Annotated in this window: 52 protein-coding genes and 1 tRNA gene (2 of these 53 running past the window's edge); 19 read left to right on the forward strand and 34 right to left on the reverse strand. The window is 36.4% G+C overall.

Going from position 1 to position 57,671, the window contains the following annotated elements; genetic code table 11:
* Both znuD and G8E00_RS13280 read right to left on the reverse strand, forming a co-directional pair.
* Window positions 1-1,485 carry the 5' portion of a zinc piracy TonB-dependent receptor ZnuD gene (gene znuD / locus G8E00_RS13275; protein ID WP_166225307.1) on the reverse strand. 621 nt of this gene lie to the left of the window's left edge, so the window shows 1,485 of its 2,106 coding nt (coding positions 1-1,485); it begins with the start codon at window positions 1,483-1,485; its stop codon lies off the left edge, out of view.
* A gap of 156 nt (window positions 1,486-1,641) precedes the next feature.
* Window positions 1,642-2,697, reverse strand: a complete 1,056-nt coding sequence (locus G8E00_RS13280; RefSeq protein ID WP_227591372.1) for an O-antigen ligase family protein — start codon at window positions 2,695-2,697, stop codon at window positions 1,642-1,644.
* A gap of 380 nt (window positions 2,698-3,077) precedes the next feature.
* Here G8E00_RS13280 and G8E00_RS13285 point away from each other — a divergent pair, with 380 nt between their 5' ends.
* From G8E00_RS13285 to G8E00_RS13305, 5 genes are all read left to right on the forward strand, one after another.
* Window positions 3,078-3,845: a DUF4184 family protein gene (locus G8E00_RS13285; protein WP_166225313.1), complete on the forward strand. Its 768-nt coding sequence runs from the start codon at window positions 3,078-3,080 to the stop codon at window positions 3,843-3,845.
* 212 nt (window positions 3,846-4,057) lie between these two features.
* Window positions 4,058-5,842: an aspartate--tRNA ligase gene (gene aspS / locus G8E00_RS13290; RefSeq protein WP_166012099.1), complete on the forward strand. Its 1,785-nt coding sequence runs from the start codon at window positions 4,058-4,060 to the stop codon at window positions 5,840-5,842.
* 132 nt (window positions 5,843-5,974) lie between these two features.
* Window positions 5,975-6,193, forward strand: a complete 219-nt coding sequence (locus G8E00_RS13295; protein ID WP_166012100.1) for a hypothetical protein — start codon at window positions 5,975-5,977, stop codon at window positions 6,191-6,193.
* Between the two features lie 635 nt (window positions 6,194-6,828).
* Window positions 6,829-7,728: a glycosyl transferase gene (locus tag G8E00_RS13300; RefSeq protein WP_166225316.1), complete on the forward strand. Its 900-nt coding sequence runs from the start codon at window positions 6,829-6,831 to the stop codon at window positions 7,726-7,728.
* A 50-nt stretch (window positions 7,729-7,778) separates the two neighbouring features.
* Window positions 7,779-8,684, forward strand: coding sequence for a lipopolysaccharide biosynthesis protein (locus G8E00_RS13305; protein WP_166225319.1), 906 nt, complete (start codon window positions 7,779-7,781; stop codon window positions 8,682-8,684).
* Window positions 8,685-8,688: 4 nt separating this feature from the next.
* Here the strand turns inward: G8E00_RS13305 and G8E00_RS13310 are convergent, their stop codons facing one another.
* Entirely contained in the window at window positions 8,689-9,618 is a 930-nt protein-coding gene (locus tag G8E00_RS13310) for a glycosyltransferase family 32 protein (protein WP_166012103.1), read from the reverse strand.
* 898 nt (window positions 9,619-10,516) lie between these two features.
* Between G8E00_RS13310 and G8E00_RS13315 the strand changes: the two genes are divergently transcribed.
* Entirely contained in the window at window positions 10,517-11,527 is a 1,011-nt protein-coding gene (locus G8E00_RS13315) for a glycosyltransferase family A protein (RefSeq protein WP_166225322.1), read from the forward strand.
* A 22-nt stretch (window positions 11,528-11,549) separates the two neighbouring features.
* On the opposite strand, the gene G8E00_RS13320 is transcribed toward G8E00_RS13315, so the two are convergent.
* The 6 genes from G8E00_RS13320 to rfbB form a co-directional block, all read right to left on the reverse strand.
* Window positions 11,550-12,296, reverse strand: a complete 747-nt coding sequence (locus tag G8E00_RS13320; RefSeq protein ID WP_166225325.1) for a DUF4422 domain-containing protein — start codon at window positions 12,294-12,296, stop codon at window positions 11,550-11,552.
* Window position 12,297: 1 nt separating this feature from the next.
* A complete protein-coding gene (gene glf, locus G8E00_RS13325; RefSeq protein ID WP_166225328.1) occupies window positions 12,298-13,446 on the reverse strand; it encodes a UDP-galactopyranose mutase in 1,149 nt (382 codons plus the stop codon).
* Between the two features lie 145 nt (window positions 13,447-13,591).
* Window positions 13,592-14,137 (reverse strand): dTDP-4-dehydrorhamnose 3,5-epimerase, encoded by a 546-nt coding sequence (gene rfbC, locus G8E00_RS13330; RefSeq protein WP_166225331.1) that lies wholly within the window; start codon window positions 14,135-14,137, stop codon window positions 13,592-13,594.
* Window positions 14,134-15,018 carry a glucose-1-phosphate thymidylyltransferase RfbA gene (rfbA, locus tag G8E00_RS13335; protein WP_166225334.1) on the reverse strand — a complete coding sequence of 295 codons (885 nt, stop codon included), beginning with the start codon at window positions 15,016-15,018 and terminating at the stop codon, window positions 14,134-14,136. The genes rfbC and rfbA overlap by 4 nt, the downstream gene beginning before the upstream one ends.
* Window positions 15,008-15,907: a dTDP-4-dehydrorhamnose reductase gene (gene rfbD, locus G8E00_RS13340; protein ID WP_166225337.1), complete on the reverse strand. Its 900-nt coding sequence runs from the start codon at window positions 15,905-15,907 to the stop codon at window positions 15,008-15,010. The genes rfbA and rfbD overlap by 11 nt, the downstream gene beginning before the upstream one ends.
* 3 nt (window positions 15,908-15,910) lie before the next feature.
* Entirely contained in the window at window positions 15,911-16,978 is a 1,068-nt protein-coding gene (gene rfbB, locus G8E00_RS13345; RefSeq protein ID WP_166225340.1) for a dTDP-glucose 4,6-dehydratase, read from the reverse strand.
* A gap of 536 nt (window positions 16,979-17,514) precedes the next feature.
* Between rfbB and G8E00_RS13350 the strand changes: the two genes are divergently transcribed.
* Window positions 17,515-18,402, forward strand: a complete 888-nt coding sequence (locus tag G8E00_RS13350) for a glycosyltransferase family 2 protein (RefSeq protein WP_166225343.1) — start codon at window positions 17,515-17,517, stop codon at window positions 18,400-18,402.
* Between the two features lie 62 nt (window positions 18,403-18,464).
* Here G8E00_RS13350 and G8E00_RS13355 read toward each other — a convergent pair whose 3' ends face one another.
* Together G8E00_RS13355 and G8E00_RS13360 are read right to left on the reverse strand one after the other, a co-directional pair.
* The gene (locus G8E00_RS13355; protein ID WP_166225346.1) at window positions 18,465-19,241 is read right to left on the reverse strand and encodes a glycosyltransferase family 25 protein; all 777 of its coding nucleotides are present in this window, start codon (window positions 19,239-19,241) and stop codon (window positions 18,465-18,467) included.
* A 404-nt stretch (window positions 19,242-19,645) separates the two neighbouring features.
* Window positions 19,646-20,188 carry a dTDP-glucose 4,6-dehydratase gene (locus G8E00_RS13360; protein WP_264821232.1) on the reverse strand — a complete coding sequence of 181 codons (543 nt, stop codon included), beginning with the start codon at window positions 20,186-20,188 and terminating at the stop codon, window positions 19,646-19,648.
* Window positions 20,189-20,450: 262 nt separating this feature from the next.
* Here G8E00_RS13360 and G8E00_RS13365 point away from each other — a divergent pair, with 262 nt between their 5' ends.
* Window positions 20,451-21,341: a glycosyltransferase family 2 protein gene (locus tag G8E00_RS13365; protein WP_166225349.1), complete on the forward strand. Its 891-nt coding sequence runs from the start codon at window positions 20,451-20,453 to the stop codon at window positions 21,339-21,341.
* A gap of 66 nt (window positions 21,342-21,407) precedes the next feature.
* Here the strand turns inward: G8E00_RS13365 and G8E00_RS13370 are convergent, their stop codons facing one another.
* The 3 genes from G8E00_RS13370 to G8E00_RS13380 all read right to left on the reverse strand — a co-directional run bounded on the left by G8E00_RS13370 (window position 21,408) and on the right by G8E00_RS13380 (window position 24,818).
* Window positions 21,408-22,178: a glycosyltransferase family 25 protein gene (locus tag G8E00_RS13370; RefSeq protein ID WP_166225352.1), complete on the reverse strand. Its 771-nt coding sequence runs from the start codon at window positions 22,176-22,178 to the stop codon at window positions 21,408-21,410.
* An 851-nt stretch (window positions 22,179-23,029) separates the two neighbouring features.
* A complete protein-coding gene (locus tag G8E00_RS13375) occupies window positions 23,030-24,013 on the reverse strand; it encodes a stealth family protein (RefSeq protein WP_166225355.1) in 984 nt (327 codons plus the stop codon).
* A gap of 34 nt (window positions 24,014-24,047) precedes the next feature.
* Complete coding sequence (locus G8E00_RS13380; RefSeq protein WP_166012117.1) at window positions 24,048-24,818, reverse strand: glycosyltransferase; 771 nt, start codon at window positions 24,816-24,818, stop codon at window positions 24,048-24,050.
* A gap of 196 nt (window positions 24,819-25,014) precedes the next feature.
* Here G8E00_RS13380 and G8E00_RS13385 point away from each other — a divergent pair, with 196 nt between their 5' ends.
* Window positions 25,015-26,184: a nucleotide sugar dehydrogenase gene (locus G8E00_RS13385; RefSeq protein ID WP_166012118.1), complete on the forward strand. Its 1,170-nt coding sequence runs from the start codon at window positions 25,015-25,017 to the stop codon at window positions 26,182-26,184.
* Complete coding sequence (locus G8E00_RS13390) at window positions 26,181-27,203, forward strand: NAD-dependent epimerase (RefSeq protein ID WP_166226566.1); 1,023 nt, start codon at window positions 26,181-26,183, stop codon at window positions 27,201-27,203. Before G8E00_RS13385 ends, G8E00_RS13390 begins: the two co-directional genes overlap by 4 nt.
* Before the next feature lie 95 nt (window positions 27,204-27,298).
* Here the strand turns inward: G8E00_RS13390 and G8E00_RS13395 are convergent, their stop codons facing one another.
* From G8E00_RS13395 to G8E00_RS13410, 4 genes are all read right to left on the reverse strand, one after another.
* Window positions 27,299-28,225, reverse strand: a complete 927-nt coding sequence (locus G8E00_RS13395) for a branched-chain amino acid transaminase (RefSeq protein WP_166225358.1) — start codon at window positions 28,223-28,225, stop codon at window positions 27,299-27,301.
* A 26-nt stretch (window positions 28,226-28,251) separates the two neighbouring features.
* Window positions 28,252-31,002: a bifunctional [glutamate--ammonia ligase]-adenylyl-L-tyrosine phosphorylase/[glutamate--ammonia-ligase] adenylyltransferase gene (glnE, locus tag G8E00_RS13400; RefSeq protein ID WP_166225361.1), complete on the reverse strand. Its 2,751-nt coding sequence runs from the start codon at window positions 31,000-31,002 to the stop codon at window positions 28,252-28,254.
* Window positions 31,003-31,068: 66 nt separating this feature from the next.
* A complete protein-coding gene (locus G8E00_RS13405) occupies window positions 31,069-32,376 on the reverse strand; it encodes a sensor histidine kinase (RefSeq protein ID WP_166225364.1) in 1,308 nt (435 codons plus the stop codon).
* A 565-nt stretch (window positions 32,377-32,941) separates the two neighbouring features.
* Window positions 32,942-33,028: transfer RNA gene (locus G8E00_RS13410), tRNA-Leu, on the reverse strand.
* 182 nt (window positions 33,029-33,210) lie between these two features.
* Between G8E00_RS13410 and queA the strand changes: the two genes are divergently transcribed.
* From queA to secF, 9 genes are all read left to right on the forward strand, one after another.
* Window positions 33,211-34,248, forward strand: a complete 1,038-nt coding sequence (queA, locus tag G8E00_RS13415; protein ID WP_166225368.1) for a tRNA preQ1(34) S-adenosylmethionine ribosyltransferase-isomerase QueA — start codon at window positions 33,211-33,213, stop codon at window positions 34,246-34,248.
* Between the two features lie 91 nt (window positions 34,249-34,339).
* The gene (locus tag G8E00_RS13420) at window positions 34,340-35,368 is read left to right on the forward strand and encodes a threonine/serine exporter family protein (protein WP_166225371.1); all 1,029 of its coding nucleotides are present in this window, start codon (window positions 34,340-34,342) and stop codon (window positions 35,366-35,368) included.
* A 136-nt stretch (window positions 35,369-35,504) separates the two neighbouring features.
* The gene (locus tag G8E00_RS13425; RefSeq protein ID WP_166225374.1) at window positions 35,505-36,479 is read left to right on the forward strand and encodes a hypothetical protein; all 975 of its coding nucleotides are present in this window, start codon (window positions 35,505-35,507) and stop codon (window positions 36,477-36,479) included.
* Between the two features lie 50 nt (window positions 36,480-36,529).
* Window positions 36,530-37,096: a LemA family protein gene (locus tag G8E00_RS13430; RefSeq protein ID WP_166225377.1), complete on the forward strand. Its 567-nt coding sequence runs from the start codon at window positions 36,530-36,532 to the stop codon at window positions 37,094-37,096.
* 94 nt (window positions 37,097-37,190) lie between these two features.
* Window positions 37,191-38,027 carry a DUF4303 domain-containing protein gene (locus G8E00_RS13435; protein WP_166225380.1) on the forward strand — a complete coding sequence of 279 codons (837 nt, stop codon included), beginning with the start codon at window positions 37,191-37,193 and terminating at the stop codon, window positions 38,025-38,027.
* 191 nt (window positions 38,028-38,218) lie between these two features.
* Window positions 38,219-39,349 carry a tRNA guanosine(34) transglycosylase Tgt gene (tgt, locus tag G8E00_RS13440; protein WP_166012127.1) on the forward strand — a complete coding sequence of 377 codons (1,131 nt, stop codon included), beginning with the start codon at window positions 38,219-38,221 and terminating at the stop codon, window positions 39,347-39,349.
* A 92-nt stretch (window positions 39,350-39,441) separates the two neighbouring features.
* Window positions 39,442-39,771 (forward strand): preprotein translocase subunit YajC, encoded by a 330-nt coding sequence (gene yajC, locus G8E00_RS13445; protein ID WP_166012128.1) that lies wholly within the window; start codon window positions 39,442-39,444, stop codon window positions 39,769-39,771.
* 53 nt (window positions 39,772-39,824) lie between these two features.
* The gene (gene secD, locus G8E00_RS13450; RefSeq protein WP_166225383.1) at window positions 39,825-41,726 is read left to right on the forward strand and encodes a protein translocase subunit SecD; all 1,902 of its coding nucleotides are present in this window, start codon (window positions 39,825-39,827) and stop codon (window positions 41,724-41,726) included.
* 8 nt (window positions 41,727-41,734) lie between these two features.
* Entirely contained in the window at window positions 41,735-42,727 is a 993-nt protein-coding gene (secF, locus tag G8E00_RS13455) for a protein translocase subunit SecF (protein WP_166225386.1), read from the forward strand.
* A gap of 60 nt (window positions 42,728-42,787) precedes the next feature.
* Here the strand turns inward: secF and G8E00_RS13460 are convergent, their stop codons facing one another.
* The 16 genes from G8E00_RS13460 to ilvC all read right to left on the reverse strand — a co-directional run.
* On the reverse strand, window positions 42,788-43,432 hold the full coding sequence (locus G8E00_RS13460) for a 4'-phosphopantetheinyl transferase family protein (protein WP_166225389.1): 645 nt from the start codon (window positions 43,430-43,432) through the stop codon (window positions 42,788-42,790).
* Between the two features lie 117 nt (window positions 43,433-43,549).
* Window positions 43,550-44,959: a ribosome biogenesis GTPase Der gene (gene der, locus G8E00_RS13465; RefSeq protein WP_166012132.1), complete on the reverse strand. Its 1,410-nt coding sequence runs from the start codon at window positions 44,957-44,959 to the stop codon at window positions 43,550-43,552.
* 166 nt (window positions 44,960-45,125) lie between these two features.
* Window positions 45,126-46,280: an outer membrane protein assembly factor BamB gene (gene bamB / locus G8E00_RS13470; RefSeq protein ID WP_166225392.1), complete on the reverse strand. Its 1,155-nt coding sequence runs from the start codon at window positions 46,278-46,280 to the stop codon at window positions 45,126-45,128.
* Entirely contained in the window at window positions 46,280-46,981 is a 702-nt protein-coding gene (locus G8E00_RS13475; RefSeq protein WP_166225395.1) for a YfgM family protein, read from the reverse strand. Before G8E00_RS13475 ends, bamB begins: the two co-directional genes overlap by 1 nt.
* 31 nt (window positions 46,982-47,012) lie before the next feature.
* A complete protein-coding gene (hisS, locus tag G8E00_RS13480; protein WP_166225397.1) occupies window positions 47,013-48,308 on the reverse strand; it encodes a histidine--tRNA ligase in 1,296 nt (431 codons plus the stop codon).
* Window positions 48,305-49,420: a flavodoxin-dependent (E)-4-hydroxy-3-methylbut-2-enyl-diphosphate synthase gene (gene ispG, locus G8E00_RS13485; protein ID WP_166012136.1), complete on the reverse strand. Its 1,116-nt coding sequence runs from the start codon at window positions 49,418-49,420 to the stop codon at window positions 48,305-48,307. The genes hisS and ispG overlap by 4 nt, the downstream gene beginning before the upstream one ends.
* A gap of 22 nt (window positions 49,421-49,442) precedes the next feature.
* Window positions 49,443-50,255, reverse strand: coding sequence for a helix-turn-helix domain-containing protein (locus G8E00_RS13490; protein ID WP_166225399.1), 813 nt, complete (start codon window positions 50,253-50,255; stop codon window positions 49,443-49,445).
* Window positions 50,246-51,052 (reverse strand): type IV pilus biogenesis/stability protein PilW, encoded by an 807-nt coding sequence (gene pilW / locus G8E00_RS13495; RefSeq protein WP_166225402.1) that lies wholly within the window; start codon window positions 51,050-51,052, stop codon window positions 50,246-50,248. Before pilW ends, G8E00_RS13490 begins: the two co-directional genes overlap by 10 nt.
* Window positions 51,053-51,087: 35 nt before the next feature.
* Window positions 51,088-52,320, reverse strand: coding sequence for a 23S rRNA (adenine(2503)-C(2))-methyltransferase RlmN (gene rlmN / locus G8E00_RS13500; RefSeq protein ID WP_166225404.1), 1,233 nt, complete (start codon window positions 52,318-52,320; stop codon window positions 51,088-51,090).
* 137 nt (window positions 52,321-52,457) lie between these two features.
* The gene (gene ndk, locus G8E00_RS13505; RefSeq protein ID WP_166012140.1) at window positions 52,458-52,889 is read right to left on the reverse strand and encodes a nucleoside-diphosphate kinase; all 432 of its coding nucleotides are present in this window, start codon (window positions 52,887-52,889) and stop codon (window positions 52,458-52,460) included.
* Between the two features lie 109 nt (window positions 52,890-52,998).
* Entirely contained in the window at window positions 52,999-53,199 is a 201-nt protein-coding gene (iscX, locus tag G8E00_RS13510; RefSeq protein ID WP_166012141.1) for a Fe-S cluster assembly protein IscX, read from the reverse strand.
* A gap of 109 nt (window positions 53,200-53,308) precedes the next feature.
* Complete coding sequence (locus G8E00_RS13515) at window positions 53,309-54,052, reverse strand: hypothetical protein (protein WP_166225407.1); 744 nt, start codon at window positions 54,050-54,052, stop codon at window positions 53,309-53,311.
* 99 nt (window positions 54,053-54,151) lie between these two features.
* On the reverse strand, window positions 54,152-54,703 hold the full coding sequence (locus G8E00_RS13520; protein WP_166012143.1) for a phosphatase PAP2 family protein: 552 nt from the start codon (window positions 54,701-54,703) through the stop codon (window positions 54,152-54,154).
* A 185-nt stretch (window positions 54,704-54,888) separates the two neighbouring features.
* On the reverse strand, window positions 54,889-55,725 hold the full coding sequence (locus G8E00_RS13525) for an XAC2610-related protein (RefSeq protein WP_166225409.1): 837 nt from the start codon (window positions 55,723-55,725) through the stop codon (window positions 54,889-54,891).
* Between the two features lie 104 nt (window positions 55,726-55,829).
* Window positions 55,830-56,780, reverse strand: a complete 951-nt coding sequence (locus G8E00_RS13530) for a hypothetical protein (protein WP_166225411.1) — start codon at window positions 56,778-56,780, stop codon at window positions 55,830-55,832.
* A 261-nt stretch (window positions 56,781-57,041) separates the two neighbouring features.
* Window positions 57,042-57,671, reverse strand: partial view of a ketol-acid reductoisomerase gene (gene ilvC / locus G8E00_RS13535; RefSeq protein ID WP_166012146.1) — the 3' portion only. The gene runs 387 nt beyond the window's last position; the window shows 630 of its 1,017 coding nt (coding positions 388-1,017); its start codon lies off the right edge, out of view; it ends in the stop codon at window positions 57,042-57,044.

Consider the following 57,671-nt stretch of genomic DNA (forward strand, 5'->3'; position numbering starts at 1 on the left):
ATGTTTGCCATCTGCATATAGCTCTTGCGCTAAAGGTAAACGCTCCTGATGTGAACCCACCAAGGACAATTTATAGTTCGGAGCAAATTCCCAGTTGATCGCTCCTGAATATGAAAAACCATAATCATCATAATTTTTCTTATTCGAGCTGATATCAATTTTTTGCTGATCGACACGTGCGCCCAGTTCTAAGTGAAAATCGCCCAGCTGTTTGTGCTCCAAACCAAATAGACTCCACTTCTGAGTTTTATTTGGCTCTAAAATAGATTCTTCACCGGTAATATTCAGTTTTTGCTGATTGTATTGTGCTCCAATCACACCTTCCCAACCTGCTAGTGGAAGATGCACCAACTCTAAACGACCATCGTAACCTTTACTTTTAAATGTCGTTGCAGCCTCGCCACCTTCAATTTCATCATGTTTATAGTCAGTATAACTGGCATGCGCACGCAATTTTTCAAACCCAGCAAAAGGATTATTGAGTTCAGTTCTAAAATCATAGCGCTCTGATTTCAAGTCCACCCATGGACCAGACTCATGGTCATGGTCATGGTCATGGTCATGGTCATGGTCATGGTCATCATGTGCTGAATGATCGTGTTCATCTTCATGTTGTTCGTTATGATGGCCGTCACAATGCAAATGATCTCCATGCGGGTGGCAAGACTCATACTCGTGATTGTGTCCAGGTAGACCATATTTGTCCTTTCGATTGCTATAGGACACACCTACAAAACCACGGTCGTGAATCCAGGACCCACCGATACTGACATTTTGACCTTCGGCAAAAGTATTACCTACACGACGTTCTTTTTCCAACTCACCATCATGATCATGGAAATAATTTGGCGCGATATAGTCGTTGGCTTTTCGCTTGCTTCCTTCTACACGAATCGCAAATTGATCCCCTATCGCAGCTGTTACGCCTGCACTCGCGAGTTTCTCATCACTACCTGAGTTGTAACGCACACCTACTTGGCCTTCATAGCCTTTTTCAGGCATTTGTGTCGGGATTTTTTGATCCGTTACATTGACCAATCCACCTACAGTTCCTGCGCTATAGAGTAAGGTCGATGGCCCTCGAATCACTTCAACTTGCTTGGCTAAAATTGGGTCGACTGTCACAGCATGATCAGGAGAAAGTGTAGAAACATCGGCCGTTTCAGAGGCATGCTCTAAAACTTTGACACGCGGTCCTTCTTGGCCACGAATCACTGGCCGGCTTGAACCTGCACCAAATTGATTAGAATAAATACCCAACTCACCTGCCAATGCATCACCAATTGTCGGTGCGCCTTGTGCTAATTTTTTCTGATCAATGACTTCATCTGCCACAGCAAAATCTGCTGCAGATTGATTTAGAGGATGTGCTTGTAATTCAATGGTTTCTAATTTTTGAGTTGTTAGTGGTTGTTCTTCAGCGAAAATTTGCGCTGAAATCAGCATCAATATAGATGATGTGATGACATTTTTATTAAAAAACATGACAAAGGCTCAAGTGTACATTAGGCTAATTTTTGTTATGTTATAACATTTTACTATTTTTACAAGCATTAATATTCATCAAATTAGATCCACTTGAATTTATCAATTGGCTAAAAATTATATATGTATATGATTTTTAAAATTTTATTTTATCCATTATTTTTGAATTTTTTTCAATTTCAATGATTGTAAAGTGATTATCGTCATTAAAGAAGCTGTAATCCAATAAAACAAATATGTGGTATTGATAAAAAATAAATAGTATTCAGTTAAACCACAAATCATGTAATACACTACAAAAAGCAGTCCTGTAAATGCTAGATTTTGAATATTTAAATCTGGATTAAAGCATTGTTTCGCAAAAAAAATCAGTGCTGAAAAAAATGTAAATAGTAAAGCAAAGATACCCAATACGCCATGTGCTGCAAGCTCATGAAAATAAATGCTGTGTAAATGCTGAAAGCAGCGTGGCAATTGTTTTAATGCTTGTGATCTGCAATTGTCTTCTTGAATTGCATACATGCTCCTGCCTACGACAGGTGACTGCTGAAAAAGATCAATGCCCCGTTTCCATAGAAACAATCGAATCCCTGAACTATTTTGATAATTCTGCTGATACACAATTAGGTCAGCATCACGTTGTAGTTGTTCAATACGTTGAAACATGGGCGATTGTGGAATAAGAATATTAATCAAAATAAAACTTAGCAGCATTGCCCACATCATCAATAGCTTCTTTATTCGTGTTTTTCTGTACATATAAGTCAAAGCAATCAGGACAATGGGAATACCGAGCCATGTCCCACGTGAACCATGTAGAATCAACATAAACATGGTCAACAAACTCACAATAAGGTACAGGTACGACGCACGATCAGATCGCAAAAATGAATAACAGAGCAACACGATACAGAGTGAAATAAACCCGATGTCATAACTAATCACAGGATCAAAAAACTTAACGAAATTTAAGCGATCAAAATTGAGCTCAAAAGCGTAATAGACGAAATATAAAAAAAGAAAACTGAGTGTAATAACAATCACTGCATAAAAATGGCGTATTTGTAGCTGTATTGCTTGATAAATTGTGGGTAAAAGTACAAATGGAACAATCCAAACATACTGCCGAATAATATTTTTATAGGTAAATGTATGTTGTTTTGGAATATCATCCAATCGCCCCATCAAGTACTCAGGTATCGTAATAAACACACAAGCAGATATACAAAAGACGATCAGATAAACACTGGGTCGAATCACTGGATGCTTAATGCTTATAAGCAGAAAAGAGACAACAAAAAAGATAGAAATATAGTGATTTCGAAATGGAAGATTAAAGGCATAATGAAATGAAAAAATTAGAAATAAAAATCCGATTAAAATTATAAACTTATAGTGTTTTAACTGGTCCAATAATGCATTCATTTAAAACCTATAGAGTATTATCTTCCTGATATATAGGTATATAGTAGCTTCTATAAGAATATTTCATGATCAATATCTATGAATATCAACAATATGCTACTTATTGTTACTTAGATAACTTATAAATGTAGTAATCTCAGCTCAAAATATTTGTTATATTTTCCAAAATGCCTTTTACGATATCTCATGCTGTATTAGCCCCTCCTTTAGCCAAACTCAGCAAACATTTTTTACCATTAAGTGCGCTGGCAATTGGCACGATGACTCCTGATTTATTTCGGCTCTTTGTCTCTTCTGATTATGGATTGACCCATGAATGGAAAGGGATCATTGTTCCTGACTTATTGATTGGTCTATTTTTTTGCTTACTTTGGTATGCGTTGTTTCGACCTGTCGTTTTTCGCACTATTGGCATAAAAAAACCCCTTAATATTAATAGTTTTGATCAATTTTGTGGTTTTGTTCTTCGAATTTGTGCTGCGCTTATTGTAGGTATTGCCACACATTTGATTTGGGATGGTTTAACACATTCAGACTTTCGAACTTTTGCTTTTAACGACTTTTTAAATCAAAAAATCGTATTATTCGGTCATGAATATGTCATGCACCGTATTTTACAAATCAGCACGTCGATTATTGCACTCCCGATTTTATTTTGGATGATCATTCAACATATTCGACTATATCGTGTAGATACTGCCATCTCCGCAAAAATGAAGAGGTTTGCTTTTGGTCTTATTGGACTGGCAACTATTTGTGGTCTAATTAACTATGCACAATTTGCCTTGACTGATGGACTAGCGTTTTGGAGCAAAGATTTATACCTTTATATTGGTAGATCCATTAACCAATTTTCCCGAGCATGGTTACTCATCTTTAGTTTAGGCTGTGCTGTATTCTTGTTTCTGGATTATCGAAAATATTTCGATCGGTAAATTATCAACGCCAGTATTGCGACAAAGTGCTATAATTTTGCGTTGTTTATATTGCATCAATACACACAACATAAACGTATTAAACGAATTTTTGCCAATTTCTGATCTAGTTCTTGTGACTCATTTCCCAAAGAGGCATAATTCAACATTCTAAAGCGGTACGCTGTTTACGTATACGCTGCCTTAACCCATATAGTTGGATTTTTTACGCCATGATGCGAACTCATTACTGCGGTTCTTTAACCGAAGCTCAAATTGACCAAACCGTTACATTATGCGGTTGGGTTCACCGTCGCCGTGACCACGGTGGTGTTATCTTTCTAGATATGCGTGACCGTGATGGTCTCGTACAAGTGGTTATTGACCCAGATACTCCTGAAGCATTCGCAACTGCTGACAAAGCACGTTCTGAATTTGTATTAAAAATTACAGGTCGTGTTCGTCGTCGCTATGAAGGCACAGAAAATGCCAACATGGTGAGTGGTCAGATTGAAGTTTTAGCAAAAGAAATCGAAGTTCTTGCTTCTTCTGAAACTCCTCCATTCCCCCTAAATGACGAAAACGCAAACATTTCAGAAGAAGTACGTTTAAAGTACCGCTTCTTAGATATTCGTCGTCCAGAGATGATCGACCGTTTACGTTTCCGTTCTAAAGTAACAACGTTAATTCGTAACTATTTAGATGAACATGGTTTCCTTGACGTTGAAACACCAATCTTGACACGTGCGACACCTGAAGGTGCGCGTGACTATTTAGTGCCAAGTCGTGTTTCGAATGGTAGTTTCTATGCGCTTCCACAATCACCACAATTATTTAAACAATTGTTGATGGTAGGTGGTGTTGATCGTTACTACCAAATCGCAAAATGTTTCCGTGACGAAGATTTACGTGCAGATCGTCAACCTGAATTCACTCAAATCGACATCGAAACATCGTTCCTAAACGATGATGACATTATGGATTTGATGGAAGGTATGACCGTGAAGATGTTCGATGAACTTCTTGGCGTGAAATTCGATAAATTCCAACGCATGACTTATGCAGATGCTATGCGTGACTATGCATCGGACAAGCCTGATTTACGTATCCCTTTGAAATTGGTTGACGTTGCAGACATGATGCAAGACGTTGAGTTCAAAGTTTTCGCAGGTCCTGCTAAAGATCCTAAAGGTCGTATTGTTGCACTTCGTGTACCAGGCGCAGGTTCTCTTCCACGTAGTCAAATTGACGAATACACTAAATTTGTCGGCATCTATGGCGCGAAAGGTTTGGCTTACATTAAAGTCAATGAACTTGAAAAAGGTATTGAAGGTCTTCAATCTCCAATCGTGAAATTCATCGAGCCTATCGTACTTGATTTGTTGAAACGTGTTGGCGCTGAAAATGGTGACATCGTATTCTTCGGTGCAGATAAAGCGAAAGTTGTAAACGATGCAATGGGTGCTTTACGTATCAAGATTGGTCACGACATGAACATGGCGACTTGTGAGTGGGCTCCGCTTTGGGTTGTTGACTTCCCAATGTTCGAAGAAACTGACGATGGCAAATGGACCTCTGTTCACCACCCATTCACGCTTCCAAAATCAAGCGTTGAAGAAGTGAAGAACAACCCAGGTCAAGCATTGTCTGTTGCATACGATATGGTATTGAACGGTACTGAAATTGGTGGTGGTTCACTTCGTATTTATACTTTAGAAATGCAAAAAGCAATTTTCGAAGCGCTTGGTATTTCTGAAGAAGAAGCAGAAGAAAAATTTAGCTTCTTGTTAAATGCGCTTAAGTTCGGTGCTCCTCCGCACGGTGGTTTGGCATTTGGTCTCGACCGTTTAGTAATGTTGATGACAGGTTCATCTTCTATTCGTGACGTGATTGCATTCCCGAAAACCAAAACTGCTGAGTGTCCATTGACTCAAGCACCTGCACCAGTTGAAGCGAATCAATTGCGTGATTTGGGTATTCGTTTACGTGAAAAACCAAAAGCTGAAGAATCTAAATAAGTCTTAGATTTTAAGTAAAAAAACCCTGCTCTTGCAGGGTTTTTAATGCATATAAATAGATACTACGAACTAAATTGAGATAAATCGTGAAAAATGGCATAATAGTGCTATTCATTTATAGGTATTTTGCTCATGGCCATGCGTCCAGATGTTCGTCGTCATACCATTGTTATTATTGTCTTTTGTATCGCTCAATGGGCATTCATGCGCTATATCTTAAATGAGCAATTATTTAACCTCACGACATATCAACGTATTGTTTACTTTAGTACCAGTAGCTTTATCGCAGGTTTTGGCTCTATTGTTGCCTTAATCTATATGGTCATCAAAGGAAATGACGATAAAAATTAATTTTCAAATGTCTACTAAATACTAGCCATGCCTTTCATGTACGTATTGGCATGGTCAACACAAAATTAACACGTTGTAAATTTCAATCGTTTTTCGTAAATTTCTACAAATTTCATTTTCATAATGAACGCTTAAATAGATTTCATAAAAATTTCAATCACTCACCTTAAAATCACTAAAATTTTATCTTCTATTTTTTTCAAGTTTTATCTCAATATCGCATTAAATTTAAAAATGTTGTTCGAAAAATTTTAATCCATCGATGATGCTCCACTTCTGTTTTCCCTTATCAATACAATTGATGATTGATCAAAAGACTTTCATAACCTGCATTGAGCATTTACATCTTTAAAAAAAGACAATTCACAATCTACCTTCTATTAAACGAGTGGCGACCATCTTGTCTCCTCATGATTTGATCAACCTACACTTTAACTAATTTAAAAAGATGTTTAAAAATATTATTAAAAAACAATTTCCTTAATGATTGATTAAATAATATATTAGAAAAAATAACTGATCAAAACACTATACAAAGAGCGAATCATTTAGCCAATAAAAATGCCAAAAATGGCTGAAATATGCCTTGTATACCATGATCAATACAAAATAATTCAAAAAAATAAGGCAAAAATATGAATGGACAAAACATTAAAGTGTTCGTGGGGTGTGATCCAAATAATTGTGACTTAGAACAAATGATGGTATTGGATTACAGCATTCAAAAACATACCTCAATCCCTGTCGATATCATTTGGATGCAACTTTCTCGTGATGCTTCAAGCTTTTGGTATACAGACACTCAACGTAAACAAGGTTGGCATACAGAAAAATGGGCGACTCCTTTTTCGGGATTTCGTTGGGCAATTCCATCCTATTGTGGATACGAAGGCCGTGCCATTTATATGGACACCGATGTGATTGTATTGTCAGATCTCTATGAATTGTGGACACATCCCATTGAAGGCAATGCAATTGTTGCCGCTAAAGGTGGCAAAAGTACAGCACGTCTTTGTACCTGCGTCTGGGATTGTGAAAAGGCCAAGACTATTCTTCCTAATATTGAGTTAGTTAAAAATGATCCTGATAGTCATAAAAATTTAATGAAAATGATTAAGGAACATCCTGGATACGTTGAGCCTTATCAAGATCATTACAATTGTATTGATGGTGAAGCATTAGATCTATCTGAAATTAAGATTTTGCATTATTCCGATATGGGTACTCAATTTAGTCATAAATATGCTTTACCAAGACTTAAACAAAATCATGCTGAACATTGGTTTGATGGTGAAATATTCGAGCATCCTCGACAAGATTTAGCCACATTATTTGATCAGTATTATCAAGAAGCTATAAATGCTGGATTTAAGCTAGAAGACTACATGATTGAACCTTATGGCTCATTCTATAAAGCTTCACAAAAAAATTATCATGGCAATAGAGTAACCCGTGATATTAAAGAAAAATCATGGTTTAAGCAGTTAATAAGAAAAATGAAGCCACGTACACAAAACTTCATTTTGGATGACTAAGACCTCAATAATCTAATAAAAAATATTACAAAAACTTAGGATCTTGAACAATGACAGATCTATTTTTTAATTACGTTGTCCGCAATTTTGCGAAATATATTTATAAAGCTTTCTGTCCAAAGTCATATAAACATAATCGTCGTTATTGGCCTTTTTATCGTGTCATACGTAACGCTGATGGGTATATCGAAAGCGTTTATTTTAGAAATAAACTCATTGCAGATCATCGATCAAATGTTCGAGTTTCAAATCATGCTTGTATGCTTGTTGCGACAGGTCCCTCTGCGAAACACATCCCTACAAAATTTATCAATAATGATCAGGTCGATTTTATTGGTGTAAATGGTTCCATTGCGCTTTCCAATATCAATTTTAAACACTATGTGATTATTGACCATGATTTTGTACAACATCGATTTGATCTGGTTCAACAAGTCCTTGCATCAGACTGTAATTTATTTACCACTATACGATGTATGGATGAAATTTTAAAAAGAGTATCAATAGATCAAATTGTTTGTGTCATCAACATTATTGAAATTTATAGTTCAGGCAAAATTGAGCGATTAATGCAGCCAAGCCAACAGCAAGATATTCATCACCCCAATTATTTTTTTCATCAGAACTTTGGTTTCTCTTTAAATTATCGAGATGCAACATTTGATTATTTCACCGTGGCTTATACAGCTTTACAGATTGCGTTTGGTCTTGATTACACAACAATTTATATGATCGGGGTCGATTTGAATAACCTCAATCAACCTCGATTTTATGAAACTGAAGAGCATAAACAACCCACATGGTTAAATCAGCATCTGGATGCCATTTTAACTGCTTTTTATACTGCGTCTTTGGCTTCTCAACAACAGAATATCCGTGTTTATAATCTTTCAGAACATAGTTTACTGGAATGCTTTCCTAAACGATCATTTACTGAGGATAATGAGCCGATGTAGAGATCTATGAGTCATTTTTCTTCTTAAAATCTAAAAGGGAGTTTTCAAAAAACATACCTTTTTCATAGAATCGAGCAATATGATTTCGCTCCTTCGCTGCAAATTTGATCAGCTTAGGAAATTCACCCTGTTGATGATTTAGCGCCATATCGATCAATGTTTTTTCTTTTATCCAACGATTCTTTACTTGATAGAAAAATGCATTCTGATCACAATCGATCAACGTAATACTCGGTTGGTGTTCGAGCATGATCATTTGGCAAACCACATATGAAATCAGATATTCTGGATTACTCATGCGCTGAAAAATCTTGTGACACTCAGGCATAGTCTTGCGAATATTTTTGATATATTGTTTCGGCCCAATCTGAATGGCTTTTAATAACTCTGAATACCACGTCTTTAAAAAGGGATTGTTTTGTGTACTGGCTAATAACCAATTTTCAATCACAGGTGAATCGAGTTCAGTGGTGTTTTTTTTACGATAGTATGCAAAAATTTCAGTCTGATTTTTTTCAATGAGTGTTTGAATCCAATCTAATGGCTCATAAACGATAATACTCGCATCTAGCCAAATACCGCCATGTTGATATAACAAATTCAAGCGAATTAAATCTGCTTTATGTTGCGGCAGATTAATATTCAAGCCTGTAAAATCAATATCACAATATTTGCTTAAATTTTCTGGTGATAAAAAAAACACTTCATATTCTGGATTACGCACACGGATATTTTCTATACAATCCTGAACAAAAAGCTGAATACCTCCTTCCCAATAGATCCAAATTTTTTTTGGGATATAAGACAATTGAGACGTAGGATTTAGTACAAGAGTATTTGCATAGTTATCAATTTTTAGATTGTTACCCCGCTTTTTATTTCGATACATGAAATAGTATTTAATTTGATAAAAGATTTTTTTTAAAATTTTCACTTTATCTACTTTTAATTTTTAATGAATATATTCTTAATAATTTAATTAAATTCTCAAGACAACTCAATAAATGATTGAAAATTTAATTAAAATAATCAATTTTAAATCTAATGAGTGAAATCTATTAAAAAAACTTGAAATTGTCTTAAGTATCAACTCAAGACTATAATATGCTTCTTTAAAAGCATATCAAGGTTTATGTTTGATAGAACTAATTTGTTAGGAAGTTGCATCTGGAAATAAATTATTTAGACTGAATTTTCGTTTCTGAATTAGGTATATAGTTATCAAATTTTAGCAACTATAGCCTTTTCTGGGCAAATACCAACTATTCCCTTATACAACTATATCCAAAAAATTTGAATATTTTATCCAAATTTATATAATTAAAAAATTATATAGAGTAATTAACCACAATTTTGATCATAAAAAATTGTACGCTTTGAGCTGATAATGCTAAAAATTAATCATAAAATTACATTAATTTTATGATTTTAAATAAATTTTTATCATAAATTCGGATTAATTAAAGTAAATCCCTTAGCTAATTTTGCTTGCCCTATATACACAAAATTAAAAGCCACAATAAGTTTTTAATCATAATTTTAGAAAACTGAATATTCAAATTTTCATGAACAAAAATATGAATATTAATAAAAATTTCAATTAAAAACCAAATTAGCTTTGCTAATTTATAATTAATTACTCAAAGCCAATTCACAATTACATCATCACATTCATAGTATTACTATTATTAAGCTGATAAAAATATTTTACACAAATATTTGATGTAATTTTTATTGAAATTTATTTTTTTTTTGCTAATAATATCCATACAAAAACAATATTTTATTTAATATAGAATATTAATTTCTAGATACATTAGGATTGGTCAAAAATGTTTGTGAGTATTATTGTTCCTAGCTATAACCATGCTCCTTATTTAGAAAAAAGAATTCAAAGTATCCTGAACCAAACCTACCAAAATTTCGAAGTCATTTTACTCGATGATGTCTCACCAGATCATAGTGCCGAAATATTATTATCTTACAAAAATCATCCTAAAGTTTCACATTGTATTATCAACGAACAGAACTCTGGTTCCACATTTTCTCAGTGGAATAAAGGACTGAGTTTAGCTAAAGGTGAGCTGATTTGGATTGCAGAGTCAGATGATGTCTCTGATTTATCTTTTTTAGAAAATTTAGTTACGCAATTTGAAATAAATCCGAATTTGACTATAGCTTACTGCCAATCTCATCGTATGAATGCAGAAGGTATAGTAACTGGAGACTGGAAAGACTATACCGATGATCTCGATTCTGAAATCTTTGAATCAGATTTTACGATGCTTGGTTCAGAATATATTGAACGGTTCATGATGACCAAAAATACTATTCCGAATGCTAGTGGGGTTGTTTTTAAAAAACAAACCTATTTTCACGTCGGTGGCGCAAACCAGAAATTAAGATGGATTGGTGATTGGGCAATTTGGTCTAAAATCGTAGCAGAAGGCGAGATTTTCTTTACAGCGCAAAAATTAAATTTCTTTAGGTATCATGCCACAAGCGTTATTGCCCGAGCAGTCAAAAATATTGATCATATCGCCATTAGAAATGAAGTCATTGGGTTTAGAACAGATGTTTGCCATTATTGGGAAATGAAAGCCAAACAAAATCCTAAGTTTTATTCTATCCTGAAAAAAAATAATAAATATTTATTCAAAGAAATTAGTCGAAATGCCTCATTTGCCATACGTAAACGACAATACAAGCATATTATTCCAACCACAAAATTAACATTAAAAAGTTGTCCGATATATTTGTTACCACTTTATACCGTCAAGCTTTCACTGAAATTGATTTATTCTTTTCTGATTGATGCACCTATTCGAAAAATATTTAAATAAAAAAGAGGCTTTTGCCTCTTTTTTATTCCAACATCAACACATCTTGATAAGATAAATTAATCTCTTTTCGATGATGATAGATATAAACATTCAATAAACGCTCTGATAAGAAGCCATAAAGTCTAGCTTGATAGGTATCATAATCATCAATATTAATCTTTTCCTTTAATGCAAATAATATGGTAAATAACCACTCGCAGTATCCATCGACAAATGCTCGATCTGCAATAAACATATTATATAAGCTTAATCCCATCTTCGAATTTGAAATATGCTCAAATGATTTTACATATTCGGGATAAAGTGTATTGATCGTTTTACCTAATTCATCCCAATCCTTAGAAAAATGATTCAAGCAGAACTGCTCATAGTTTGAAAAATAATTTTTTTTATTGAATTTCCAAAATTTTTCGATCGATTTTAAAAAAGTAACTTTTTTAGCAACAATGACATTCACACCTTGCTTTTCTTGATAATCAGCAACATTAAATATCTTATGCTCTTGAAGCAAAGCAGCAGATCCAGAAAAATAGCGACGATAATGAACTAAACCTAAAACTTCAGCATCACTGTTTTTCCACATCCAATACAAAGCAGTCAATTCACAAAAATTTTTATTTAAATACGAAATATTTTCACCAGAATTATCTGTTTGAATATTTAACTCTAAATCACTAAGTGCTTTTCCTACATGAATCGGTCTATATATTTCAATATCTGGAAATATATAATCTTTATGAGTCGCTACATAAATTTCGATTTTTTTCATGTCAGAATGCTTCGTTATGGTAAAAACTACGGATTGAATTTTGATTCGAAATATCAGTTAAAATACGACTTGAAACATTTAAAGCTTCTTCAATCGTCACATCCATATCCATATAACGGTAGGTTCCTAAACGCCCCACAAAAGTGACATTTTGCTCTATTTTTGCTCTTTCTATATATTTTTTCAAAAGATGTTTATCATCAACTAAGCGTATCGGATAATACGGAATATCTCCTTCCTCGCAGTGACGGCTATATTCTTTAAAATAAATCGTTTTTTCATGTTCTTCCCAAGGCGCAAAATGCTTATGCTCCGAAATACGGGTATAGGGAATCTCTTCATCACCATAATTCATCACAGCTGTACCTTGAAAATCTCCTTCTGCCTCATATTTTTCAAAATCAAGTGTCCGATAACCCAAGCGACCTTCACTATAATCAAACCATTGATCGAGTTGACCAGTCCAAATGACGTGATCAACACTATCTTTCATATCTTGACTAAAGCTCGTATCCAACTGAATTTCTATATTTGGATGATGCAAAATAGATTCAATAATTGGAGTGTAGCCTTCTTCAGGAATTCCCTGATATTTGTGTGCAAAGTAGTTATCATCATAATTAAAACGCACAGGCAAACGCTTCAAAATACTTGCTGGTAACTGAGTAGGCTCACATCCCCACTGTTTTTTAGTATATCCCCTAAAAAATGCGGCATATAAATCTTTACCAATAAACTTTAAAGCTTGTTCCTCGAAGTTTTTAGGCTCATCTATTGATTGATCAGCAATAGAGGCAATCCAATGTTGTGCTTCACTTGGTGAAAATAGCTTTTGATAAAACTGATTAATCGTGTGCAAATTAATAGGAAGTGAATAAACTTGATGCTGATATGTTGTTTTAACACGATTAATATAAGGTTTAAATTTTCCATGCTGATTCACATATTCCCAAACTTTTTCATTATTGGTATGAAAAATATGTGGACCATACACATGTTCCATGACTTGAGTACTTACATCTCTTTTTGTGAAGCAGTTACCAGCGATATGTGAACGCTGATCTATTACTTTTACCTGATGATTTGCTTCAGCTAAAGCTCGAGCAACGACAGCACCGCTAAATCCAGCACCAACAATTAAAAAATTCATTAAATTTTCATCCAAAACCAACTGAATTTCACTTCAGTAGTTTTTTAAACCCCATACTAAAGTGACTAAATCACTTCTTTTTGAAAAAAATATGATTTAGTCACATTGAAATATCAACTATTTGATTGATATCAAAAAAGTTTTATTAAAACTTAGGTGCTATCTTATCCTTATCACTCACTAATACGTCATCGACCTGATCTAAAGGCCACTCGATTGCAAGTGTTGGATCATTCCAAATAATTGCCCCTTCACTTTCATTGTTATAATAGTTGGTTGTTTTATACAAAAATTGAGTATTATCTTCTAAAGCAATGAACCCGTGAGCAAAACCTTCTGGAATCCAAAACATGGTTTTGTTTTCAGCACTTAACTCTATCCCAACCCATTGACCATATGTTTTAGATTCTGGTCGAATATCAACTGCAACATCCCAAACTCTACCTTGAACAACACGTACTAACTTGCCTTGACCATAAGGCGCACTTTGAAAATGCAAACCACGTAATACACCTTTTTGAGAAAGTGAATGGTTATCCTGAACGAAGTTTGGAATAGGCAAATTTAACTCATTCAATGCTTGTTCAAATTTCTGCAGGTTAAAGCTTTCCATAAACCAACCACGATCATCACCGAAAACATTGGGCTGGATAACTAAAAGACCTTCAATTTTTGTCTTTTCAATTTTCATTTCACTTCGTCCAATAATTTAAATAGGTATTGACCATACTCAGTTTTTTTCAATGCTTCTGCACTTACAGTCAACTGCTCTTTAGAGATCCAACCATTGTGAAAACCAATTTCTTCAAGACAAGCCACTTTCAAAGACTGTCTTTTCTCAACTGTATATACAAATTGACCCGCTTCCAATAATGATTCATGTGTACCCGTATCTAACCAAGCAAAGCCACGACCAAGCAGTTCAACATTTAAAGAACCATCATGCAAATACGCATTATTGATGTCTGTAATTTCCAACTCACCACGTGCAGAAGGTTTTACTTGTTTAGCAAACTCAACCACACGGTTATCATAAAAATATAAACCCGTGACTGCATAATGCGACTTCGGCTGAGTTGGTTTTTCTTCAATACTTAATACTTTACCTTGAGCATCAAACTCAACAACACCAAAACGCTCAGGATCAGTCACGTGGTAACCAAAGACAGTCGCACCATGTTCTACATTACTCGCTGACTCAAGTTGTTTACCAAAGCTTTGACCATAGTAAATATTATCGCCAAGAATTAGACACACATGGTCATCGCCAATAAACTCTTCACCAATAATAAAAGCCTGTGCTAAACCATCTGGTGAGGGCTGAACTTTGTAACTCAACTCAATTCCAAATTGAGAACCATCACCCAGTAACTTTTCAAAATTTGGCAAATCTTCTGGTGTAGAAATAATGAGAACTTCATCTATACCTGCCAACATAAGCACAGATAAGGGATAGTAGATCATCGGTTTATCATAGATTGGTAATAATTGTTTAGAAACACCCTTAGTAATTGGGTGTAACCGCGTTCCAGAGCCACCAGCTAAAATAATACCTTTACGCTTAATTTTCATTAATTAATAGCTCCGTTAAAGTGCGTCGCACGCCATATTTCCAATTTGGTAAATTGAGTTTGAAAGTCTGCTGTAATTTCTGTGTACACAATCTAGAATTTAAAGGTCGATGGGCTGGTGTTGGATAAGCTGTTGTCGGAATTGAATTAATCTTAGAAATTTTTAATTCAGCACCTAATACTTTTGCTTGTTCAAAAATATAATTTGCGTAGCCAAACCATGAAGTCTCACCACTGGCGACCAAATGATAGAGACCCGATTTTTTATGATCTGTAGAGATCTGAGGAATCGCTTGAGCGGTTACGTCTGCTATGAGTTCGGCTGAAGTTGGTGCACCCATCTGATCTGAAATAATTGATAATTCTTCACGTTGCTGTGCTAAATTCAACATTGTTTTTAAGAAGTTTTTTCCCTTGGTTGCATAGACCCAAGAGGTTCTAAAAATAAGATAATTACAGCCACTTTCTACAATCGCTTGTTCGCCCAATGCCTTGGTTCGACCATATTCATTGACCGGATCCACTTGATCTGACTCTAAAAAAGCAATATCACCTTGACCTGAAAACACATAGTCCGTTGAATAATGTACTAATATTGCTTTGGTCTGTTGACATGCTTCAGCAATCTTTTTTACAGCAAGATGATTGACGACATTTGCTAAGTCTTTTTCCGTCTCAGCCAAATCTACAGCAGTATAAGCACTAGCATTTACTACGATGTCAGGTTGAAGCTTTAAAACCGTATTGAAAACTGCCTCAGGGTCAGACATATCTCCACTTAAATAATCAAAGCCTAAACGATCAAGAGCAATCAATTCACCCAATGGCGCTAAAGCCCGCTGCAATTCCCAACCAACTTGACCATTTTTACCTAAAAGTAAGATTTTCATAAATTAGCCTTGATACTGCTTTTCCAACCAAGACTGATACTCACCGCTTTGTACACGAGATACCCATTCCTGATGATTTAAATACCACTCTACAGTTTTTCTTAAACCTGTTTCAAACGACTCTAGTGGTACCCAACCTAAATCACGCTTGATTTTACTTGCATCTATGGCATAACGTACATCATGACCTGGTCGATCTTTTACATAGGTAATTAAGTCTTTGTAGTTTTGCACACCTTCAGGTTTATTTGGAGCGAGCTCTTCTAAAAGTTCACAAATGCCATATACCACATCCAAATTGGTTTTTTCATTATGACCACCAATGTTATAAGTTTCACCTATTGAACCTTCAGTCACAACTTTATATAAGGCCCGCGCATGATCTTCAACAAATAGCCAATCACGAATTTGCTGACCATTTCCATAAACAGGCAAAGGTTTCCCTTGAAGTGCGTTCAAGATCATCAGTGGAATTAATTTTTCAGGGAAATGAAATGGACCATAATTGTTCGAGCAATTGGTCACGATCACGGGTAAACCGTAGGTTCTATTCCATGCACGAACTAAGTGATCTGAGCTTGCCTTACTTGCAGAATAAGGCGAACTTGGCGAATATGAAGTTTCTTCGGTAAATAAATCTGTTGTGCCTTCTAAATCACCATAAACTTCATCAGTTGAAATATGATGAAATCTGAAAATATTTTTCTTGTCATCATCTAAATTTTGCCAATATGCACGACTGGCTTCGAGCAATTGATACGTTCCAATAATATTTGTTTGTAAAAAAGCATATGGCCCAGAAATCGAACGATCTACATGTGATTCCGCAGCTAAATGCATCACCAAATCTGGTTGAAATTCTTGAAAAAGAGTATCTAAATTGGCACGATCACAAATATCCGTTTGGGAAAATTGATATCTAGTATTATCCGATACAGAAATTAGGGATTCTAAATTGCCTGCATAAGTTAATTTGTCTATATTTAGAACGTGATGTTCAGTATTATTAATAATATAACGAATAACAGCAGAACCAATAAATCCAGCACCGCCTGTAATAAGTATGTTCAAGCGCCCTCCCAATCTCAAATTTTAAAAAGTTTTTTGAATTTTAACATGATTTATTGAATAATAATGCATTGCAGTATAGAGTTGTGATAAATAAAAATTTTGATTAAATTTCAATCACATGTATTTTTATACGTTATAAAATTTTCATTATTTTTTTAACTTAAGTTACAATTATTTCAATATAAGTTTAAATATTGCTCAACACAAATTATCAATGTAAACCTTAATTTTTAATATTTTTAAAAAATAAATATAAATTATTTATAAATCCAAACAAATATAAATAAATATTATTTATTAATTTAACAATCTATAAAAATATTTTATTAGTTGTCTATTTAAAATATTTCACTTTAAAAATATTTTTTACCGTTTATAAACACCCCCTTTCCAGACAGATAGTTTATCAAGATATAATGAATATTACACACTCAGACCAAATACTATTTTTTTCAAAATAGTAAGATTTGTGCATTTTTAATCGCTTATTTTATGGTAACCTTTATTAGTCATCACTTCAATTTATTTGCCAAATTATGCAACTCTCGATTCTTATCGTAAACTATAATACTGAAAATTATATTGAAAAATTTTTAAATGATCTTAATGATCAAACTCTATCTAGTGACTTCTACGAAGTCATTATTACTAATAATGTACAAAATGAAAAATTAAGATCAACCATTCTAAATAATACTAAAATTCAAAATTTAAATATAAAAATAGTTGATTCTGAACGTAATTTAGGCTTTGGTAGAGCAATGAATCTTGCTGCCAAAATTGCTCAAGGTCATCAGCTTTTAATTGCCAATCCTGATCTCAGAATGTTGGAGAACAACTATCTTGAAAAATTACTCAAAAGTGCAGAATCACATAATAATTATGGAATTATAACAACTCAAATATTGAATGATGACAATAAAGATACATCAGAGTATCGATTCTATGAATTTGGAAATAATTTAGGCTATGATAATCAAACTAACTGGTTCTGTGGCGCACTGTTATTAATCAAAAAAGAAATTTTCGAAAAAGTATCAGGTTTTGATCCTGATTTTTTTATGTATTGTGAGGACGAGGATCTATGTTTACGTATAAAAAAGTTGAATCTCCCATTAGTCAAGTTAGATGAATTATCAATTTATCATAAAGGCGGTTCTAGTGAACCTTTAAAAGATTATGCTTTCTATCACCGATGGTTCAAATCTAAAATTTTGTTTGCAAATAAGCATTATTCCAGTAATGATTTCAAGCATATTTTAGATAATATTGAAAACAAAGCTATTAAAAAATATACACTTTATAAAGCTTTAAGATTCACTGGGATTGCAAAATACAAATCAAGATATGACAAATGGAATGCAATGAAAGATTGTGTTCAAAAAACTAAAATAGAATCAGTGGATTGGTTATACTTCAAATAGTTAGAAAAGATAAAGAGTAAATTGCTTTGTTCATTCAATTTACTCTTTTAAAAATTTGAATCTTATTTAAATTCAATGGGCTTTTTAAAGATTGAGGTATTAATCTGTTGCTTTAGTCGATTCAACTCTCTTGAAAGCCTATCACCGAATGTTCGAGCTTTACTTTCTATTGCGCGTCGATCTTCACGTTGTTTCTCCAAACAACTTAAAAAATTATCATCTTCACATTTTACATATAAGTAACTTTGTATACAGATAGCCGGTTTCATCTGATACAAAGAAAAGTTTTCTGGATGAAATTTACGATCAAATAAAATATGATCCAAAGGCTCCGAAATCTCATTACATGTAAGATATGACATCAAACACTGGGCGGCATTCAAGCTTAAAATATAACCTGCAGCCCCTAAATGACGACACTTGAGTTTAACCAATTGACGACCATTGCCAACTAGAATCCCTCTTCCCTCATGTAATATTTTTTTTGAAAAAGCCTCAAGCTTAATCACATCCCATGAATGATCTATCCAGTCGTCTTGATTTAGATAACAATTGGCGTGTTCACCTAAATAAACATCATCCTCAAAAATGGCTAAATGCTGAATATTTTCATCAATCATTTTCTGCCATAGCGATACATGACTCATAAAACAAGCTATTTCACCTTGAGTCAAAAAACCAGATTTAAACATTAACCCCATTTCTTTGGCTTTTAATTCAGCAAAATTAGGTGTTAATGCATCAAAAAAATCAAAAACAATATTTTGTGAACCAAATTGATATTCAATATGTGCTCTTCTATCCAACGCACTTTGAAGACTAATAACGATACTTCTCATTCAATTGAAACCTAAACCGTTTTCTCATAGCAAAATATTAAATGTATATTTCAATAATCTATCAACATAGCTTCTGTATGAAATATAATAAATTAAGTAGTTAATAGGCATTATATAATTATTGATTATACAAATAATTACTACACATATCACTAATTTTAGATTTTATATGTATAAGAAATACTTATAATTAATATTGAAATTATTTAATTTATTTTTTAAAAATAATTACACTGTTCATTCCCATGATTAAACTCAGTAAAAATTAGTAATTTTCTTCATTCAAATACCATTTTATGGTTTTCATTAAACCTTTTTTAAAACTGATTAAATAATCCCATTTTAATTTATTTCTAATTTTAGACGTATTTATCACATAACTTTCATCATGACCAAGACGATCATCAACATAAGTCATTAAAGCATTTAGATAGTCCATATCGAATTTTTGATGTGTCGATAATTGCTGCATAAGGTGAGCTGGGTCTATAAACAGATTGTTCGGTAAAAGGCTGATCAACTTCGGAAGCATCACCATAAACCTCATCTGTTGAAATATGTAGAAATCGAAATTTTGACTGCTTATGACGTGGTAAATTTCCCCAGTAACATCGACTTACTTCGAGTAAATTAAACGTGCCAATAATATTGGTTTCTATAAACGCTTGCGGTCCAGCAATAGAACGATCTACATGTGACTCGGCCGCAAAGTTCACCACTAAATCTGGTTCAAAGAAGTTAAATGCTGAATTTAAGTCATTGAAATTGCATATATCAACTCTACAGAACTGATATCTATTGTTTTTTTTAAATGAATGATTAAGCTGAATATTTGCAGCATAAGTGAATTTATCAACATTCAAAATTTGATATTGAGTATGCTCAAGTAGATAGCGAATAAATGCAGATCCAATAAAACCTGCTCCACCAGTGACCAGAATTTTCATTTTTATATCCGTTATTGTTCTTTTGCCATCTAAAAAAAGATTAAATATCAATATTTTTTCATCATATAGATGCTTATGTTTTGAAGAAGAGTATCAGCCAATACCCCTACTTTTATTGAAGACAACTCTTTTGTTCATCAGTTTTCAAACATGCAATGAAATATTTTTCACCTATTTTTAGAACATATTTGTCTATGATGGATTCCATGTATCCCAGACTATGATAATCTTTCGGGTCTTTGTTTTGACTTCAATGATCATCATGCAACTCTCAATTCTTATTGTAAATGAAAATACTGAGAATCTTATTGAGAATTTTTTGCTTGAACTAAAGCAACAATCACTAGCCCTAAATACATATGAAATCATTATTGCAAATAGATACAATAATCAAAGTCTTAAAGACTCGATAAATTCAAATCTAACTTTGAATGGACTGAATATAAAAGTATTAGAAGTGGAACACGATTTAGGTTTTGGTGCAGCTATAAATCATGCAGCACAACATGTGCTTGGCGATACATTGTTAATCATCAATCCAGCAGTACACATTCCACAGCGTGATTACTTAGTCCAATTACTGAAGCATGCTGAAAATATTGATCATTACGGATTAATGAGTACTCGTGTCATAGATCGTTATAACCAAGATATCTCGACACATCTGCTCTATGAATTTAATCATGATCTGGGTTTTGAAAATCAAATCAATTGGTTTTCACGAGATTTATTGTTGATCAAAAAAACGGTATTTGAACAAATTTCAGGTTTTGATCCTGACTTTTATCAATATCATGAAGATCAAGATTTGTCGCTTCGGATTAAATTACTTCAATTACCCTTGATCAAGTTGAATGATCTTGAAGTTCGATTAAATGATTCCAAACCCAAACCATGCTTAAGCTATTCATTTTATCAAACTTGGTTTAAATCAAAAATTCTATTTGCTTATAAGCATTTTACGTCGTATGACTATGTTCGACTACTTTACCAATTAGAATTAAAATCCACTAAAAGATCTAAAATTTATTCGATTCTGTGTTTGACTGGTATCACAACATTTCAACATAAAAAAGTGAAATGGACTGCTATCCGAGATAGTATTCATAAAACCATCAATGAATCAGCGCAATGGCTTTATTTGAAAAAATAAAAAAGGGATAATCCATCCCTTTTTTAAATTCAAACTCTTAATTCAAATTCTTAATTCAAATGAGTATTAGGTTGATGAATTTGAAAGCAAATGCTTCACGGCATACATACGATCACGCCACATTCTTTTTTGCTTTTTAAACTCAAATGAACGACTTCGATTTTCCTTTTGTTTTCTTGATATTTTGTCAGTAGCGACAGTACCTAAAATATCACTATCGAGACCATCAGGCTCAACCAATGCCGGCCATACCCCTAAGCCTTTTCCATTTTGGCTTAACCAAGACTGGAAGAAAATATCAACAGGTTGAGTCATAGGTCTGCATCGTTTGACAAACTCTTCAGCCCCCTTTCTAGACCACACCAATCCCAATCCACGGATAGGAAAATAAAAGGCGTGCCATAGTGTAAAATTATCAAATTGAGTTATATCGCGTGATAATTTTTTCTTTTTCGATGCAATATTAATTAAATACCAATCTAGAGATGGATGCTCATGTAGATATTCCAGTAGTCGATTTAATTTTGTAGAAAAATCATTTGAAATTTTCATATCATCTTCTAAAACAACCAAATAATCCGCATCGGTCGTTAAGAATTTTTCAACGCAACCTACGTGGCTTAAATAACACCCTAATTCTGAATTCAGTAACCTACGCCCTAAAAGCTGTTGAGTGAGTTCATCATCATAATCCTCAAAATCTGAAAGCGATTTGCCACGACCATCATATGCAGAAAAACGCTCAAAGGACCACCCCACTTGATCTAGCTGTGCCTTAGATCTTGAAAATCTTTCAGCACTACCCTCTAAATTTATTAAATACGTTACAACTTTCATTTCAATTATTCACTACTGAATTTTTCACTGATTTCTAAAGCCTTTAGTACAACGTTTGATATTTTATTACCAGCACATACAAAACGCTTCATGATATATATTGGATAAATTTTATTAACCTTATGTAATAACATTGATTCCAAATACGTTGAATTTACCTCAAATTTCTAAATACCCATATAAATTTTAGGAACACAGCAAAGGATTGATCGAAAAATCTCAGGCTGAATCTTTTAATATATATGAATCTTCAATCATTATTTTATCCACAAAAACAAAGAAATGCTTATAAAAAATGAATGATTTCAAAATATTATTCATAAAAACATTTTATTTTAATCTCAAATAATCATTTAAAGTACAAATTAATTTAATTAAAAGTATAGCCATTTCTCACAAACAAACTGAATACTGCTATTGTTGAATTCTTTGATCAATTTTGTGTTTACAGCTTTAGAACAAGCAACTTTTCTCACCAACAGACCGCTTGTTCAGAATTATAAAAAGCGCTTTTTATGCATAAAATTAGACTTGATGAACCTATGATCAGCTTGCTTTCATGACTAAACTTTGAAAATACATAGGACTAGAAAATAGATGCTTTTCTTATGCACACAGTCACACAGTCACACAGTCACACAGTCACACAGTACTAAAGACTTCTTGAACCCAGATTTCATCTGTTATTCATCGATCATATATGCATCAAAAAACAAGGCTTTGTCTAGAAATTCCTAACCTATCAATCCAACATAACTTCATATTATTTCGATATATGACAAATGCTCAGCGTGAAATTTTAGCTTATAAAACACCCATAAATCATGTTAAAACAATCGCTTATTTTGAAATTAATTGAGCATCATTCTTAATGAATTGGGTAAAAAACCTTTGAATTTTTCATTCATGGAATTGACTACTTTTTCTGCAGCAATTTTACTCAACTGATCAAGGCTCTGGATACATCCATACTTAACATTAGGGTTGGTGACAGCCTGAACAAAACTATTGACACTTTGTTCATTTTTCAAATATGCAAGCTCAAGATCAGGTTTTAAAATTGCCTGATTATTTTTAATTTTTAAATGATTCATTAAGGCAATCGGATTGATTTGCTCGATGCTTCTAAACTTAGATTTCAACTGTGTTTGCAAAAGTTCAGGATGATCCAATAAATAATTTTTGATGATATGACGATCAACAATATGCGGATAATGGTGAATCTCGAAAAACTGTTGAGTAAACCCAATGCGATCTGCACTCAACATTTGTGCAATCATATGTTTAGGCTGTAAGGGTTTTCCGAATTTTTTATTTAAAAATTGACGATATTTCAATTTTGTTTTTAAAGCGAAACTATTCCGCCAATGACCATGAATGATCATGTTGTTGCCATCAAGAAAATCTTCTAAACCCACTTCTGCATTAAAAAAGAAATCATCATTTAAATAAATAAAATAATCCGATAATCCTTCAATATTCCAAAGCATTGTTTCTATAGGACGCGTATTGAAGGTGGGAAGATACCCCTCATAACCACGAAATATTTCACGATGATCTACAACACGGATTTTATCGGCTTCACACAAACCCTGTTTCGCAAATTCATCGATAAACTCAGGTCTTTGTTGATCCGTAACAATATAAATTTTGCCACTAAAAGGCACGTATTTGAGGATCGAAGCAATGTTGTAATAAATTTCGTCATTACTTGCAAATCGTGTATCGCTAATCGCATCTGAAGCATCCTCACCCGTTAGATATTTGTGACGTTTCTTTTTCAATTCGACGTCATTACCATCTACCCAAGCTATTACGATGTCTACTCTTTGCATTGCTTCAATCCAAATTTATATTGCTAAAACATGATTACTGCCAAGCATCTTTAATCCAATCAGAAGGTAAAACATAGCGATACCATTTACCACCGCCACCATTTACCGCATCTGGTGGATTCACTTCACCATGGAAGATAATGATTTTAGCATCTTGTGGCTTCACTGGCGGCTTAAAGAATGCCAATGGGATCTTTTGTAAGCAATGGTACTTATAGCTTTTGCACCAACTTGCTGGCCAATAGCTCAGTTTTTTTTCATTATCTACGTACCAAGATAAATATTCTTGCTCATTACGAAACTTTTTACGAATCTCATCAAAATTTTCACGAAAATACGGCAAAATTCCTGAAAACTCACCTAATTTGAAGCGATAGACTGAGCTGTTCCCAGTAATTCTCCATGGTCGTTTCCAATCATGAATAATCAAAAATTCACCAGGATGGGTGAAGAAACCATCAATATTATCAACAATAACCACATCTAGATCTAAAAAAAGTGCATTGCCTTTTAGGCCATATAAATCAGGTTCAAACGTTGATAATTTATTCCATCCACGTTCTGGGCTGCCTTCTGGTAACGCTAAAGACGGAATTGGAAAACACTCAACTTCAGGAACAATGCCTTCAGTACGATCCGTTAAGCACACCATTTTAAATTCGACTGTGCTATGACGTTTGACCATGTTGTACAAACGATTCACGTATTCTGCACCGTATTTAGTGCCCCACTTCATACAAAGAACAATGTTTTGATCTTCAGGATTTGAGCTTTGTGAGCGTGTTACGTTGTCGGTTACCTGCATGCGGTTCTCATCCACCAGTTTTCTGCCAATATCATACCATTAAGTGATGAAAAGTTACTGTATTCAAGAATGCATACAGCCAAATTCACAAAAAAAGGATATGATATTATTTGTAATCCGTGTTACAAACTCATTATATTTTAACTATAAAATGTACCGAGTAAGACCCACTTTAAGATTTTAGAATCAGGTTGATATGAAAATAGCAGTTGCAGGAACCGGTTATGTCGGTTTATCTAATGCCATGATCTTTGCACAACATCATGAGGTTATTGCGCTAGACATTTTAGACAGTAAAGTCGAAATGTTAAACAATCGTATCTCCCCAATTCAAGATACGGATATATCTGATTTCCTAAAAAATAAAACAATCAACTTTAATGCGACAACCGACAACGTCGCAGCATATACCAATGCAGATTTTATTATTATTGCGACACCTACCGATTACGACACCAAAACAAATTACTTTAATACACAAAGTGTTGAGAGTGTGATTAGAGATGTTGTTGCGATCAATCCCAATGCAACAATGATCATCAAATCCACCGTTCCTGTTGGTTTTACGCAAAAAGCAAAAATCACATATCAAACTGAAAATATTATTTTTTCTCCTGAATTTTTACGTGAAGGTAAAGCATTGCATGACAATCTTTACCCTTCTCGGATTATCGTCGGTGAAAAATCTGATCGTGCCCAATTGTTTGCAAATATGTTGATTGAAGGCGCAATTAAAAAAGATAGTCCGGTTTTATTTACAGATTCAACTGAAGCTGAAGCGATTAAATTATTTGCTAATACTTATTTAGCCATGCGTGTTGCGTATTTCAATGAACTTGATACCTATGCACAAATGTTCGGTCTAGATACTCACCAAATTATTGAAGGAGTCTGTTTGGATCAGCGTATTGGCAATCATTACAACAATCCTTCTTTTGGATACGGCGGTTATTGTTTACCTAAAGATACAAAACAGCTACTGGCAAATTACAACCATGTTCCAAGTAATTTGATACAAGCTATTGTGGATTCTAACCGTACGCGTAAAGACTTTATTGCAGATTCGATATTGGCAAAAAATCCAACAACTGTGGGGATTTACCGTTTAGTGATGAAGAGCGGTTCAGACAATTTCCGTGCTTCTGCCATTCAAGGCGTCATGAAACGTCTTAAGGCAAAAGGCATTGAGGTTGTTGTATTTGAACCCACACTCAAAGAATCTGAATTTTTTAACTCTAAGGTCATTAATGACTTAGAACAATTTAAACACATGAGTGATGTGATTGTAGCGAATCGCTTATCGTCTGATTTAAGTGATGTTTTTGATAAGGTCTACACTCGAGATATATTTGGAGGCGACGAATAAAAATTTTAGTCACTGGTGCTGCTGGGTTTATTGGTTTTCATGTTGCAAAAAAATTATTAGAACGTGGTGATGATGTTATTGGCATCGATAATTATAACGACTACTATGACCCAGCTTTAAAAGAAGCACGTACCGAACAATTAAATAAAATCGCACAACAAAAACAAGCTCATTTCCTTTTACTCAAAGGCAATATTGCGGATAAACCCTTTATTGAAGATTGTTTTAATCAATATAAATTTGACCGTGTGATTCACTTAGCAGCGCAAGCTGGTATTCGTTATTCATTGGATAATCCTTTGAGTTATGTGGAAAGTAATGTCACAGGTTTCACCAATATATTAGAAGCCTGTCGTTATCATAAAATTCCGCATTTAACTTATGCCAGTACCAGTAGTGTCTATGGTGCCAATACAGAAATGCCCTTTAAAGAGGAGCATCACGTTGACCACCCGATTCAGCTTTACGCTGCAACAAAGCGTGCAAATGAGCTTTTGGCGCATAGTTATAGTCACTTGTTTAATTTACCCACAACAGGTCTACGCTTTTTTACGGTGTATGGTCCATGGGGTCGTCCTGACATGGCTTTATTTAAATTCACTCAAAAAATTATTGCGGGTGAAGCCATTCCAGTTTTCAATCATGGCAATCATACACGTGACTTTACTTTTATCGATGACATTGCCGAAGGCGTGATTCGTTCAAGTGATCAAATTGCTGAACCCAATCCAGATTGGAATAGTCAGCATCCATCGCCGAATACAAGTTATGCCCCGTTCAGAATTTTCAACATTGGCAATAATCAACCTGTTCAATTGATTGAATATATTCATGCCATTGAAAAAGCTGTTGGTAAAAAAGCTGTGATGGAATTACTGCCTCGTCAGCCTGGTGATGTACTAGATACCTTTGCAGACAGTTCCGCTTTAGAAAAGGCTGTTGGCTATAAGCCTTCGGTTTCTGTAGAAGATGGTGTGAAACAATTTGTAGATTGGTATCGAGCGTTTTATCAGGTTTAAAAAACACATTAAATATATAAATTTCAAACTTTTAAACATCAATTTAAACGTCAATAAAAAAGGACTCAAATGAGTCCTTTTTTTAACGGTAAAACTTATTTTACGTAAGTTAACCAGTGTGCATATTTAGGGTCTTTACCTTGAACCGCATCAAAGTATGCTTTTTGGATTTGTGTTGTGATTGGACCACGAACACCTTCACCAATTTGACGATCATCATATTCACGGATTGGCGTCACTTCAGCGGCCGTACCTGTAAAGAATGCTTCATCTGCGATATAAAATTCATCACGTGTAATACGACGTTCAACCACGTCAAAACCTAAGTCTTTTGCAATTGTGATTACAGTTTGACGTGTAATACCATCTAACGCACCACCAGCTACATCTGGTGTATGAATCACGCCATCACGCACCAAGAATACGTTTTCACCCGAACCTTGGCATACGTAGCCTTGTGGGTCTAGGAGCATTGCTTCGTCATAACCTGAATGTGCAACTTCTTGATGCGCAAGAATCGATAAAGTGTAGTTACCAGATGCTTTCGCTTTACACATGGTCACGTTTGGATGATGGTGTGTAAACGATGATGTTTTCACACGAATACCCTTTGCCATTGCTTCTTCGCCAAGGTAAGCACCCCAGCTCCATGCTGCTACTACGGCATGAATGGTATTATCTGTTGCTGCAATACCGAGTTTTTCAGAACCAATAAAAATAATTGGACGCAAATAGCAAGATGCCAATTTATTTTCACGTACCACATCAATTTGAGCTTGTTCTAATGCTGCGTGATCAAATGGAACTTTCATTTGATAGATTTTTGCAGAGTTAAGTAAACGCTTGGTATGCTCTTTTAGACGGAAGATTGCTGTACCATTTGGTGTTTCATAAGCTCGGACACCTTCAAAAACACCCATACTGTAATGTAGCGTATGAGTAAGTACGTGAGTTTTCGCCTCACGCCAATCCACTAATTGTCCATCTTGCCAAATAAAACCATCACGATCAGCCAAATTCATGACTTAAACTCCAAATGTATACTCAATTATTCACTTTCCAACGCGAATGTCGCTGTTGGATCAATCAATCGCTGCCACAAATTACAAACGACCTCTCTGGTATCAAACCACTCGGCTGCACTGACTTGCATATTATGATTTGCAAGTGCCAGACGGTGACTCTCGGCGCGTTCGCGAAGATAGGCATGAATCAAGGCTGAAGCATCATCACTGGATAAGCGACCTGCTTTGGCAGCATCCTCAAGGATTCTTACATTGTCGGAATAATGGGCGAGATCAGCATTCGTCCCACTCCAGGCTAATACTGCATACTGTGCCATAAATTCGATATCAACGATACCACCTGCATCCTGTTTTAAATGAAAAATTCCATCTTTTTTTTGTTCTTTTGACGAACCTAAATGATCTTTCATTTTTTGACGCATTTTTAGCACTTCTTCACGAACGCTACTTTCATCCCGAGGTTGAGTCAGCACACGGCAACGTAAATCTTCAAATTTTTCACGCAGAAATTGTTCCCCAGCAATCGAGCGCGCGCGGACTAGGGCTTGATGTTCCCACACCCAAGCATTCTTTAATTGATACTGCTCAAACGCTTTTAAACTGGTGACCAACAGTCCTGCCTCACCAGATGGACGTAACCGCGTATCTACTTCATAGACACGCCCATCTAAGGTCTGTGTGGTCATGAGTGACATAAACTTTTGCGCAACCCGCATGGCAAATTCAAAGCCACTGATCGGCTTAAGCCCATCAGTATCAGCTTGTTCATTCATATAATGAATAAAGACCAAATCTAAATCTGAACCATAACCAAGTTCTATGCCACCGACTTTTCCATAGCCAATCACGGCAAAAGCATTGTGATCTAAACTACAGCGTTGACCATCTGCATCGAGTGGGTAACCATGTTTTTTGGCAGTAATCTGGTAGGCCAAATGCAAAGTTGCATTGACTGAGACTTCTGCGATTTCGGTTAAAGCATCCGAGACTTTCATCAGTGGACTTTCAGCCAACACGTCACTGGCTGCAACCGTTAATACATTGGATTTTTTAAATAATCTTAATACCCGCATTTGATCTTCAACTTGATCAATTTCAATGCGAAGTAATTGTTGTCTCAGTGAATCTTCCAAATCCTTACGTTTGGGTAATTCAAAATCCATCGATAAAAATTCATCTAAAAGCACAGGATAATGTGTCAATTCTTCACAAATCCAAGGACTCACCGTCGCCATTTTGACTAGACGTTGCAATGCTCCTTTGCTCTCGATCAACATGACCAAATATACGGTACGGCGCATGACCGATTCGACCAATGGCATGAGTCGAACCAAAGCCACTTGCGGTTTATCTGACTGCAAAATTGCTTCAATCAAGTGTGGCCAAAATGCTTTTAAACGTTGTACTGCTTTGGCTGGTAATTTTTTTAAAGCGTGACCATGCCAGAACTCATGCACCAGATTTTTGGAGTTTTCATCAAGCACATCATTGAGTCTTTTTTCTAACTGACTAAAGCTTTCCAATAATGGATCAGGCTCATTTTCCTTAATCAAATGCTCAAATTGATAAATTACCTTGGCACGTTTTTCATCTAAGGTCTGCATGAAGCTGTCCCAATCAACAAAACCTAAAGTTTCAACTATTCGATTTCTTTGATCTGGTTCAGCAGGTAGCGATTGAGTCTGTTGATCATTTAATGCCTGAATTGCATGCTCTACACGACGTAAAAATAAATATGCATCTTCAAGTTCAGCAACGACTTCAGTTTCAAGTAATCCCACCTCTCCCAAATGATGCAAGCTGACTAAACACTGACGGTCTTGTAGCTCAAGCTTTGAACCCCCATAAATCAGCTGAAAGACTTGAACAATAAATTCGACTTCACGTATACCACCTGCACCAAGCTTAATATCATCTTCAATATTACGACGCTGAACTTCTCGCTCAATCATCGCTTTCATTTCACGCATGGCTTCAAAGGCACTATAGTCAACATATTTGCGGAACACGAAAGGTCGGGTCATCTCTAAAAGATCCTCCCCCTCTTTGGTCGGCTCTACAATACGGGCCTTGATCCATGCATAGCGTTCCCACTCACGCCCATGCTGACTGAGATATTTTTCGAGTGCTGCATGACTAATCGCAAGAGCTGAACCATCACCCCAAGGACGAAGTCGCATATCAACACGGAAAACAAAACCTTCAGCAGTAATATGATCCAACAAATAAATTAATTTCTGCCCCCATAAGATGCAGAACTGTTTTACATCAATACATTTACGCCCATTGGTTTCGCCTTGCTCATCAAAGGCAAAGATCAAGTCAATATCACTGGATAGATTTAGTTCTTGTGCACCAAGCTTCCCCATGGCAATCACCATGAGATCTTGCGTTTTACCGTTATAACCAATCGGCTCACCATATTTAGCAACCAATGGTGCTCGTGCAAATGCTTTCGCTGCAGCAATAGAAGCGTCTGCAAAATCAGAGAGCTCACGTGTTAGAGCCATCACAGAAATGAGTTGATTGGCATCTTGCCAGATCCAGCGAAACATAAGTCGTGCACGTAAAATGCGTAGCGCACGCATCCAAGCATTTTCATCTGTTATTGACTCAAGTGCCTGATGAACACGTTGATTCATCTCTTGTGTCGTTAATGATTTTTCAAATTGATCAATTGCATAGTCTTGTTCTAATTGAGCTGTATGTAAATTAAGTATTTGTTCTGCATACTGACTCGCTCTTAATGTTTTTTGCAATTGTGCAGCGTTCATTAAAAAATGCCTTCAAATCAATCTTTATTTTATTTATATCAGCTCAAGCTTTGGTTTTGGAAAAAATTAACTGATTTTTTCAATTTGATTGTTTATAGATTGTTTGTTGATCTGGTCTTGCTGAATAGATTCATGATCAACAACAATAGGATGTACTTGTGCTTCTGTCGGTAATACCACTTTAAAGGTTGTGCCACGACCTTGTTCAGATTCCACACTGATTTGACCATGATTAATATCTACAAATCGCTTACACAGCACCAATCCAAGTCCAGCACCTTTTTCACCAAAAGTTCCTTTAATACTGACTTGAAGATTAGGCTTAAATAATCCTTCAATCTGTTGCGGTGTCATACCCAACCCAGTATCTTGAATACTGATTTCAACGCCATTGTCACAAGCTTTGGCTTCAATCGAGACTTTTCCAGTGCCGTCTGTATAAGTAAATTTAAGCGCATTAGAGACAATATTTTGAACCACAGACGTGATCATATTGATGTCGGCATAGACTTTTAAATCTTCAGGCACATTTTCAATCAATTGAATATTTTTTTTCACCGCCAAAGTATTTAAAACGTCATAAACAATTTTGCTGACTTGCTTGAGTTGAAAATTCATTGGATGATAAACAAAACGTCCACCCTCAGCCATCGCCCAATTGAGTAAGCTTTCCAATAAATTATAAGTCGATTGTGCTGTGTCATTTAAATATTCAGCAATATCCTGCACTTCTCGGTCTGACAAGGTTGCACGCTCTTCAGCCAACACTTCTGAAAAACCCAGCAACCCATGAAATGGTGCTCTTAGGTCATGCGCAATCACTTGGAAAAATTTGGTCTTACTAAAGTTTAAAGCGAGCTGTTGCTCATATAATTCTTTTAACTCTGAATAGTCAGCACGCAGTTCAATAATCCGAATTAAACTCATCGCAAATTCTTGAACCAACGATAAATTTTCTTCTACAAATGGCTCATCATGGTCATCAAATAATACAATTTGTCCAATCGAAACTTGATCATCTATGAGTAAATTAAATGCGATAACACGTTTATGCTCAACGCCCAGTTGATGTATATGATCAGAAAACTTTTGATAATTGGGATGATGAATCCCGATGGCTAATTCACCATCAAAGTATGCAGCTAAATTGGCTTCTTTTTTGGATTGAAATGCTTTAAAACCTTCTGGAGACGAATACCATACATATGGTTCATTTTGAAAAGCTAAAATTGCTGAATCTGAATGCAATATGCCACGTGCAAATTTTAAGAATCCCTCGACTTGGCTTTTAGGCGTAAACACCCCTAATAATAGTGCTAATTTACAAGCACTAAGTTGATCAGCTTGATCAATTTCGAGTAATTCTAACTTCATACCAGCACCTTATTTAAGTAAAACTTAAAACTGAGATGAATCATTTTTGTCTTGTAATGCTTTAATATTAAATGACATAAGAATTTTTAAAAGAAAAATCCTCTAACTTATTTGCAAAGTCATTGTGATTCAATGCAAGATTAATACATTAAATTACATTTATAAAGGTATTTCATACCAATCTAATATTTGCTAGAGCATCTGTGGATTTGAATAATTCAACTTTGTTTTTATTGAGAAAAATTTTATTTTATTTTGATCTCAATATTCTTTATATAACAATTAAATTGAAAATCAATGCTTTATTCTCCATTTTTTATATTTTTTCAAAATCATTGAAAAATCTTTCCTTTTCATCTAAAAAAATTATAAAAAACTTATAATTTTCTGTGTCTTAAATCATCACTTCAATCAAAAAATAAATTTAAATACTGATAGGTATAGACAGTATTAAAAGTGCAACAAAAAGTTTATGGTATAAAAAAACCTCAAACAAAAAAATTGTTTGAGGTTTTTAGAAATTCTTTTAACACTTCGCACTTAGTTCAATTCATATTAAAATAAGTGGTCCCGAGGGTCGGACTCGAACCGACACGTCATCTCTGACAGCGGATTTTGAGTCCGCCGCGTCTACCAATTTCACCACCTCGGGAGAGGTTGTGATGGCTATAATAGCGATTTTATTGAGCTTGTCAACGTAAACGCTGCGCAATTGCTTAGTTTTAAAGCAAAGATGCACATGTTGTATTATAAATCATCAATTTCAAGCAAAAAAATCAAAAAAGACTATACTATGCGCAGTTTTCTTTTCGCTGTATTCAGTCCAATTCTACTATGCAACTTTCCGATTTCAATTTTGACCTCCCAGACGAACTCATAGCCCGTTACCCTTTAGAATCACGCAGTGCTTCGCGTCTATTGCACCTTAAAGCAAATGGTGAGTATGAAGACTTACATTTCACTGATATTCTCGATCAGTTGAATGCGGGTGATCTTTTGGTACTCAATGATACCAAAGTGATGAAAGCACGCCTTAAAGGTAAACGTGCAACTGGCGGTGCAATTGAAATTTTAGTTGAACGCATCTTTGACCAAACGATTGCCCATTGTCATATTAAATCCAGCAACTCACCAAAAGCTGGAGCAGAACTGTTTATTGGTCCTGATGAAGTAAAAGTCACAGTCACTGGTCGTCATGAAAATTTATTTATCGTTGAATTTACTCAACCGATTTTACAAGTTTTAGATCAATATGGTCAGCTCCCTATTCCGCCTTACTTTAACCGTGAAGCAGAAGAGATTGACACCGTGCGTTATCAAACTGTTTTTAATGACCCGACTAAAATTGCCAGTGTCGCAGCGCCAACAGCCAGCTTACATTTTGATGAAGCCTTGTTGAAAAAGCTTGACGATAAAGGCATTAAAAAAACATTTGTTACTTTACATGTTGGTGCTGGCACATTCTTGCCTGTACGTACAACCGATATTGAAAATCATGTCATGCACAGTGAATGGTGTGATGTTTCTGAAGCGACAGCTCAATTGATTCGAGACACAAAAGCTCGTGGTAATAAAGTCATTGCTGTCGGAACAACGGCGACCCGTGCCATTGAAAGTGCTGCACAAGCTTGTGGTGGACACATTGGTGCATGGACGGGTGACACGCAAATTTTCATTTACCCAGGTTATGAGTTTTGTGCAGTCGATCGTTTGATTACCAATTTCCATTTACCTGAATCCACGCTTCTTATGCTTGTTTCAGCATTATCGAATCGAGACAATATTTTAAATGCATATAAACATGCTGTTGAAAGCAAATACCGCTTCTTCAGTTATGGTGATGCAATGCTGATTGATAAAATCACAGCATAAATTGCTTGAAATTGCGTTGTAATATTAATAAAGCATTGCGATCTGCAGTGCTTTATTTTTAAATATATTTAAATTAAAAAAATGAATGCTCATGAATAATAAAGACCAACAATCAAATCAATCAAATCAATCAAATCAATCAAATCAATCGCATATGCCACAAAGTATCAATCAACAAACATTTGAAAATATTGAGCGCTTACAACACCTATTAGATCAAAACCTAAGCCATGATGAACTCATTCACCAACTCAAACATTGGCAGCACTCACCGCATTTATATCTGCAAGATCATCGCTTTAAAATATGCATTGCACTTGCCATTGTCTGCATTGCTCTGGGTTTTTTCATACACTGGCTGTTTTTTATTGCTGGTGTGATCATAGGTTCATTTGGTTTTTTTAAAAAAGTGCCGACCCAAGCATTAAAACAAATCATCAATGATTATGAATTACGAACTGTAGCAGCACGATACCAAATATTTGATCAAGATCTATATCATCATTTTGGTGACTTTAGCATTAAAAATTATCCGTTGTTTGAGTTGGGTAATCATCAAAATTATCTGCAAAATTTCATGTATGGAACTTGGCAAATTGAAAACCGCGAATATCCCTACATGCTCTTCAACTATCATTATGTTGATAAAGTCACTGAGACTGACGATGATGACCGTGAAAGAACCACTTACAATCATTATGATTTATGGGGCATCGTGCTAAATCAATTTCCAGTCAATGGAATCAGTATTGCATCCAAGCAAAAACGAGCATGTCGTTTAGGCGTTAAATGGTCAACAGGTGATCTTCAATTCGATCGAAAATTTCAAACCAGTGGTCGTGATGAAATGGAACTTGCGAAGTTTTTCACACCAAAACATCTTTTAACATTAGATCAAATGCTGCAAAAATTTAAAGGTGATGTATATATCCATCCTGAATTGAATTGTCTCTGCTGGTTATTTAATTGCAATATCTTTACTGTACAAACCTCAGTTCCAGAGATTAAATCCATCTCAAATCTAGCGAATCATTTATCAGACTACCGTATGCCCTACTACGAAGAACTGAATGAACAAATACAATTGTTATTAAAGGAAATTCATCCAGATTATGTTTAAGTAAAAGATTAAATCCGATATCATTGTTTTTAAAATTTATGATGATAAAAATTAATTCGAGCCTTAATCACCAGCCATGCCTATTCAATCGATTCAGCACGTTTTGCATTTTAGAACAAGAAAAAACAAACAAGTCATGCAAAATCTTGAACGACTTTGGCAAATCGATGCCGATGCCCACACAGCCCAAGATATTTTAGATGCTCTACACCCTTGGGGAGGCAATCCAGAATTACGTTTCCACAATACTTTGCCGTTCTTTATTGTATTGTGTGGGCTAATGAATCTGATCGGTGGAGCCATTTTAAGTACATACATTCCATTTTCACTAAGTGTCTTATGGTTTATGGTCTGCTGTGCTGTCGCTTATATGATCTATGAGCCTCATCGACCTATTGATGACATCATTTCTCATCTTGAAATGCGTATAAAATTATTAAAGTTTGATGTTCAATACAATCAAATCCCAAAAATCATTAAAACACCAAGTAGCGATCAACTGTTCATCAATCGTTTAAAACATTATTTTCCGCTCTTTGATCGTGGTGCAGAATACAATGAGATCGATGATTATGCTGCAACCATTTGGACAACCAGAGAAGGTCAAGATTTTCCAGTGCTGTTGTTTCGATATCATTATGTCACCGAACTCAATGTCCCAAACTTAGATGGCACACGGCAAAATGTTAAAGAGATTCATAAAGATGCTTGGGGTGCTTTTGTATTTAACATCTCACCTTTAGGATTAGCGATCAGCAATCGCAGAAAAGAGTTTTTCTATCCATATAAAGAAGAATGGTATACCTCGGATATTCAGATCAATCGACAAGTTAAAGTCTTTGGGTGTAAACGTGAGTTAATTGCTAAACGTCTCAGTCCTGCGTTCACTTTGAAAGTTGCCAATCTATTTGAACACGTACAAGGTGACTTAATTTCTCATCATAATGAGCATATTATGTGTTTTGTTGGGGATCGAAATTTATTTAAAGTTCGTGCCAACAAACCTAAAAATGGTATTCATAATATTTCAGCATTAAGAGGATATTTAAGAACACTGGATATGCCTGATTATGAAAAATTTAAAAAAAATATGATAGAATTAATCACATAAAGTCGATAACGCATATATTTAAAAAATATCAAAAAAATCAGGAATGACACATGGGTATTATCATTTTTATCTTAATTTTTGTGATTATTTTAATCTGGGGTATTCTGGTGCGAAATAATATCGTACGCTTTTTTAATGCCACCAAACGCTCATGGGCTGAAGTAGCCAATTTTGAACGTCAAAAAGTCAAAACCTTAGAAGCTTTAGAAGAAACTTTGCAACAATATACCCAATTTGAAAAATCAACTTTAGAAAATGTGACGCGATTACGTCAACAAATTTTAACATTGGATATTAACAATACCGATGTTTTGCAATTACAAAAAATTGAACAGCTCAATAAAGAACTGATCAAAAGTTTAAATGTCGTTGTAGAAAATTATCCTGAGCTACAATCTGACAAACTCTATACCCAGATGATGAGTGAAATCCAACAACAAAATGAAAATGTAGGTGCTGCGATCACAATCTTTAATCGCAATGTGGAAGTTTTTAATAACAATATTGAAGTTTTTCCAAATAATTTAGTGAATGCCATAACTTTGTCGAAAAAAATCATCGAACCTTTTTCAGATGGTGTTGTGGAAAAGAACTTTGAATACAAACCAAATTTTTAAATCGTAAAAGAATGAAGATATAAAATTGCAATATGGATACAGCTTATAAAAGATAAAACATAAATGTTTCATTGATTCAATTGGGGATTGAATGATGTTTGATTTAAAAAAAGACCATGCTGAATATTTATCGACACTTGAAAAAATTATCGTCAATGAGTTTGAAGCGCTGTATAGCAAATATGCTGAACAAAGTATCTATGCTTTTGCTTTAGTGTTAGATGAGCGAATGCTTCCGCTATATACCACTGTATCAACAAATAAAAGTCTTTTAAATCAAGAAGAAAATCGTTTTCAGTATCTTGCAGATACCCAACAATGGCATATTGATAAATGGAAATATCAAAGTATTCATCTTCAAGAATTAAATTTATTCAGCCGCAAAATTTCTGACTATATTCAGCAATCTCGCCTGATTATCACTAACTTAAAATTCAAGAATGAGTTTTATGATGATTTAACCAGTTTCTACTTACAAGCGATGCATGATGCTCGACAAAATATTATGTATAAATACATGCTTGATGAAGATGATATTCTGTTTATTGTTCATCAAACAGGAAATGAAGAATTTACTGTTCAGTCCATTAAACACCTCAACAATACTTCTGCGACAGTTTTTGAGGCCATTGCAGACTTACGATCTATTGTTTTATTTAAAGAAAAAAATAATTTAAATCATAAACTCAGCCAGCAAGATAAAGATGTTCTGATTGATTTAAGACAATTATTAAAAATTACATCCAGTGTCGAGTTAGGCATTTCCTATCAGGCACAGCTATTGATTCGTGACCCATATTTTTTGGACTTAAATCAGGACATTCAATGCCTCATTCAAGATATTGCAACAATGGATGATCACCATCCACCGCTCACCAAGTCTGAAATTCTAGAGCGGATTCAACGTTTTTATATGCATGAGGCGGTGTAGAAGCAGCACTACAATGGCTTTTCTACCACAATCTAAGGGATGTAACATCATACAAAGCGAACTGAGGTTCGCTTTTTTTAATTGCGGGGCAAAAATAAGATGACTGGCTTTCATTCTCAAAATCGGAGAAAATAGACCGTTTTAGCACACACAATCAGCGAACTGTTTTTTCGCATCGATTTGGATATTTTATGAAGTTTGAAAAGCTTGGCCAGTCTGGTCGTGCGCGTCGTGGTCGTTTGACATTAGAACATGGCGTGGTTGAAACACCTGTCTTTATGCCTGTGGGGACTTATGGCACTGTAAAAGGTATGTTGCCTCGTGATATTGAAGACATTAAAGCTCAAATCATTTTAGGGAACACCTTCCATCTCTATTTACGTCCAGGTTTAGATGTCATCCGTGAACATGGTGGTCTACATGGCTTCATGAAATGGAACAAACCAATCTTAACCGATTCAGGCGGCTTCCAAGTATTTAGCTTGGGTGCTATGCGTAAAATTAAAGAAGATGGTGTGACCTTCCGCTCTCCTATTGATGGTTCAAAAGTTTTCTTGTCACCAGAAATTTCAATGGATATTCAACATACATTGAATTCTGACATCGTGATGATTTTTGATGAATGTACGCCTTACCCTGCAACACACGAAGAAGCACAGAAGTCATTGCAACTTTCATTGCGTTGGGCAAAACGTTGCAAAACTCAACATCATGATGTGTTGAAAAACAAGAATGCATTATTTGGAATCATTCAAGGCGGGATGTACGAAGACCTGCGTGACGAATCTTTAAACGGATTACTTGAAGTCGGTTTCGATGGTTATGCTATTGGTGGTTTATCTGTGGGTGAACCCAAAGAAGAAATGATTAAAGTGCTGGATTATCTTCCTGCAAAAATGCCTGAAGATAAACCACGTTATTTAATGGGTGTCGGTAAGCCTGAAGATATTGTTGAAGGTATTCGTCGTGGTGTCGATATGTTCGACTGCGTGATGCCAACACGAAATGCACGCAACGGTCATTATTTCGTAACCGATGGTTTGGTGCGTATTCGTAATGCTAAATATCGTCATGACCAGAGTCCTTTAGACCCGCATTGTGACTGTTATACTTGTACCAATTTCACTCGAGCTTATCTGTTCCATTTGGAGAAGTGCGGTGAAATGCTCGGTTCTATGCTCGGAACCATTCACAACTTACGTTATTACCAACGCTTTACTGAAGATATTCGTAATGCATTAGATAATGGCACTTTTGATGAATTCGTCGCAGATTTTTATGCACGACGTGGTCTTGAAGTTCCTCCTTGCCCACAAGATTAATTCATCAGCATTTGCACTGAAGAAAAAGACCATGTAAATTGCAGAACTAGCTAATTTATTATCATGTCTTTGACATTTTTTAGGAAATTGTAATGAGCCTTTTTATTTCGACTGCACACGCAGCAGAGGGTGCGGCGCAGCAGCCAAGCCTAGTCGCTAACTTATTGATGATTGCTGTATTTATCGCAATTTTTTACTTCCTGATTTGGCGTCCACAAGCGAAACGTTCTAAAGAACATCGTACACTTGTAGAAAGCTTAGGTGTAGGCAGTGAAATTGTATTTGCTGGCGGCTTAATGGGACGCATTACTAAACTTGAAGGTGATTTCGCTGTTGTCGAATTAAACCGTGGCAATGTCGTTAAAATTCAACGTGCAAGTGTAATCTCGGTGCTTCCAGAAGGCACTCTAGATAACCTTTAATCATAAAAATAGTCGTGCAGTCGCACGGCTTTTTCATTTTAAGAAGAAAGCAAATGCGTTACCCAGCATGGAAATATATACTGATTATTTTTGTTCTTATAATCAGTACATTATACGCACTGCCAAGTTTGTATCCTGACGAACCTGCTGTCCAAATTTCTGGTGCAAAAGCAGGGACTCAAATTGATGAGACAGTAATACAAAAAGCAGAGCAAATATTAAAAAGCGAAAATATTGCGACACACGACAATAGTTTTACCAATAATGCAGCCCTACTCCGTTTAAGTTCTACCGATGCGCAATTAAAAGCAAAAGAAGCACTTCGACAAGGTTTGGGTGATGGCTATGTAGTCGCACTCAATCTTGCACCAACAACACCTGAATGGTTGCAAAAAATTGGCGCTAAACCAATGAAACTTGGTTTGGACTTACGTGGTGGTGTCCATTTCTTACTTGAAATTGACATGGACAAAGCCATTGCGCAACGTCTTGAAACCTCTGCAACTGATTTACGTCGTGAATTACGTGAAAACAAAGTTAAATTCAACAGCTTGACTGTGAATAACAACAATATCACGATTCAATTTGCGAACAATGACGACCGTTCTACAGCAATGGATGTCATTCGTCGTAACGGCAATAAATATACACAACAAGCGTTAGCGACAGATTCAGGTTCTACCCTGAAATTGACTTATAACGATACCACTAAGCAAGAAATTCAATCCTACGCATTGGACCAAAACTTAACGACTCTACGTAATCGTATTAATGAGTTAGGTGTGGCAGAAGCCATGGTTCAAAGCCAAGGTAGCAACCGTATTGTAGTAGAGCTTCCTGGTGTACAAGATACAGCCGAAGCAAAACGTGTCTTAGGTCGTACAGCAAACTTAGAATTCCGTCTCGTATCTGACCTCAATGACCAATACATCGATCGTTACACTGGAAAATCAAGTGGTCAGCCATTACCGCCTGGTACTGAGCTGTTCGCATTTGAATCACTCGATAGTGGACGTGAACTACTGCTTAACCGCAACCGTATTTTAACGGGTGAACGTGTACAAAATGCGTCATCAGGCTTTAGTCAAGACAGTGGCGGCGCTGAAGTTAACATTACGTTAGACTCAGCTGGCGGTAAGCTGATGGCTGATGCTACACGCAATGCTGTAGGTAAGCGCATGGCGGTGTTGTTTATCGAAAATAAACAACGTATTAGCTATGTGAATGATCCTGCAACTGGCGCCCAAACAGAAGTACGTACGCCTTATACAGAATCTGTTGTGATTAATGCTGCAACGGTACAAGCTGTACTGGGTTCATCATTCCGTATTACGGGTCTTGATTCACCTCAAGAAGCATCAGAACTTGCATTGATGTTACGTGCAGGTGCTTTAGCTGCACCTATGTATTTCGTTGAAGAACGCGTGATTGGTCCAAGTCTCGGTCAAGAAAATATCGATAAAGGCGTATTGTCGACTCAAATCGGTTTCTTACTGGTTGCAATCTGGATGGTGGTGTTCTTCCGAGTGTTCGGTTTAATTGCTAATTTTGCACTGGTGTTTAACTTAGCCATGATTCTTACAGTCATGTCTTGGATTGGCGCTTCCCTCACCCTCCCTGGTATTGCAGGTATCGTTATCACCATTGGTATGGCCGTGGACGCCAACGTACTGATCTGCGAGCGTATACGGGAAGAAATGCGTTGGGGGGCTTCACCTAAACAGGCCATAATCGCTGGTTATGATCGAGCATATAACACCATTCTCGACTCCAACTTAACCACATTCTTGGTGGCATTCATTCTATTTGCCATTGGTACAGGTCCAATTAAGGGCTTCGCCGTGACATTGATGATTGGTATTATTTGTTCAATGTTTACTGCAATTACTGTGACGCGTGCAATCGTACAAATCATTTATGGTAAGCGCAAGAACTTGAAAAAGTTGAGCATTTAAGGAGATCTATGATGACTGATATGACTCAACAAGAAAGTCCAAAACCAGACAACTCAAAAAAATACGGTCGTCCAGACGACGAGCGCATTATTGACTTTATGAAGATTGCCAAACCAGCGGCAATCATCTCAATCATTTTGACTTTGGCGAGTATTTTCTTTATTTGCACCAAAGGCTTAAACCTTGGACTTGATTTTACAGGTGGTGTATCGGCAGAACTGAATTACAGTCAACCTGCTAACCAAACTGAAGTAATCAAATCTTTAGAAAAAGCTGGCTTTGAAGATGCCATGGTGCAAACTCTCGGCAGTAATAAAGACCTTCTTGTGCGTATGCCTGTACAAGAAAACATTGAAGCAGAAGACTTAACCAAGGCCATTACTAGTGCTGTGCAATTGCCTAATAATCAGGCTGAAGTGCATAAAGTTGATGTTGTTGGTGGGCAAGTCGGTAATGAACTCTATGTCCGTTCTGCAGGTGCAGTTGCTTTAGCACTGTTACTCATGTTGATTTATGTGACCATTCGCTTTGAGTTTAAATTGGCACTCGGCGCTGTATTGTCACTGTTCCATGACGTGCTCGTAACTGTCGGTGTTTTTGCTATGATGCAATGGCCATTTGACCTCACAGTTTTGGCAGCAATTTTGGCATTACTTGGCTTCTCGCTTAACGATAACATCGTGGTTTCTGACCGTATCCGTGAGAATTTCCGCAAGATTCGTGGTGCAACACCGCGCGAAGTCGTGGATATTTCTCTGACTGAAACACTGCGTCGTACTATTCATACCTCTATGACTTTATTATTGGTTGTTGTAGCGATGATGTTCTTAGGCGGTGACGGTCTGCACTGGTTCTCGATTGCGATGTTCATTGGTGTATTTGTGGGTACCTATTCTTCGATTTATATCGGTACTGCATTTGCATTGTGGCGTGGTCTAAACCGTCAAGACTTTATTGTTCAAGTGAAGCCTGAATTTGAAGAAGAAGAAATTCCTCACTAATTCCCTTCACTACTTAAAAAAGCTCATCTTCGGATGAGCTTTTTTTTGTAATAGCATTATCTAATGCTGAATAACTTCAATCCGAGGAAATGCAAAACCCTTACAGGAAAGTTCGGAACGCCAAGCGACGGTTAACATACAATGCGCTAAATTGAAATTTTGATAAGCAAATACGCCCAATTCTGGATGTTGGCATATTCCCCCATCTTGAATGGCGTCAACTTGAGTATCTAAAGTATTGAGGCTTAATCGAATACCTAATCCACTGGCTTTCAAAACAGCCTCTTTAGTGGTCCATACTTTAAACCAATATTCTACATCTTGACCTAAGTCCTGCCATTTTTGTAATTCGTTGGGATGAAAAGCATGTGCTGCCAAGGACTCAAAGCGAATTTTTCGGTCTAAATCTTCAACATCTACACCAAGATCTTGCACTCGGTCTGATGTTGCTAGTGCATAATAATTTTGACTATGACTATGATTAAATTGAAAAGCCGAATGCGACTTTAAAAATGGCTTTCCAAAAGATGTTTGATCAAAGTCATGATTTGAAATGTGAGTATTTAAACGTTTTGAAAGTTGCTGATTACGATAAAGATAGATGGACTCTTTACGCAACTGAATTTGAACCTTTCGGTCTGATGAGGTTGAAGGCGCTACAATGTGATCAAGTTGAGCGATATCAATACGTATTTTACGCTCCATAATCTTCCTTATGAGCCGCATCAAAATTGGATGAGGCATTCATTTTAAAATAAAAAAGATACAATAAAAAAGCCCAAAGATCACTCTGGGCTTTTCTTCAATCCAACTGAGAAAGAATTAACGTTTAAATTTCTTTTCAGCTTTCTTAAATTTCTGAACATAACGACGTTTACGTGCAGCCACACGCTCATCGATTTGAGTTTTACGACCTTCAAATGGGTTTTCAGATGTCTTAAATTCAATGCGAACTGGTGTACCTTCGAGTTTATATACTTTACGGAACACGTTTTCTAAGTAACGACGATAATCCGCTGGGGTTTTATCTACTTTGTTACCATGAATCACGATCGTTGGTGGATTTTGTCCACCCATATGCGCATAACGCATTTTAATACGACGGCCTGAAACCATCGGAGGTGCATGAGCTTCTACAGCATCACTTAAAATCTGTGTGATTTTTGCAGGAGAAACTTTCAAATGTGAAGAATCATATGCACGATGAATTGATGGGTACATTTCACCCACACCAGTACCATGCAGTGCTGAAATTAAGTGAACTTTCGCCCAAGGAATAAAATCAAAACGACGTTCAACATCTAATTTACATTGTTTACGGTCATATTCGGTCATGTTATCCCATTTGTTAATGGCGATCACCATGGCACGACCAGCTTCTAATGCATAACCAATCAAATGTAAATCTTGTTCTACTACACCTTCACGTGCATCTAACACAACCACAATCACGTGTGCATCTTTAATTGCTTGTAGTGTTTTCACGATTGAGAATTTCTCAATCATTTCATCCACTTTACCTTTACGACGTACACCTGCAGTATCAATTAAGGTGTATTGACGACCATCACGTTCAAACGGAATGTAAATCGAATCACGTGTTGTACCTGGTTGGTCAAAAGCAACAACACGATCTTCACCTAGCAAACGGTTCACTAGTGTTGACTTACCTACATTAGGACGACCGATAATCGCTAAACGTAAGCCTGTCGCTTTATCATGCTCATCAGGATTTTCATCTTCTGGAACATCTTCCAGAACATCCTCAAGCATTTGAGCCACACCACGACCATGGCTTGCAGCCACTTGCATTGGCTCGCCCATACCCAGTTTAAAAAACTCGACAAGTGCCGCTTCTGCATGCACACCATCAACTTTATTGGCAACCAAGTAAACTTTTTTACCTAATGTACGTAATTCACGGGCAATTTGCTCATCTGAAGCCAAAAGACCAGCACGTGCATCAACAACAAAAATAATGATATCTGCTTCATTAATGGCAGTTTTTGACTGTTCCGCCATGTATGAGTCGATACCACCTTCATTTTCACCAATACCCCCAGTATCGACAACAATAAAGGATTTATTTTGAAATACAGCATCACCATATTTACGGTCGCGCGTAAGACCGGCAAAGTCAGCAACTAAAGCGTCACGACTTTTTGTAATCTGGTTGAACAACGTTGATTTTCCGACGTTCGGACGACCAATGAGCGCAATAACGGGTTTCATAGATTACCTTTTTACAAGATCAGCCAAAACAATTGGCCTGAACATCAGAAACATGTGGAAGATTGAGGTAAACACCTGAATAAAAACCTCGGGGTCTGAATGATCAAGAACCCCGAGGCGAAAAATTAAGATATGGCTGTTAGTTTAACATAAGGTGACGCTAAAATTAACGATTCTGCCAAATGCTAAGTGCACCAGTACGTGTTGCTGCAAAAAGTTGATTATCAATTACACGTAAAGTACGGACTTCACCTGAACTTTTTGCACGCCCAACAATCGTTCCTGAGCTTGGATCAATCAGATGTAGAACGCCTTCTAGATCGCCTACAACAAGATTTTGACCCAAAATCACAGGATTACTCAATTTACGGTTGAGTAACTGGTCATTTTCCCAAAGCTTTTGACCGGTTAACAAATCGTAAGAGACGATTTTACCACCATCTTCAGCAACAAAAACTTGGCGCGCTGAAATTTCAGGACGGTTGATGCTGCTTGCATCCACACTCCAAATAACACGTTGAACAGAAAGATCGACAACAGTCACTTGCCCTTGATAACTTGTGGTCACCACAAATTTTCCAGACACAGCTGGTTCACCGTCAATATCAATCAATTTTTGAATATCAGAACGACCATCACTCACTGCAACACGCAGTTGCATACGTAAAACACCAGATAAACTATCGACCGCATAAATATATGCGTTGGAAGACGCGAGTAAAACTGTGCGGGAATCAATGGATACAGGAGACGCTTGACCACGTAGGCTTAACGTTTCAGCAGGCAGTTTATATGTCCAAACTTGTTGACCAGAAGCACTGTCAAAACCATAAGTAGTACCATCGTTTGCAACCACAATAACACGACCATTTTGCACCAATGCAGAACTAATCAATGCTCCTGACAATTGTGCTGTCCATTTGATTGCACCAGTAGACTGATCCAGCGCAAAGAGTTGGCCTTTCTTGTTACCCACAATTACGAGGCCTTCAGCTGCTTCTACACCAGAACTTAAGCCTTGCTTACTCACCTGAGTTTGCCAAACTTTTTGATTCCCGCGATATGCTGCCACTTCCCCTTTCGGATCTAAAGTAAACAGTGAATCATTATCTGCATCTATTCTGAGGCGTAAAGGATCTTCAGCGCTGGTTGCAGACACTTTCTGCGAAAAAACTTGAGCTAAACTTGTTGTTTGTTCAATTTTAGGAAGTGGATTTGGTTTAATCACTTCAGTTTTGCTGCTTTTATTAAAGATTGAACAGCCAGACATCGCTAATGTTAGCACTGCCAAGGCAAAAGATACTTTATACTTTCTATCCATTAAGACTCATCCATTTTTGTTGCTAAAATTGGTCTTTCAATTTCAGGATCATCAACTAATACGCCAACACTTTCGAGTTTAATTTGTAAGATTTGGCGCTCTTGCTTACTTTCAATTAAATTATTCCAAGCATTCAAATATGCTTTTTTTGCATTTTCTGTATCATTTTTAGCAACATAAATGTCACCACGCATTTCTTCTACAGTTGTTTTAAATGCAGGTGAAGTAACCCCACTTAAGGTTTTAATTGCTTCATCAAATTTTTTCTGTGCAAGCTGAGCATCAGCAACACGAATTTTAACAATCTGCTGTAAGCCTTCATCTTTAATTTTGGTGTTTTCTACTTTTTTCAATTCACGTTCAGCTTTGGCATAATCTTGCTTATCAAAAGCCAATTTTGCCATCACAAACTGAGCATGCAGTGCTTGAATCGTATCTGGATTATCTTTCACCAATTTCTCAGCGGAAGATGCAACCACAGATTCAAGTTTTGGATCAGTTGAAGATGCACGCGCTTCTTCTAAAAAGACTTGCAACTTCGCTGTTGCAACTTGGCTTTCAGTGCTTTGCTTCTTCTGCCAGTAATTCCAACCAAAAAAGGCAATCAATGCAACAAGGACACCACTGACCATGGCAGAACCATATTTTTTGGAAAATGATTTCAAACTATCAAGTTGCTCTTCATCAGTCAGTGCACTCATTTGACTACCTTTTTTAATTAGCGTTTATGGATTATTTTAAAGAAAATTTTTCAATAAAAAACGGTACGATCTCATTAACTGAAACTTGAGTTTGTTCCGCTGTTGCCAATGTTTTCACTGACAATTGCTGTGTTTCCCACTCACGCTCACCTAAAATAACCGCATACAAAGCACCAGATTGATCCGCTTTCTTCATTTGTGATTTCATCGAACCTTGTGATCCGACTTTCAAACGAATTGAGCTATTCTCTGATTCAAGTTGATTACGAATTTGCTCTGCAAGCACCAATGCTTTACCTTGCATACTCGGATCAGCCAACAAGAATACTTCACAATCACGTACCACTGTATTGTCTTCAACTTGTTCCAATAACAGCAATAAACGTTCCATACCCATGGCAAAACCCACGGCTGGAACAGATTGTTCTGGCTTACCTTTTAACTGACCAACTAAACCGTCATAGCGACCACCTGCACATACCGTTCCTTGAGAACCTAAATGCGTAGTCGTCCATTCAAATACAGTTTTATTGTAGTAATCCAGTCCACGTACCAACTTTTGGTTGATCACAAACTTAACACCAGCATCTGTTAAATACTGTTGTAATGCTGCAAAGTGATCCATAGTATCTTGTTGCATAAAATCATGCAATTTCGGTGCATTTTCAAGAATTTGCTGAGTTCTCGCATCTTTAGAATCTAAGATACGAAGCGGGTTGGTACTTAAACGGCGCTGTGAATCTTCGTCCAACTCATCTTTATGTTGCGTTAAGAACTCAACCAAAGCATTACGGTATTCAGCACGTTCATCAGATTCTCCCAAAGTATTCAACTCAAGTTGAACCTTGTCAGCAACACCCATGCGTTTCCACAAACGTGCCGTCATCAAAATCAATTCGGCATCCATATCTGGTGTCGCAACACCAAAGGTTTCTACACCAAACTGATGGAATTGACGATAACGTCCTTTTTGCGGTTTCTCATAGCGGAACATTGGCCCCACGTACCATACACGTGGTGTTGCACTACGAAGCATATTGTGTTCAAGCATGGCACGCACACAGCCTGCTGTCCCTTCAGGACGCAAAGTCAATGATTCAGGTGGATTACCTTTATCAAAGAAAGTGTACATTTCTTTTTCAACGATATCCGTTGCATCACCAATTGAACGTTTGAACAAATTTGTTTGTTCGACAATCGGCAGACGGATTTGTTGGTAGCCATAAGCATCCATTAATGATGCTAAATGTTGCTCTAGACGTCTCCACGCAGGTGTTTGCGTTGGAAGAATGTCATTAAAACCTTTGATTGCGACAATTGAACTCATGATGAACTACGAATGATCTCTTTAGATTTAGCTTCTTCAAGCTCTATTACACGTTGACGAACCATAGATTCGATTTCATCAACCAACTGATTTGTATCAATTAAATGGCTTTTTTCACCATTTCGGTATACCAATGAACGTGGGCTTGCACCTACAACGCCAATGTCAGCCTCTTTGGCTTCACCTGGACCGTTCACCTTACAGCCAATGACCGATACATCCATTGGTGTACGAATATCTTCAAGACGCTCTTCCAATGCTTGCATGACTGAAATCACGTTAAATTCTTGACGCGAACAGCTTGGACAAGCAATGAAGTTAATCCCATTGGAACGAAGACCCAATGATTTTAAAATATCAAAACCGATCTTCACTTCATCTTCAGGCTGAGCAGCGAGCGAAATACGCATGGTATCGCCTATACCTTCCATCAACAAACCACCTAGGGCAATTGCAGATTTCACTGTACCTGTACGATAAATACCCGCTTCAGTCACACCCAAGTGTAATGGGTTATCAATTTGTTTTGACAACAAACGATAAGCATCCATGGTTAAAAATACATTGGATGCTTTTACAGACACTTTAAATTCTTGAAAATCTAAGCGGTCTAAAATATCAATATGGCGCATAGCAGATTCAAGCAATGCCTCACCTGTTGGCTCACCATATTTTTTCTGAATATCTTTTTCGAGCGAGCCAGCATTTACACCAATACGCATCGAAATGTCATGATGTTTTGCTGCTGCAACCACTTCACGGATTTTTGCCTCAGAACCAATATTACCTGGGTTAATCCGTAAACAGTCTGCCCCAAAATCTGCCACTGCTAATGCAATCTTGTAATCGAAATGAATATCTGCCACCAGAGGAACAGATACACGCTTTCGAATTTCACCAAACGCCGCAGCAGCTTCCATCGTAGGGACGGAAACACGCATGATATCAACACCTGCATCTGCACAGCGTTGAATTTGTGCCACAGTCGCATCTACGTCGCATGTTTCAGTATTGGTCATACTTTGAATGCTGATGGGTGCATCACCACCTACATAGACAGAACCGACACGAATTTTACGTGTCGGACGACGTTTAATCGGATTTACAATCATTATACCGCTCGACTCAATCTAATTAACGCGATAAACGGAATTGAGCTTTTCCGTTCACCGTATATGGTGACAATGAAATTGACTCATTATTCAGACTTAATGTGACAGCTGTTGCATCATCCAAACGAATTTCAAATGGTGATTCACCATTTAAATTCAATGTTGAAGCTTGACGCCCCGTTGCCAACACTTTGCCAGTACTGTCAACAATATGTACAGATGTCGGATGACTGAAATTCAGCACCATCACATCACCTGATACTGGCGCATGCATATTTCCTGCTGTCGAATCATGACCATTATCCAAGGTTAAAACTTGAACTTCGTTATTTTGTGTATGCGCTTGATTATTACTGCCTTTAGAAGTCCACTTCTGAACCAACATCACTACAAGCCACAATGCAGTAATTACCGCCATGGCAATCAATATACGCTTGAGCCACTTACGATTACGGTCACTATTTGAACCTGGCAATTTTCCCATAAATTTAATTGGAGAATTGTTCAAGGCATGATTTGGCACTAAGCCCGTGTCATTTTCATAAATCTCATCAAAACGCTGAATGATCGCACTCGCATCGACTTTGAGATATTTCGCATAGGTACGATAATATCCTTTGATAAAAGTCGCTTGTGGCAATGACTTATAGTCATCTTGCTCCAATGCCTCTAAAGTTTTTATCGGCATCTTTAAATCGGCTGCAACGTCTTTGAGTTCACGAGCTTGTTTAATACGGTTCTGACGCAAATATTCACCAGGGCGCTGAACATTTCCTAAAGCATTAGGTACTACGCTTGAACCAGTAGGTTGCTGTGAATTTGGATTTACTTCCATACGGCCTCAGTAGTGTACTGTAATTTCAAATAACGTTGATATTCTAGACTATCTGGGAACAATGCACGAAGTTGATTGACTAAAACTTGCATTCCCAACTGATCTTGATTGGCACGAGCAACACGGATACCCACCCAAAGTGCTCTTGCACCTTGATTTTTCTGACCAACTATACGGACATATTGTTCATAGAGTTGACGTGCTACAACGACGTTTTGTTGCTCATATAAAATCTCAGATAACTCTAACATTGAAATGGTAGAATCACGATTCACTTGCAACGCTTGTTTGAACGTTTTTTCAGCATTCGCAACTTGCCCCAATTTTAAATAGGTCAGTCCCAAATTTTCCAGCGCGCGTGCGCGTTGTTCATATCCGAGGGTAGAACCAGCCACATTTAACTGTTGAACTGCTTCATTATATCGCTGCATTTGATACAAATACGTGCCGTAATTGTTTCTCGCCTGCGCATTTTTCGGATCTGATGCGATTGCACGGGTAAAATAACCATCGGCTTTTTGCAAATTAGCATCGCTGCCTTCTTGTTGCAAAAGTACGCCCATCATCATATTGGCACTTGAATCTTTAGAGTCTGTTTCAAGCGCTTGATCAAGCACTCGTTTTGCCGCATCTAAGTTGCCAGTGCGTATATATTCAGCTGCCATTTGTGTACGGACTTTCACCGCTTTTTCAGGATCTTTTTTTACAAATGCTGCTGAACTACCCGTTGTCTGACATCCTTGTACAACCAATGCAGACAAACACATCGCAGCGCATACGATTGTTTTTTTATACATAGGTGTTCTCAATGCCTGCCCCCTTATTATGTAATTTAGCCTTCTGAACGCATAATTACATTACGTTCTTCGACTTTTTTCTTCCATTGTTCTGCACGACGAGTACGATCGGCAACTTGCCCCACAAGTTGACCACATGCCGCATCAATATCATCACCACGTGTCTGACGAATCGTACACACAAATCCTGCATCAGACAAAGTTTTTTGGAAAGAAATAATACGGTTACGACTCGAACGACCATAAGGTGCGTGCGGAAATGGATTAAATGGAATGAGATTAATTTTACTTGGTAAATTTTTAAGTAACTTAATCATTTGCTGTGCATGTTCAGGATGATCATTTACACCATCTAACATGACATATTCAATTGTGACGTGCTTACGTGAACTTTCATTACCATCTTTGGCAATATAACGCTGACAAGCAGCAATCAGTTGTTCTAATGGATACTTTTTGTTGATGGGCACAAGTTCATTACGAAGCTCATCATTTGGCGCATGTAATGAAATTGCTAATGCCACATCAATGTCTTTCACCAACTGATCAATCTTCGGTACGACACCTGAGGTTGACAGCGTTACACGGCGTTTAGACATCCCATATGCAAAGTCATCTAGCATAATGCGCATTGAATTAAGTACTGCGTCATAGTTAAGTAGAGGCTCGCCCATACCCATCATCACCACATTGGTGACCGAGCGCTCACGATCGGCAACAGGCACTTCTTCCATATAAGAGAAGTTCGCCATCCACAGCTGACCAATGATTTCTGCTTGAGTCAAATCTCGCTGGAAGCCTTGTTTACCTGTTGAGCAAAATGAACAATCCAAAGCACAACCGACTTGCGATGAAATACATAAGGTTTTACGTGCACCCGTTTTATCATCGGCTGGAATCAATACAGTTTCAACCAATGAACCAGCACCTTCACCGACACGGAATACCCACTTACGTGTACCATCTTTTGAATAGTTACGATGTACGACTTCTGGCGCAGAAATCTCACACATTTTTTCTAATTTTTCACGTAACTTACCTGAAATATTGGTCATTTCAGCAAAGTCAGTGACGAAGTATTGATGAATCCATTTCATCACCTGTCCTGCACGGAATTTCTTCTCCCCCATTTCTTCGAAGAATTTTTCCATTTGCGGACGTGACATGCCAAGTAAATTTACTTTCTGAACAGTTTCAGCCTTTACAGATGTTGATGATGGCTGTTGTTCATCTAGATTTACGGATGAAGCGACAACTTCAGAATTCATGAGCATTACCTAAACCATGTCGTGGGACGAAAGAACTGACTTAAAACAAAACCGCTCAATAATCGAGCAATAAAAAATAACGAAAATAAAAAAACCAGATAAGTAGTATAACACTTATCTGGTTTGAATACTGCGAATTAACGAGTACGTGGAGCAATCTCAGTTTGAGCGAAGAAGTAGTTCACTTCACGATCAGCAGATGCTACAGAATCAGAACCGTGAGCAGCGTTTTCATCGATGCTTACAGCGAAATCTGCACGGATTGTACCAGGAGCAGCTTCTTTAGGGTTTGTCGCACCAAGAATTTCACGGTGAGCAAGAACTGCATTTTCGCCTTCAAGAACTGAAACAACAACTGGACCAGAAGTCATGAAAGCAACTAAATCACCAAAGAAACCACGTTCTTTATGTTCAGCATAGAAACCTTCAGCTTCAGCTTTAGAAAGGTGTTTCATTTTAGTCGCAACGATTTTAAGACCAGCTTTTTCGAAACGAGCAAAGATGTCACCAATGTGGTTTTTACCAACAGCATCTGGTTTAACGATAGATAAAGTACGTTCAATAGCCATGATTGGCTCCTTAAGTCAAATTGACACGAAAAATTTTGGCGCATTATACCGAATAATGCACGACTTTCCGCTTTTGATATGTAAAAAAAATATTTTTTCGATAGAACAATTACTTTGCTTCATCAATCCAAGCCATTTGAATGCCTTCCAATAGGCCTTCAGTTGACTTGTTTGGATCATCGCTAAAGTTTGGCAATGCACAAACCCAAGCATGTAAATCTGTAAAACGAATCCATTGTGGATCTACATCAGGATGCGCCTCTAAAAGATCAAGCGCGATATCTAGCGTATCAGTCCAACGTAAGCCCATAGCCATTCCTAATATTTACCGATTGATGATTATACTTTAACAAATTTCAGTTCATCTGCATTATTTTCAACACCTTTGTCATTTTTTAATCTGAATCGCTTCAAAATCTTTAAATGCTCGGTGTCGCTTCCAAGTCTGATGGTGCATTACTCTCTGGACACCACTCGGTCGACTTGTCTTGCATACTCAATGACAACCAACGAGAACTACCCGCAGAGCCTGTACTGATTTGATCAACAAAATAGATATCTTGTTTATTATTTGCTTTCAACAAATAAACAGTGGTTTGATCGCCCAAATACTTCTGCTCACACATTTTATTGACAGAGATTTTTTGTTTTTTTAAAGATGGAATTGGATCTGGAAATTCTTGAAAATCGCCTGTTGGATTTAAGTCAATTGAGGTCACACCCCATTTTGCTTCTGCACCATAATAATTGATTTCCCAAGGCGCTTCATACTTGCGCTCGCGTAAAATAGCGACACGATCACCTAGTACATGAACACGAACCAAACCTTCGCGTCGAGTGATGGTACTATTGGTATGCGTATTAAACTGTTCGGTATATCCAACAGTTTGCCATTGAATATGCTCATCATTGGCTAACTGATCCCAGCTATATTGCGTCTGCTTTTCATCTAACATCAGATTTTTAATGAGCTCGCCCATTTCATAGATTGGAGTCTCTTGCATTTCTTGTGGAACGGCATAATCCTGCTTAAAAACAACATCATTTTGTGAATCTGATTGCGCTTTTTTATTTTCTATTTCATTGGTTTTTTCAATTTTGCTGGAATCTTGGCAAGCCGCCAAACCTAGTGCCAAAAGCATCATACTCAATCGTTTTTTCACTTAAAATCCATTTAACCTATCTAATTATTAGAACAGAGAAATGTTAAATTAAAATTCAATGAGTGAATACCGAAGAGTGCGTTCTCAGCAGTTAATAAACTATAAACTGATCGAAAAAAATGGTGCTAAATAAATAATGAAGAATCCAAGCAAACTCCCAATGATCGCACCGACAATAACATCACTTGGATAATGTAAACCCAGAACCATTCGAGATATTGCGACGCATATACTAAAGGGCAACATCAACACCAGTAACAACGGCTGTATAAAACCTAAAACAATACTTGCCATGACTGCATGTAAAGTATGTCCTGATGGAAAACTAAAATGATCTAAAGGTCGCTCACCCAATTGAATCACTTGATGCACCTGATAAGGTCTTGGTCGTGTTGTACGATGCTTCAGTCCCTTATAAATACACGTACCTGTCAATCCACCGAATAAAATATAAAGAATCGACGGCGTATAGGACCAGCCTTGAATCATCCAGACCCAAATCAACATAACGTACCAAAACCATCGATCGCCTAAGCGGCTTACAGCTTTAAAAAAGATCAAAATATGTTGATGATGTGACCATTGGTTTAAGTACAAACAACCTTTTAAATCCAGCGCGAGTATTTTTGTTTTTGTATTTTTAATGTTCATCTGCTTACTCCTTTTTCAAGTTCAGCATGTTGCAATTTTTATTGTTTTACCTCATGTGTTTTATCTAAAGCATAAAAAAACACCTAGCCCAATGCTGAGTCTAGATGTTTTTAATGACGCTTTAATGATGTTTTGATGACACATTGATGAACTCAATACTTAACATCAATGTTTCTCATTCTGTTTTATTCGGTCGGATTCACTCGATTCAACAAACCATTTTCGACTTGATAAAGTTGTCCATTACCATAATCGATCTGCTTTTTTTCACCATGTAAAACAGGTAATCCGACTAGTTTTTCTAACTGTGGAGAACGTTGGAACTGCTTCGTTTTTGGATTGTACATCCAGTAAATATAGCGTTTATCTTCAATTTTTCTATCACGTGATAGATCTGACAAAATCACATCATAATAACCGTCAAAGTTAATATCCATATATCCAATACTGCCTGGATAAGCGGAAAAACCTGTCAGTGTTTGTGCCACAGTATTGTTGGTTTTATTGATCACATCGACACGAGTAAGCAGTTGCTCTTGTACTGCAGTATCTGCTTTCACGCCATAAAATTTAAAGGTAAATAGCGGTTTATTTACGACTTTAAATGCAGGCTCAAATAAAATTGCACTGCCTGTTGGGTTTTGTGGCGTAACAAGTGTGCCTTGCAGAATACCTGTATTAACGTTGAGAACACCTGACAATTGTTTGGCTTCATAAGGGTCAGTAGCAGCCTCTAAACTCACTGAGTTTAGATTGATTTGGTTGCCCTTTTGCGTTCCACGAAACTCAGTTGTCTTTAACTGCACCAAGTCATACATGGTCGCATGTGGTTTAGCTATACCTGCATAAAGGCTGAGGAAATAACGCCCTTCTGTTGATTTCATCATGCGTTGCATGGAAACACGGACGTTATTCAACGGTTTCAATGGGTTTGCAGATGTAGTTGCTGTCACTACATTTTTTGCAAAGCTGAGCGTTGGAAGACTGAAGGCAGCAATAGAAAATAGAATTTTAATATTCATCACTGATTACGCGTAAAAATTTATTGTGAATACTCTATCATAGCGTCAGTACAATATAGATGATTTCCTTTTAGAATTTTAGAAGCTACTAATTTATTGCAATATCAAATTTTCCTTATTTGGGAAATATATAAAGGTTTATTTTTCTCGCAATAAACTTCAATACCAAATTTAGTAATTAAAGCCACTAAAGATGGCACAATCATTGTTACACCGAAGCCTAAAGTCGTTAAAGAACTAATAACAGTCGTTAAAATATATTTTTTATCTAAAAAAACTGTTAAACCATTTGTAAACCATGCTTTATAAATTTCACTTTCGGGATTACACATAGAATTATATAAAACTCTTTTTACAGCCTCATATATTGTTACACCAACTTCTTTGTCATCAATTTTTTGAGTTGGGCTTGGTAACATTATTCTTTGAGTATAAGGAAGTTGTTTAAGAGAGTAATCATGTACTGTATAAATCATATCTTTTGTTGATTGAGGTGAATATTTACCTATTTGCTCATATATTTCATCATTGCTAAGAGTTTGAATTATTCTAATCGCCTCACGTTCTACATCATCTTGATCAATGCCAAACTCATTAAAACCAGTTAATGTTGCTAATGCTACTTCCTGATTAAACCTTTCTATAATTTCGCTATGAAAGATATTTCGAGTCCTTTGAGTTTTGATTACTGTATGATTTTGAAGTACTTCTTTAATATATTCTTTTGCTTTTTGCACATCTTTAATACGAAGATAATAAATAGCAAGTAAAGAAATTGTCTCGATATAAACCCTAGTATTGGAATTAACAACCTTTATGTTTGATTCTAAAATTTGTTTAATTGAATCAAATTCAGCCATTTCTATCGCCAATTCACAAAATTTATTTTTAGCCTGAATAAGCCTAATATAATGTCCTGTTGGTCGTAAAACATTTTGGATATCAACCACAAGCTCTCTTGCAAATTTTATATTTTTTTCAAAAATAGCTTTTTCTAGCTTTGGCTCAAGAATCTGTAATTTGTTTTTTTGCTCTACAGTTAAAGGTGCTGTCACTTATTTCCTCATTAAAGATTAACTTATACAATTTTTATAAAAGATTAACTTATACAATTTTTATAACATAAAAATCAGTTAGCTAAGAAGACCATTTTGGATTTTATCAACGATTTTGTTTGCTTAAATCCGTGATATATCAAACTCAGAACACTGTTCTGAATAAAGAGCAACGCTTTGCCATCTTTAAGGTGCGTAATACTTAATAAAAAACCCACTCAAAATGAGTGGGTTTCACATCAAATCAAATGATCCGAGAAATTAGTTTTTCTCTTTATCAACGATTTTGTTTGCTTGAATCCAAGGCATCATCGCACGTAACTTGTTACCTGTTACTTCGATACCGTGAGCAGCGTTTTGACGACGACGAGCCGTCATAGATGGGTAGTTCAACGCACCTTCTTGGATGAACATCTTCGCATATTCACCAGATTGAATACGTTTAAGCGCATTACGCATTGCTTCACGAGATTGTTCATTGATTACTTCAGTACCAGTCACATATTCGCCGTATTCAGCGTTGTTAGATACTGAGTAGTTCATGTCCGCGATACCACCTTCGAACATCAAGTCAACGATAAGTTTTAACTCATGTAAACATTCGAAGTAAGCCATTTCAGGTGCATAACCAGCTTCAACCAAAGTTTCGAAGCCCATTTTCACCAATTCAACAGCACCACCACAAAGAACTGCTTGCTCACCAAATAAGTCAGTTTCAGTTTCTTCACGGAAAGAAGTTTCGATGATACCCGTACGACCACCACCTACGCCTGAAGCATAAGAAAGCGCAACGTTACGTGCATTACCAGAAGCATCTTGATGAATTGCGATTAAGTCAGGAACACCTGAACCACGTTGGAATTCTGAACGTACAGTATGACCAGGAGCTTT

Source organism: Acinetobacter shaoyimingii (assembly GCF_011578045.1).
Classification (GTDB): Bacteria; Pseudomonadota; Gammaproteobacteria; order Pseudomonadales; family Moraxellaceae; genus Acinetobacter; species Acinetobacter shaoyimingii.

Excerpts from the sequence above, each read along its gene's own strand:
- G8E00_RS13285 (WP_166225313.1), top strand. The coding sequence starts at position 3,078 with ATGCCTTTTACGATATCTCATGCTGTATTAGCCCCTCCTTTAGCCAAA.
- aspS (WP_166012099.1), top strand. The coding sequence starts at position 4,058 with ATGATGCGAACTCATTACTGCGGTTCTTTAACCGAAGCTCAAATTGAC.
- G8E00_RS13295 (WP_166012100.1), top strand. The coding sequence starts at position 5,975 with ATGGCCATGCGTCCAGATGTTCGTCGTCATACCATTGTTATTATTGTC.
- G8E00_RS13300 (WP_166225316.1), top strand. The coding sequence starts at position 6,829 with ATGAATGGACAAAACATTAAAGTGTTCGTGGGGTGTGATCCAAATAAT.
- G8E00_RS13305 (WP_166225319.1), top strand. The coding sequence starts at position 7,779 with ATGACAGATCTATTTTTTAATTACGTTGTCCGCAATTTTGCGAAATAT.
- G8E00_RS13315 (WP_166225322.1), top strand. The coding sequence starts at position 10,517 with ATGTTTGTGAGTATTATTGTTCCTAGCTATAACCATGCTCCTTATTTA.
- G8E00_RS13320 (WP_166225325.1), bottom strand. The coding sequence starts at position 12,296 with ATGAAAAAAATCGAAATTTATGTAGCGACTCATAAAGATTATATATTT.
- glf (WP_166225328.1), bottom strand. The coding sequence starts at position 13,446 with ATGAATTTTTTAATTGTTGGTGCTGGATTTAGCGGTGCTGTCGTTGCT.
- rfbC (WP_166225331.1), bottom strand. The coding sequence starts at position 14,137 with ATGAAAATTGAAAAGACAAAAATTGAAGGTCTTTTAGTTATCCAGCCC.
- rfbA (WP_166225334.1), bottom strand. The coding sequence starts at position 15,018 with ATGAAAATTAAGCGTAAAGGTATTATTTTAGCTGGTGGCTCTGGAACG.
- rfbD (WP_166225337.1), bottom strand. The coding sequence starts at position 15,907 with ATGAAAATCTTACTTTTAGGTAAAAATGGTCAAGTTGGTTGGGAATTG.
- G8E00_RS13350 (WP_166225343.1), top strand. The coding sequence starts at position 17,515 with ATGCAACTCTCGATTCTTATCGTAAACTATAATACTGAAAATTATATT.
- G8E00_RS13355 (WP_166225346.1), bottom strand. The coding sequence starts at position 19,241 with ATGAGAAGTATCGTTATTAGTCTTCAAAGTGCGTTGGATAGAAGAGCA.
- G8E00_RS13360 (WP_264821232.1), bottom strand. The coding sequence starts at position 20,188 with ATGAAAATTCTGGTCACTGGTGGAGCAGGTTTTATTGGATCTGCATTT.
- G8E00_RS13365 (WP_166225349.1), top strand. The coding sequence starts at position 20,451 with ATGCAACTCTCAATTCTTATTGTAAATGAAAATACTGAGAATCTTATT.
- G8E00_RS13370 (WP_166225352.1), bottom strand. The coding sequence starts at position 22,178 with ATGAAAGTTGTAACGTATTTAATAAATTTAGAGGGTAGTGCTGAAAGA.
- G8E00_RS13375 (WP_166225355.1), bottom strand. The coding sequence starts at position 24,013 with ATGCAAAGAGTAGACATCGTAATAGCTTGGGTAGATGGTAATGACGTC.
- G8E00_RS13380 (WP_166012117.1), bottom strand. The coding sequence starts at position 24,818 with ATGCAGGTAACCGACAACGTAACACGCTCACAAAGCTCAAATCCTGAA.
- G8E00_RS13385 (WP_166012118.1), top strand. The coding sequence starts at position 25,015 with ATGAAAATAGCAGTTGCAGGAACCGGTTATGTCGGTTTATCTAATGCC.
- G8E00_RS13395 (WP_166225358.1), bottom strand. The coding sequence starts at position 28,225 with ATGAATTTGGCTGATCGTGATGGTTTTATTTGGCAAGATGGACAATTA.
- glnE (WP_166225361.1), bottom strand. The coding sequence starts at position 31,002 with ATGAACGCTGCACAATTGCAAAAAACATTAAGAGCGAGTCAGTATGCA.
- G8E00_RS13405 (WP_166225364.1), bottom strand. The coding sequence starts at position 32,376 with ATGAAGTTAGAATTACTCGAAATTGATCAAGCTGATCAACTTAGTGCT.
- queA (WP_166225368.1), top strand. The coding sequence starts at position 33,211 with ATGCAACTTTCCGATTTCAATTTTGACCTCCCAGACGAACTCATAGCC.
- G8E00_RS13420 (WP_166225371.1), top strand. The coding sequence starts at position 34,340 with ATGAATAATAAAGACCAACAATCAAATCAATCAAATCAATCAAATCAA.
- G8E00_RS13425 (WP_166225374.1), top strand. The coding sequence starts at position 35,505 with ATGCAAAATCTTGAACGACTTTGGCAAATCGATGCCGATGCCCACACA.
- G8E00_RS13430 (WP_166225377.1), top strand. The coding sequence starts at position 36,530 with ATGGGTATTATCATTTTTATCTTAATTTTTGTGATTATTTTAATCTGG.
- G8E00_RS13435 (WP_166225380.1), top strand. The coding sequence starts at position 37,191 with ATGTTTGATTTAAAAAAAGACCATGCTGAATATTTATCGACACTTGAA.
- tgt (WP_166012127.1), top strand. The coding sequence starts at position 38,219 with ATGAAGTTTGAAAAGCTTGGCCAGTCTGGTCGTGCGCGTCGTGGTCGT.
- yajC (WP_166012128.1), top strand. The coding sequence starts at position 39,442 with ATGAGCCTTTTTATTTCGACTGCACACGCAGCAGAGGGTGCGGCGCAG.
- secD (WP_166225383.1), top strand. The coding sequence starts at position 39,825 with ATGCGTTACCCAGCATGGAAATATATACTGATTATTTTTGTTCTTATA.
- secF (WP_166225386.1), top strand. The coding sequence starts at position 41,735 with ATGATGACTGATATGACTCAACAAGAAAGTCCAAAACCAGACAACTCA.
- G8E00_RS13460 (WP_166225389.1), bottom strand. The coding sequence starts at position 43,432 with ATGGAGCGTAAAATACGTATTGATATCGCTCAACTTGATCACATTGTA.
- der (WP_166012132.1), bottom strand. The coding sequence starts at position 44,959 with ATGAAACCCGTTATTGCGCTCATTGGTCGTCCGAACGTCGGAAAATCA.
- bamB (WP_166225392.1), bottom strand. The coding sequence starts at position 46,280 with ATGGATAGAAAGTATAAAGTATCTTTTGCCTTGGCAGTGCTAACATTA.
- G8E00_RS13475 (WP_166225395.1), bottom strand. The coding sequence starts at position 46,981 with ATGAGTGCACTGACTGATGAAGAGCAACTTGATAGTTTGAAATCATTT.
- hisS (WP_166225397.1), bottom strand. The coding sequence starts at position 48,308 with ATGAGTTCAATTGTCGCAATCAAAGGTTTTAATGACATTCTTCCAACG.
- ispG (WP_166012136.1), bottom strand. The coding sequence starts at position 49,420 with ATGATTGTAAATCCGATTAAACGTCGTCCGACACGTAAAATTCGTGTC.
- G8E00_RS13490 (WP_166225399.1), bottom strand. The coding sequence starts at position 50,255 with ATGGAAGTAAATCCAAATTCACAGCAACCTACTGGTTCAAGCGTAGTA.
- pilW (WP_166225402.1), bottom strand. The coding sequence starts at position 51,052 with ATGTATAAAAAAACAATCGTATGCGCTGCGATGTGTTTGTCTGCATTG.
- rlmN (WP_166225404.1), bottom strand. The coding sequence starts at position 52,320 with ATGAATTCTGAAGTTGTCGCTTCATCCGTAAATCTAGATGAACAACAG.
- ndk (WP_166012140.1), bottom strand. The coding sequence starts at position 52,889 with ATGGCTATTGAACGTACTTTATCTATCGTTAAACCAGATGCTGTTGGT.
- iscX (WP_166012141.1), bottom strand. The coding sequence starts at position 53,199 with ATGGGCTTACGTTGGACTGATACGCTAGATATCGCGCTTGATCTTTTA.
- G8E00_RS13520 (WP_166012143.1), bottom strand. The coding sequence starts at position 54,703 with ATGAACATTAAAAATACAAAAACAAAAATACTCGCGCTGGATTTAAAA.
- G8E00_RS13525 (WP_166225409.1), bottom strand. The coding sequence starts at position 55,725 with ATGAATATTAAAATTCTATTTTCTATTGCTGCCTTCAGTCTTCCAACG.